Here is a 57,671-nt window from a genome sequence, read left to right as displayed (position 1 = left end):
TTGGCATCATAGTATGATTTGATATCAAAAATATTGCTTAAAAAGCCAGTGTATTCATAAGCTCCCGTTTTCGAATAGCTCATCGCTTGATCAAAGAAATCTTGGATCGCAACCGGCGTCCCTTTGGCCTGGCCCTCTGTCAACGCATCGATCAACCACTGTGTTTTAGCCACATAGATATTCATCGAAAGATTTTCTAAGTCGCGCTCACTTGGCACCTCTTCAATCGTATGAGTACCCGTCACGACACTGTTTTCCGCTAGATCAAGGATCGTATCCCGTGGACAGATCTCAGCTTTTGGCATTTTTTTGTACACGACGGTAATATCTGAATCGTGTTGTTGATGGATCTTCAAGACCGCTTTTAAATCGATACTACAGATCATTTTGTTACCCATGAAGACCGTGTATTCCGATTTTGATTTTTGTAAATAATCGATCGCCGCTTCATAATACGGCTTACCTTCTGCTTTTTTCTTCAAGAAGTCTTGGAAAAAATGCACGAAGTAACGGCTCTTGATACTATCTAGATGCCATTCCCGGCCGCCGCCGATATGGTCAAAGACAGATTGAGTCAATCCTTGGTTGAAAACCATATAGATCGATTTGATATTTGCATTGACAGCGTTTGATAAATTGAAATCAATGATCCGATACTTACAATCAAACGGTAAAGTGGCTAGTGGCCGTTTTTCTGTCAACGGTAATAAATCTTGGTATTCATGTACATTGCCTAAAATGGCACACATTTCATTAGCTCTCATCTACAGTCACTCCAATCACTTCAGAATAGCCGACTACCGCGATTTCTTTTTCGCCGTCGATCACAGCGTTGTCGCCGATGATCGCATTTTCACCCACGATCGCTCGATTGATCACCGCATTGCGGCCGATCGTCGCGCCTGGCATGATGAAGCTATCTTTGACTTTGGCGCCTTCTTTGACTTGCACATCATTTGATAAAATCGTATGTTCCACGCTTCCAGCAACATAACAGCCGTCAACGACCAATGATTCTTTCACGTTAGCTGTCTCGGTTAAAAAGTGCGGTGGTGAAACTGTATTTTTCGCTGAGATCCGCCATGCTTTATCGCGAATATCTAAGCTATGACTTGGATCGATAAATTCCATGTTGGCTTCCCATAATGAATCGATCGTACCCACGTCTTTCCAATACCCATTGAAACGATAAGCAAAAACATTTTCGCCACTTTCAAGGTAAGCTGGGATCACGTGTTTCCCGAAATCCAACATTTGATCATCTTTTTGATAACTATTGAGTAACACACTGCGTAAACGTCCCCAGTTAAAGATGTAGATCCCCATAGAAGCCAAATTACTTTTCGGCTGTTCTGGCTTTTCTTCAAACTCGATGATCCGATCATTTTCATCTGTATTCATGATCCCAAACCGAGAAGCTTCCTCCATCGGCACTTCGATTACGGCAACTGTCAATGAAGCGTTGTTTTTCTTGTGATCTTCTAACATCGCTTCATAATCCATTTTATAAATATGGTCCCCAGATAAGATCAAAACATACTGCGGATCCATCTGATCGATATACTCTAAGTTTTGATAAATCGCATGAGCAGTTCCTTCAAACCACTTGCTGCCGTCATTACTAGAATAAGGCTGTAAAATCGTCACGCCCGAATTTAACCCGTCAAACCCCCAACTGGAGCCATTGCCGATATGATTGTTCAAAGCGAGTGGCTGATACTGTGTCACGACCCCAACATTATTGATGCCTGAATTGATACAATTGCTTAGTGTAAAATCGATAATTCGGTATCTTCCGCCGAAAGGAACAGCCGGTTTTGCGATCGTTTGGGTCAATTTCCCTAGTCGCGAACCTTTCCCTCCAGCCAGAATCATAGCTAATACTTCAGTTTTCATCTTTGTATTGATGAAGGCAATCCTTCATCAACCTCCTCTCCTTATTGGCTCTTGTTATTACCAATTAATGCTTTTTTCTAGTGTTGATTTTTTCTGGCCGTAAAATAATCGCACCCAATGCCGGAATCGTCGTTTTCACTAGTTGCTGGTAATTTCCAAAAGCGATTTCTTCTGTCTGGCAGTCCTCATTATGCTTCGTCCAAGTCCCACCAAATTCTTCCATCTCAGTATTCCAGATCTCCTGATAAGTTCCAGGATAGGGAACACCGATATGAAACTCTCGTCGCTCGACAGGCGCCATGTTCAAGACTACGATCAAGAAATCTTTCTTGCGTTTGCCTTTGCGCATAAATGATAAAACACTTTCTGTCGTGTTATCCGCGTCGATGATCTCGATCGTATCGTAAGAATCTTCCAATTCCCACAGTGACGGTTGCTCCTTATAAAACTGATTCAACGTCGCTGTGAAGTGCTGCATCGAATGGTTCAAATGATCTGACAGGTCACCCCACTCTAAGCCCTCATCAAATTTCCATTCCAGAAATTGTCCCCATTCGCTTCCCATAAATAATAATTTCTTGCCAGGATGCGTCATGAAATACGTGTAGAGATTCCGCAGTTGAGCGAATTGTTTATACCGATCACCCCACATTTTGTGCATCAAACTCTTCTTTCCATGAACAACTTCGTCATGTGACAGTGGCAAGATAAAGTTTTCTTGCATCATGTACATGAATGAAAAAGTGATTAAATTAAAATTATCTTTACGATAAATCGGATCCATTTCATAAAAACGTAACGTATCGTTCATCCAGCCCATGTTCCACTTATAATCAAATCCTAAAGCACCAGATTCGATCATGCCTGTGATTTTGGTTTCAGACGAACTTTCTTCAGCGATCATCAGCACATTCGGATGCGCTAATTTAATGACCGCGTTTAATTTTTGTAAGAAGTAATAGCCTTCAAAATTCCGGTTGCCACCTTCGTGATTTGGCGTCCACGGACCATCATCATAATCACGATAGATCATGCTAGAGACCGCATCGACCCGAATACCGTCAATGTGGTACATCTCCAACCAAAACATCGCACTTGAGATCAAGAAGCTTTGAACTTGTGGTTTCCCTAAATCAAAGTTGATCGAACCCCAACGAACATTTTTTGCCCGATCTGGATCTTGATATTCAAAGGTCGGGGTCCCATCATAGTAAGGCAGTGTATCGTCATTGATACAAAAATGCCCCGGTACCCAATCGACGATGACCGCGATATTATTCAAATGGCAAGCTTCCACGAAATTTTGAAATTCTTCAGGTGTCCCATAATACGAGCTCAAAGCAAAATAACCGATCAATTGATAGCCCCATGAACGCCCGAGTGGATGTTCCATCAAAGGCATAAACTCCACGTGGGTGTAGCCCATCTCAACTAAGTAAGGAACTAATTCTTCCGTCAGTTCTGCAAAGCTATAAGGCGTCCCATCTTCATGTTGCCTCCAAGAGCTAGCATGGACTTCGTAAATATTCATTGGACGTTTGAAATGGTTCACCCGTTTGCTCCGTCCACGCCACAATCCGTCTTTCCATTTCTTAGCTGGAACGGGATAAATCTCCGCCGCATCGTTCGGTCGCTTTTCAAAACGCACCGCAAACGGATCGATTTTCATGATCTCACGGCCGTCTGCTTGGCGGACTTTGAATTTGTACAACTGACCAGCTTGCGCAGTCTCCGTATAAATTTCCCAGATGCCCGTCTCATGATCTTTTTCCATTGGCAAAGTATCTTGCCAAGCATTGAAATCACCGACTAAAAAAACGGCTTGCGCATTCGGTGCCCAAACGCGAAATGTGTAACCTTCTTTTTCTTGATGCACCCCCAAGAGATGTTGGGCATAAAAATTTTCACCCGTTAGAAAATTTTGTTTTGCTTCAGCGATTTGATTTTGCGTATTCGTGTTTTCTTTCATGGTAACCCACCTTTTCCCAACAAACAGACTTATTTTCTTGAATTTTATGAACTCTAAATTAGTATTTACTAATTGTTAAGTTCTTCACCTATATTATAATAACATAAATTTATGGTTGAAAACTACCACTCAATTGATTTTATTGATTTTTTTTGCTAGTTCCATCACTGTTTTTTTATGATAAGACCATGAAGAAAATTTTGCTTCTGGAATCGAGACCATTCATCACTTTCCAAAATATATTTTTTATTTTTCGGTGGTGATAAAATAAATCTCCTATTTCTAGTGATAATTTTCGTTATTTAAATTTTTTAAGATTTTATTTTTTCCGTTGTTCTGCCAGCAAGTTGATTGCCTTTTGACCAAAAACTGGTAGGCTGGAAGAAAAATAAATGAGGTGAACGAAATGGTCGATCCAAAGATGTTGGCGATGATTTTCTTGATAAATTTTGCGTATGTCGCATTAAATACGATTCGCTTCATGTTGACGATGAAAGGCTATCGTATTTTGGCGCCGCTGCTCAGCATGATCGAGATCACCGTCTACGTTTTAGGCTTGTCGCTTGTCTTGAACCGGCTGGATGATCCGTTGAACTTACTCGTCTACGCTTTGGGCTACGCGATCGGGATCAGTGTCGGGATCAAAATTGAAGATAAACTAGCGCTGGGCTACATCATGGTCACGACGATCTTGCCTACTAATACAGCAGAGGAAAAAAGCTTGCCCCGCGTCTTGCGCGAAAATGGGTACGGAGTCACGCAATCATACGCTGAAGGCCGGGAAGGCGAACGAATGGTGTTAGAGATCCTTTCCCCTCGCTCAAATGAACGGGATCTTTATCGTTTGATCAAAGAGATCGAGGAACGGGCGTTTATCATTTCGTATGAACCAAAATATATCTCTGGCGGTTTTTGGACCAAAAAAATTCGACACCGAAAATAAAATCACAAGTAAAAAAGGCAAGCGTGATCAGCGAATTGATCTGCTTGCCTTATTTATTAGGTTTATTTTTCGATTGCGATCTTTTGACTTTCACCTGCTTGCTTCTTGTTCAACCGAATCCAATTATATAAACCATACGAACTATTGATCAAATAAGCACTCCACATAATCAACATCGTCGCAGCTTGCGGTGATTTTCCGATCAGTAAACTCCACATGATGATATTGACCACATCACCTGCTAGCCATAAGACCCATTGCTCCGCGTAACGCGAGACAGTCAAGTAAGTCGCGATGATCGTATTGATGGCAATATACGCATCAAGCAACGATAATTTTCCACCGATTGCCTGCAAGAAAAACGTATAGCCTAACGTCCCAATCAAAAGACCGGCTACGACCATGGTGAAACCTTTTTTCGACAAACGGAGTGCTTTAACATCCCCTTGGGCATCTTTCCGTTTGTTCCAAGCGATAAAGCCGATAACATTCATGGGGATATAATACAATAAGTGCAGTGTCATCCCGCCGAACAAATGGTTTTGGTAACAGATATAAGCGTATAGCACGGAATTGAGCGTTGCAAAAACATAATTTGAGACCCGGCCTTTTGCACATAAAACGACCGAAATGACACCCGCTGAACCAGAAATCAAAGCTAAAATTGGATCACGGGTCACGATCCCCACACCTAACATGATCACGTTGGAACAGACCAGCCATGATAATTCAAATTTCGTCCACGTATTGAAATAGTTTTTGAGCGTTTGCATTTAAATTTCCTCCTCTAAAGTAGCACCAGTGACTCCGACGACTTTCGCAGCTAATTCGTTAGCAGTCGGTAGTGCATCTAACAATGAAATCCCTTTAGCCTCTAAAGCTAAGAGAGCTCCGAGATGTGCATCACCAGCACCGATGGTATCCACCACTTTTGCGGGTGTTCCCACTACATAATGCGGCTGCCCATCATAATAACAAGCTCCTTTTGCACCTAACGTGACGATCACAGGACGGTTCGTTTGCTGGAACAAAACGCTCATTGCACAATGTAAGTCGGACTGCTCAGCTAAAGCTAAACATTCAGCTTCATTGAGGTGTAAGATGGGCTGAAGCATTAGTATTTGTTGCAATACTTCTGGTGCGATTTTTTTAGTGTATGGTCCTGGCGCAAAATAAAGTTGCCCTGTCTGTTTTTTCAGCCATGTAACTAGCCGCCGACCATTGTCTCCTAGACATTGATAACTAGATAAATAAATCCGATCATACTGTCCTAGATTCGCTAACCAAGCTGTTCTGATCTCACTTTCGATGCCTTGGACCGTTACGAAACTACGCTCGCCATCTGGCTCCACCAAACACAAACAATACCCATTTTCACTTTGGTCGACGGTGACGAGCGACGTGAACTGATCAGCTGCCAACTTGCGCCGGATCAGCTGACTATAAAAACCATCCCCAATTGGAAAAAACATATCCGCCGATTCAGCAAAAGATTGCATCGCTTTTGCTACATTGTAGGCACAACCACCGATCGAGATCTGCTGGTCAGTCGTTTCAACATCTTCTCCTCGTTTCGGCAAATGGGGTAAATGAACGACCAGATCCACGATGGCTGCACCAATCAGCAAAGTTTTCATCGTCTCGCCTCCCGAGCTTGGGTCAAAGCTGTACTATATTTAGTAAAATCAAGTGAATTGGCCCGCTGTAAAGTCTGAATCAGCTCAGCTGGGATCGTGCCGCAAAAAGCGCCGCAGATCGCGGTTGCCATCGCGCCGATCGTATCGGTATCCCCACCGAGGTTCGCACATAAATAGGCACAGTAAGCCGGCTCTTTGGCAAAATAAGCGATCGCCGCCGCCGCTGGTACCGATTCTGTGATCAAAACAGTCGCGCCGATCGTCTCGTAGATCGCCGTCAAAAATTTTTCCGCTTGCCCTTGATAGTTTAAAGCTAGCTCGCGTCCTAGTTTCATCCGCTGCGCGAGTGATGGGGTAAAAGTTTCTACTCCTAGTGGCCGCGCGATAGCTTCCATCGCCAGCATATCAGCAAAAACTTGTTCAAAATCTGAATTGACTAACGCCGAGCTAACGCCCATCGCGATCATCGCCGCCCCTGCGATCGTGACATCACTCGTATGGGTCACTTTCGTCACTTGATACACAAATTCCGCTAGTTCAGTTGCTTCATTTGGAGTAAACAAACAACCGATCGGCGCGATCCGCATCGCAGAACCATTAGAAACACTTTTATCCGTGAAATTAGTGGCTTCCTTCCCATTAGCAAAAGCTTTAAGCGCGACTTTTGACGTCGGACCTAAAATATTTTGTTCAAACGCATTTTCCTTTTCCGCCCAATTCAATAAGCGTTGCGCAATATCTTGCGTGTCGGGAACAAATTTCGTTGCGATCAATGAATCCAATAAAACGAGCGCTTGCCCAGTATCATCGGTGAATTGGCCCGCCCGATAATTGCAGGCTACGTCATTTTCTGCCGGACCATCTTCAAATGTTGTCAACTCACCAAAATACGCTTGGACTTTGCGGCGGCTCCATAACTCCGACGGCATTCCAAACGCATCGCCTAACGCTTGACCATAAAGGGTCGCCGCGATTTTTGCTTGCATCTTGTCATCTCCTCAATATGTCTTGACAGGTAGAGTATACTGATTGACCTATGAAAAGTCTAGCACTATGAAAAATTTCACTTTATTTTCTAAGCAAAGAAAAAGTTGGCGGTTCTAGGACAAATTAAGCCGTGACTGGTCAACCACCGCTAGACGACAAAAAAACTGTTCGCTTCCTTGATCAAGGTTGCGAACAGTTTTTATTTTTGCCACAAGAATTGGATCAGTCGCTTTTGAAACGATAAGCTGCGGGTGATGACGCTATGACCGCCACTTTTTCCCGTCACTAAATATTCCTGATAGCTTTTCGTATGCTTTTCTAACAAATAGCGCAATGAAAACGCGCTGTGGACAGAGACCGAGCCATCACTTTCGCTACCATCTTTTAAATCACCGGCCACATTCAAGACCCGCAATTTTTGCGGTAAGCGGTTCATGCTGCGGTCAAAATATTGATAGATCGGCGTGTAGCCGCTGGGACCATTTTGCGTCAGCTCATAGGCAAAGACATCTTCCGTATCTTCTGCGATCTCTAAATCATTGAAAGGCGCTGCAATCGTGACGACTTTTTCGACGACCGGCTCAGTTTGTGGGTTAGCATATTCCAGCAAATAGCGCAGCAGTGAGACGCCTCCCATCGAATGGGCTACTAGATTGACGGAATGGACGCCTTGTTTTTCTAAATAGCGCATCACACGATCGATCCATTTGCTTTGAGTGATCTCGCTTTGACTATCTTTTTCAAATAAAACCATGATCGTGGGATTATCGTGAGTATTGCGCAACTTTCCTTCAACTTGCAACTTCCCAGCTGAATCGACCACGATCGTCAGTTCACGTTTAGCGACATTTTGCCGTTCTAAATTTCGCAACAGCGGGCCAAACGAAAAAGAACTGCCTTCATAGCCATGGATAAAAACAGTCGGCGTATTCGTGTAACGAATATTCGGTTGCTTGCTCAGCGTCCCCGGTGAGAAAAAGCGGATCTGCAAATAATAGATCAACCCGATGACTGAAAAAAAGCTGATCAGTAGCAGCAACCCTCTGATGAGTCGTTTCATAGTGTTCCCTTCTTTATCAAATAAGTTAAATTCGTCGCAGTCAACTGCCGCAAGAAAAAGTGTCCGATTAAAAAAGCTTCCGGCATCGTTTCCGGTAATAAAGCCTTGACTACATCAACTGGCAGGTCGGTAGCCGGCATTTCTGGAATCAACAGCCGCGCTGGCGCTTCAGCTAAGACACCTGTCTGAAGCAGACTTTCACGAAAAATACTGGGTCGCCGCGTTCGTAATTTGCCGGTTGCGACTTGTTCAAAAATCAAGCTCACTTGGTTGAAGAAAAATGCGGGATCGACATCACCGATCAACATTTCTAACGCAGCAAAAGCTTGCGGCATCGGCGCCTCACGTGTTTGCCACGCGAAATAATTCGGTAAAGTCGGTGCGCTGGGACTGGCTGAATTTAATGTCACGAGTCGGAAGCCAGCATTTTCTAAAACAGTGGCGCAAGGCAATTCAAACGTCACCTCGATCGGACGGGTGAGCGGCTGCAACGCCAACAGCTGTAGACACGTTTCAGCTAAAACGAGCGGTGAATAGGCTTGTTGCAACTTTTTAAATTCAGCCAGACGATCAGCTGACAGTTCAGGCCACTGAGTGATGTGAGGTAAACTCAGCGTATAACGCCGGTCAAGCCGCGTAATCACGTGATGGGCGATCAGTTCATCCAGCGTTTTATCCAATTGGGGATAAGGGACCGCTTTTCGGATCTGCCGCAAGATGACTGGTTCAGTTTGTTGTTTGAAATACGCCAATAAAGCTTGCACAGTTGGTTTTTGAACGAGTTGTTGAAATTTTGGTTTCGGGTAAATGATGCTCACAGTGCCACTCCTAAAAGAAAAGACTGCAGCTATTCTGCAGCCTTTGACTTATTTTTATTTTTCAAAAGCTTCCGTCAATTGAGGAACGACTTGTTTTTTCCGCGAAACGACGCCACCTAAAAAGGCCCGATCATTCGTCAGTTTTACGTTGAAAGCTGCTTCGACTTTAGCTTTTGGTTCACCCGCTACTAACAATTCAGAATCAGAATCTAAGATGTTCGTTACGAGTAAAATAAATAGATCATAGCCATTTGCAGCGTTTTCTTTTTCCATCGCTTCAGTCAAGGCTTGTTGACGCGCGAAAACTTCGGCTAGATCAACCGTGTTGACTTGAGCGATCCGAACCGTTTTGCCACTCAATGGAAATGATTTTGCATCTAAATCTAATAATTCAGCTTCTGATTTTGTACTTAGATTCGTACCGGCTTTCAGCATGTCTAAGCCGTAGCTGTCTAGATCAGTTTCGGCGATGCGAGCTAATTCTTTAGCCGCAGCCACATCTTCTTCTGTGCACGTTGGGGATTTGAATAATAAAGTATCGGAAATGATCGCTGACAACATGAGCCCTGCGATTTCTTTTGGTACGGTCACATTATTTTCTTTGTACAATTTCAAAATGATCGTCGACGTACAGCCCACCGGTTCCGCACGATAATAAAGTGGGTTAGCCGTTTGGAAGTTCGCGATCCGGTGATGATCCACCACCGCTAAAATATTCAACTCTTCAATATCTGCGACACTTTGTTGGAACTCATTGTGATCGACTAACATCACATCAGTGGTCTCGCCTTTGATTTTTTCAACCACGCGTGGTGCAGCCAAACCAAAATGATCCAACGCGTATTGAGTTTCTTCACTTGGCGTATCCAGTGCAACAGCTTCTGCGTCGACACCGAGTTCTTTTTGTAAATGGGTAAATGCAATCGCTGCTCCGATCGCATCCGTATCAGGATTTTGGTGACCAAAAATTAAAACTTTTGACATAATCGATTCGCTCCTCTTTTTTCATTTCCTCTTTATGATAACAAAAAACGAAAAAAGAGCAACTAGGGTGAGCCGGCAAACTGACTGAGAAACAGATTTTTTCAGCGCTTTTAGTAAAGAACACACAAAAAGACGGCTGGAGTAATGTTCATTAGCCGTCCTATTTGTCGTAACCTCTAGCTCCTCGTTTTAGCCACATCCACTAGTTGCTCTTTTGTTTTAACGTTTCAAATAGCCTTTATAATCCGCGGTATGAAGAAGTTTTTTCGCATTTTCAACTCGTTCATCAGCTGGCGGTTCGATCCCGTCTAATGGATAATCAAGTCCTAGCTCTTCCCATTTGTACTTACCCATCGTGTGATAAGGCAAGATCTCCACTTTGTCGACATTGTCTAATGTTTTGATGAACTGATCCAACCGAATCAAAAATTCATCGTAGTCACTGCGAAACGGCACCAGCACATGGCGAATCCAAACGGGCTTTTTGATCTCCGATAAATATTGCGCCATCCCTAAAATATTTTCGTTGCCGTGGCCGGTCAATTCTTTATGAGCCTGCGTATCGATCTGCTTGACATCAAATAAGATCAAATCCGTATATTCCATCAACTCATTGAATTTTGAGAAAAAAGGTTCTTTGCGGGTAAACGGCTGTCCGCACGTATCCAAAGTCGTATTGATCCCGCGAGCTTTGGCTTTTTTAAACAGGTCGATCAAAAAGTCGATCTGCAATAACGGCTCACCACCACTGACTGTGATCCCGCCTTTTTTGCCCCAATAATTTTTATAATGCTCGGCTTCTTCTAACACATCGTCTGCCGTTCGTTGTTTGGCCTTTGGATCATTGATCTTCCATGTATCAGGATTATGACAAAATTGACAGCGCATGCGGCAGCCTTGCATAAAGACGATAAAACGCACGCCAGGGCCGTCGACAGAGCCAAAACTTTCGATCGAGTGGACATTACCGGTAATCATTTTTTCAGTTGCAGTCGCCATTAGGGTTTTCCTCCTGTAAGTTCAAGATACAAGGTGACACTAGCTACTAACTAGACCGCCCTTCGTTTAAAAAAGCGGATCGACTTACCGTCCATCCGCCCTAAGTGTTGCTCGTGTCAGCTTACATTTTTGCGTGGAATGTCCGGCTGATCACATCTAATTGTTGTTCACGAGTAAGATCGATGAATTTGACTGCATAACCAGAAACGCGAATCGTAAAGTTCGCATATTCTTCTTTTTCTGGGTGTTCCATTGCATCGACTAATTTTTCTTTTCCAAAGACATTGACGTTCAAATGATGCGCACCTTGATCGAAGTAGCCATCTAACACACTAGTCAAATTGTCGATCCGTTCAGTTTCGTCATGTCCTAATGCATCCGGGTTGATACTTTGGGTATTTGAGATTCCATCTAATGCATATTCGTAAGGTAATTTCGTCAATGAGTTTAATGAAGCCAACAGTCCGTGTTGTTCTGCACCATAAGATGGGTTAGCCCCTGGTGATAATGGTTCGCCAGCTGGACGGCCATCAGGTAACGCGCCGGTTGCTTTACCATAAACGACATTTGACGTAATCGTTAAGATCGAAGTCGTTGGTTCAGAATCACGGTAAGTGTGATAATGTTCCAATTTTTCCATGAAGGTCTTCAATAACCAAACCGCGATATCATCGGCACGGTTGTCATCGTTTCCGTATTTAGGGAAGTCGCCTTCTGTTTTATAATCCACGACTAAGCCGTTTTCATCACGAACGGGATATACTTTTGCATATTTGATAGCCGCAAGTGAATCGACCACATGAGAAAAACCAGCGATCCCCGTTGCAAAGGTGCGTTTTAAGTTTGTATCCATCAATGCAAGTTCAGCTGCTTCATAGTAATATTTATCGTGCATGTAATGGATGCAATTCAAGGTATTGACATACATACCGGCTAACCATTCCATCATTTGGTCATATTTTTCCATGACTTCATCATAATCTAATGCGTCATCTGATGTGATCCCGCGGTAAGCTGGTCCAACTTGGACTTTCGATTTTTCATCGACCCCGCCGTTGATTGCGTATAACAAGGCTTTAGCAAGGTTAGCCCGCGCGCCGAAAAATTGCATTTCTTTTCCAGTTTCTGTCGCAGACACACAACAGCAGATCGCATAGTCGTCACGCCAGACTGGACGCATCACATCGTCGTTTTCGTATTGGATCGAAGACGTATCGATGGAGATCTTCGTCGCATATTCTTTGAAGCCTTCTGGTAAACGAGAAGAATACAAAACAGTTAAGTTTGGTTCAGGAGATGGTCCCATATTTTCTAATGTCCGTAAGAAGCGGAAGTCATTTTTCGTAACTAATGTCCGGCCGTCCATCCCCATCCCAGCGATCGATAAGGTTGCCCAAACTGGGTCGCCAGAGAATAATTCGTTGTATGAAGGGATCCGAGCAAATTTAACCATCCGTAATTTCATAACTAAATGGTCGATCAATTCTTGCGCGCCTTCTTCAGTCAACGTTCCGTTTTCGATATCACGTTGGATGTAAATATCTAAGAACGTGGAGACCCTACCAATTGACATTGCCGCACCGTTTTGTTCTTTGATGGCAGCTAAGTAACCAAAGTATAACCATTGAACCGCTTCTTGTGCATTTTCAGCAGGACGAGAAATATCGTAGCCGTATGCCGCAGCCATTTCTTTCATGCGTTTTAACGCATTGTATTGGTCGGTGATCTCTTCACGCAACCGAATATCTTCATCGGTGAATTGACCGTGACCACAGTTCGCATGGTCGTTGAATTTTTGTTCCATCAAATAATCGATCCCATAAAGTGCTACTCGACGATAGTCACCCACGATTCGGCCACGGCCATACGTATCAGGGAGGCCGGTAATGATCTTATTGCGGCGTGCCGCTCTGATCTCAGGGGTGTAAACATCAAAGACACCTTGGTTATGAGTTTTATGATATTTATTAAAAATTTCAGTATATTTAGGATTTGGCGTGTAGCCGTAACTTTCCAAGGCTTCTTCGGCCATCCGGATCCCACCATAGGGCATGAATGCACGTTTTAAAGGCTTATCTGTTTGTAAGCCGACGATTTTTTCTTCGTCTTTTAAGCTTTCATCGATGTAGCCTGCGCCGTAAGCATTGGCTGCGGTCACCACGTCGGTCTCCATATCTAAAACGCCGCCATTTTCACGTTCTTGCTTTTGCAAACCTTGTAGTTTTTGCCATAACGTATTCGTCGCTTCCGTTGGCTCAGCTAAAAATGTTGCATCGCCTTCATATGGTTTATAGTTAGTTTGGATAAAGTCGCGTGTATTGATTTCCGTTTTCCACAAATGTCCGTTGAAGCCAGCCCACGCAGTTTTGTTTGTTTTTGTCGTCGTTCCCATTAAGAGAGACCTCCTTAAAAATTCACCTTTTAAGTGCTACAGCTTTACGAACACAGTATAACACACCTTCTTCACTTTGCAACAGTTTGTTGCTTAAATATGATCACCTTTTTACAAAACGATTGTGATCGTTGTCATAACCTTGATATCAATGCTTCTATCCTGCTCATAGATTTTATAAAAAAACTTTAAAGGCGTTTTCTTGCTCACTCATTACTAAAAGAACGCCTGCCTGTTTTACAACAGACAAGCGTTCTTTTCCAAATTATATAGTACAGTTATTCTGTTTCATTCAATTCTTGTTCTAGTGAAACGTGGAAGACTTCACCAGCTTTTTTCTCATCGATCACAAATGAACCATTTGATAAACGATCGTTGATTGGAACGTGTTCGATCACTACTTCTTCAGTTAGACCTTTTTGCGTTGTCACTAACAAGGTCCCGCTTGGTTCAGCTGTCAAATACACGAGGCGATGAGGATTTTTTTTCAATTCACGGAAGATCAATAAGCCCCGTTTCGCCCGACTCAATTGCGGCAATGATTGGGCCAACATCCGTTTGACTGCTCCTCTTTGACTGACTAAAACAAGTGGTGTATCGCCTTCTGGTAAAACTAAAGCACTGCTAACGACGGCATCGTCTGCTTTCAAATTAATCGCTTTGACACCAGCAGCTTTGGCCCCGACAACGGGAACTTCAGCTAGTGGATAGCGTAAGCCAAAGCCGCGACTGGTCGCTAAGAAAATATCGTAGCGCAGTGATTCACCCGTTAAAAAGACGGAGACAACTTGATCATCTGCCCCTTTTAATTTCATGCCGGAAGTCGGGCGGCTCTTATATGTCCGCCACGGTGAAAATTCCGTCATCCGCGTTTGTTTGATCATTCCATTGCGGCTGACAAAAACAAATAATTGATTCGCGTCTAATTCTTTATACGGAAAGGCCGCGATGATCTCTTCATCGACACTTAAATTCGTGATCGTTTGTGAAATATGCTCCCCGACTTCTTTCCAACGTAGATCCGCGATCTCATGGACCGGCCGGTAGATCAAATTTCCTTTGTTCGTCACAAGCAATAAATGATCCAATGTGTTCAACTTTTCAATAAAGATCACGGAATCATCTTCTTTCATCCCATGCTCTTCAGGTTTAGAAGCATTATAAGACCGAATACTGCTGCGTTTCAAATAGCCATCTTTGGTCAACGTGACGATCACGTCTTCTGGTGCGATCAAGACTTCCGTTTCGATTTTGATTTCTTCGATCTCGTCTTCGATCTTCGTTAGACGCGGATTGCCGTATTGTTTTTTGATTTGACGTAGTTCTGCTTTCATCACTTTGTGCAATTCTTTTTCACTATTTAAAATCAATTGCAACTCTTTGATCAAAGCCGCTAGTTCCGCCGCTTCTTTTTCTAGCTGCGTGATATCGGTATTAGTTAAACGATACAATTGTAACGTGACGATCGCTTCGGCTTGTGCTTCGGTAAAATCAAATTGCGCTACTAAATTTTGTTTAGCATTTTTCTTATCTTTACTGCCGCGGATCGTGGCGATCACTTGATCTAAAATCGATAAAGCTTTCACCAACCCTTCCACGATATGTTGCCGGTCGCGGGCTTTTTGCAGATCAAAGCGACTGCGAGCCGTGATGACCTGTTTGCGGTGCGCGATATAGCTAGCCAAAATGTGAGCCAGACCAACTTGTTGCGGTGTCATATTATCGATTGCGACCATATTGAAATTGTAATTGATTTGCAAGTCGGTATTTTTGAATAAATAATTCAAGATCCCTTCTGCATTCGTATCTTTTTTCAATTCCACTACGATCTGTAAACCAGTTCGATCCGTCTCGTCTCGCACTTCAGCGATGCCATCGATTTTTTTGCTCAATCGGATCTCGTCCATCTTTTTGACTAAGACCGCTTTATTGACTTCATAAGGAATCTCATGGATCACAATCTGTTGTTTGCCGCCTCGTAAAGGCTCAATCGACGTCTTAGCCCGCAAAATGACTTTGCCTTTGCCGGTTTCGTACGCTTTTTTGATCTCTTCTTTGCCTTGTAAGATCCCGCCAGTCGGAAAATCAGGTCCCGGAATCAATTCCATGATTTTTTCAAGACTCGCTTGCGGATGATCGATCAAATAAATCGTGCCATCGATCACCTCTGCTAAATTATGCGTGGGGATCTCTGTTGCATACCCTGCCGAGATCCCCGTAGAGCCGTTGACTAATAAATTCGGAAAAGCCGCGGGTAGCACAGTCGGTTCTTTTTCCGTATCATCAAAGTTCCAAACAAAATCCACGGTTTCTTTTTCGATGTCTTTTAACAGTTCACCAGAAAGTTTTGACAAACGCGCTTCCGTGTACCGCATCGCAGCCGGTGGATCACCATCCATCGAACCATTATTCCCGTGCATCTCGATCAAGACTTCGCGTAATTTCCAATCTTGACTCATGCGCACCATCGCTTCATAAATCGAAGAATCACCATGAGGATGGTAATTCCCCATGATGTTCCCGACTGATTTAGCTGATTTACGAAACGCTTTATCATATGTGTTGCCATCTTTGTTCATGGCGTATAAAATCCGTCGTTGCACCGGTTTTAATCCGTCGCGGATATCGGGTAAGGCCCGTTCTTGAATAATATATTTCGAGTAGCGGCCAAAGCGATCCCCCATGACTTCTTCTAAGGTCAATTCTTGAATCGTGTGTTTATTTTTCATGTGGACCACCTCTAATCAAATAACTTAATGTCTGCTGTTGGTTGTTGTTCTTCGTCTAACAATTCATTGGAAACGGAAGGCGTCAGCTCGTCTTTGTTGTCTAATAAGCTGCCGTCTTCATCTAGCGTAAATTGGACGTGACTTTCGATCCATTTGCGGCGGGGTTCCACTTTATCGCCCATTAACGTCGTGACCCGGCGTTCGGCTTGTGCCGCATCATCGATCCGCACGCGAACTAAGGTGCGCTGTTCAGGGTCCATCGTCGTTTCCCACAATTGTTCGGCGTTCATTTCACCTAACCCTTTGTACCGTTGCAACATGTAGCCTTTGCCGACTTTTTTGATCTCATTTTCCAATTCTTCATCGGTCCACGCATATTCCACCACTTGTTTTTTCCCACTGCCTTTTGACACTTTATATAGCGGCGGCAATGCGATGTAAACTTTCCCCGCTTCGATCAACGGCTTCATATACCGATAGAAAAAAGTCAATAGTAAGACTTGGATATGGGCACCATCGGTATCGGCATCGGTCATGATAATGACTTTATCGTAATTACAGTCTTCGATCGAAAACTCTGGTCCAACACCGGCACCGATCGTATAGATCATCGTATTGATCTCTTCATTTTTCAAAATATCTTGCAGCTTGGCTTTTTCCGTATTGATGACTTTGCCTCGCAGTGGTAAGATCGCTTGAAATTTTCGATCACGCCCTTGTTTGGCCGAACCGCCGGCTGAATCTCCTTCGACTAAAAACAATTCATTTTTTTGCGCGTTTTTCGATTGCGCCGGGGTCAATTTACCCGACAATAAAGATTCGCCTTTTTTGCGTTTTTTCCCGTTGCGGCTTTCTTCTCGCGCTTTGCGAGCGGCTTCACGGGCCTCGCGAGCTTTGATGGCTTTTCGCACCAGCATTTGACTCGTTTCGCTATTTTCTTGCAAATAGAAACTCATCTGTTCGCTGATAACACCATCCACTGCTCCGCGAGCTGCTGGCGTCCCTAATTTTTCTTTTGTTTGACCTTCAAACTGCAATAGATTTTCCGGGATGCGAACTGATAAGACTGCCGACAACCCTTCACGAAAATCCGTGCCTTCTAAATTTTTATCTTTTTCTTTTAACAAGCCCGTCTTGCGAGCGTACTCATTAAACGATTTGGTCATGGAGGTTTTCATCCCTGACTCATGGGTCCCGCCGTCTTTTGTGCGGACATTGTTGACAAATGACAACACATTTTCCGAATAGCCATCGTTGTACTGATAGGCAAACTCGACTTCGATTCCTTCTTTTTCACCAGAGAAATAAGTCACCGGTGTCAGCGTGTCTTTGTCTTCATTCAAATATTCAACAAATTCTTTGATGCCTTCTTCATAATGAAAAATCGCTTCAACTGGTTCTTCCCCGCGCAAATCGGTCAAGGTGATCTTAACACCGCGTAATAAAAAGGCTGATTCCCGTAAACGTTCGGCTAACGTATCATAAGAAAAACGCGTCGTTGAAAAAATCGTCTCATCTGGTAAAAAGTGAACTGCCGTTCCGTTAGTAGCTTTGGTCTTGCCGATTTTTTTCAGCGTTCCTTGCGGTTTTCCGCCATCAACAAATTTTTCTTCATAGGCCACCCCGTCTCGAACAATAGAAACCGTCAGCCATTTAGAAAGCGCGTTGACGACTGAGGCCCCGACGCCGTGAAGACCGCCAGATGTTTTATAGCCGCCTTGGCCGAATTTTCCGCCGGCGTGTAAAATCGTAAAGATAACTTCAACGGTTGGAATACCTGACGCATGCATCCCCACAGGCATCCCGCGACCGTGATCTGAGACTTTGATACTATTATCAGGATATAAAACGACTTCGATCTCACTGCCGAAGCCGGATAATGCTTCATCGACGGCATTGTCGACGATTTCATAAACTAAATGATGCAACCCGCGGCCATCGGTGGAACCGATATACATCCCGGGTCTTTTTCTGACTGCTTCTAAGCCTTCTAAGACTTGGATCGAAGCGTCATTGTATTCGTTGTTGTTCTTTTTAGGCAAACTAACCGCTCCTTATCTAATCACATCATTTGTATGATACGCTAAAAGAGGTGAAAAAAAAAGCCTCTCGTGATCACGAGAAGGCATTTTAGCAATTTTTAAACAGATTAACAAGTACTGCTATGTTATCTTTTTGCTAGTTCGATCTTCACGCAACGATTCATTACGATATCATTGCGGCCGACATTTTGCAAGATCTCAGCAGCTTTTTCACTTTCTAATCCTAATTGCGCCCAAAAAACTTTGGCATCAGTTTTTAAAAAATCTTGCGCGACTTGCGGTAAAAATTCACTGCGCCGGAAAATATCCACGATGTCGATCTTGACTGGCACATCCGTCAATTCCGCTACCACCGGGATCTCGTTGACCGTTTGACCGGCTAGTTTCGGATTGACTCCGTATAAAGTATAGCCGTAGCCTTTCAACACGTTGGCGATCTTATAGCTCATTTTTTCAGGATTATCACTAAAACCAACGACTGCAATCACTTTTGCATCGTTTAAATAGCCATCGATCACCGCTTGACTTGGATTTTGGAAACTCATCTTGGTCACCTCATTAATTTTTGCCTATTATAACACCTGTAGCGATATTGTTCACGCAATTCAAATCTGTTAGAATCATAAAGAAGTAACTCAAAGGGCGATTTTTAACGATCGGACAGTTGACCGGTCTGCGCTACTTTGAATCAAGAGAGAAATGAGGATCTAAGATGCAAACCGTTTTACTCATGGTATTAGCTTATCTTTTAGGGTCGATCCCATCAGGTGTTTGGATCGGCAAACTTTTTTTCCATAAAGACATTCGCGATTATGGCAGCGGAAATACTGGGACGACCAATACGTTTCGTGTGTTGGGCCGGCCGGCAGGTGCGATCGTCTTTTTGATGGATCTGTTAAAAGGCACTTTAGCGACTTGTCTGCCGCTGATTTTCCACTTGAACATCAATCCCCTCTGGTTTGGCTTGATCGCCGTGATCGGGCATACGTTGCCAATTTTTGCCGGTTTCAAAGGGGGCAAAGCCGTGGCGACCAGCGCTGGGATGTTATTAGGCTACAGTCCGTTGTTTTTCTTTTACTCGTTATTATTTTTTCTGATCGTCTTGTATCTGTCCAGCATGGTGAGTGTCGCGAGTATTTTAGCTGCGATCTTTGTAACGATCTCCACCATCGTTTTACCTAGTCTGTGGCCTGCGATCTTACCAAACCACAATTGGCTGCTGACCTTGATCTGTCTTGGACTGACCACTTACATCATCGTACGCCACAAAGACAATTTGCAACGCATCAAAAATGGGACCGAAAATCGCGTCTCATTTGGTTTGAATAAAGGAGCGAAAAAAAATGACCACTGATCCCTTATTGAATTGGGCCAAAGAGATCCAAGCTCTGGCTCAAGGTGGCTTGTACTACACAAAAGATCCATTTGATCACGAACGCTTTGAACGTTTACGAGAGATCGCAGTGGAGATGCTGGCCTATAAAACTGAGCTAGCGCCTGAAAAAGTCCGGGATCTATTTGCCAGTGATGTCGGTTACCAGACCCCTAAATTAGATACGCGGGCTGCGATCTTCAATGCACAAGGCGAGATCTTACTGGTGGAAGAAAGTGATCATACGTGGTCACTGCCTGGTGGTTGGGTCGATCTCGATCAATCAGTGGCCGAAAACACCGTCAAAGAAGTCAAAGAAGAAGCCGGCTTGACAGTCAAACCGTTGCGACTAGTCGCCGTTTTAGATCGTGACAAACACAACCCGCCGAAATATATTTACGGCGTCACTAAGATCTTCGTCTTATGCGAAAACCTCGGCGGACGATTTGAAGCAAATATCGAGACCTTGCAGACGGCTTATTTCGCATTAAACGAATTGCCGCCACTATCGATCGCTAAAAACACCCGTGAACAAATCCAGCTGTGCTTTGCGGCGTATGCTGATCCTGATTGGCAAGTGATCTTTGACTAAGCACAACAGCTAACACAATAAAACGAGCATCCAGACACTGCGTGCGCAATGTTTAGATGCTCGTTTTTTTACTTTAACTGATTGTGATCGAAAATTGCGTATTGAAAACATCCCCGGCAGCTAACCGATTCATCCCCGGTTTTTCTTCTAACTTGCCACTGCTATCGACTGGGTCCGCAAAGCCCCACCACGGTTCGATACAAACAAAGGGAGCTTCTTTAGGATAAGGAGACCAAAAACCGACATACGGGATGTGATTATACGTCAAGGTCACGCTGTGGAACGAATCTTCATTGCCGATCGTAAAGCGGTTCAAACCCAACGTTTCAAAGATCACCGCATCATTGGCAAACAAATCATGACTCAGTTGGACATTCGTATTCGTCTGACCGAGCGTTTTTTGATCCAAGTTGACAAACGGACCTTCTAGCGGAATCATGACCCGCGTTTTTTGCGGTGAAAAAGCTAAATAATAATCTTCAAAGTTTTGGCCGGCTTCTAGTGGCACGTTGAATGCCGGATGTCCCCCCAGCGCAAAGATCATTTCGTCAGACGACGTATTTTCCACTTGGAAGCGAACTCGTAATCCATCCGCCCACACTTCATAACTGACCGTCAAAACAAAATCAAACGGATACACTTGACGCGTCTGTTCGTCACTGACTAACGCAAGCGTCACCATCTCTTCAGTTTGATCAAGAACTTGAAAGGTTTTATCCCGGGCAAAACCGTGCTGCCCCATCGGATAGGTTTGACCTTGATACGTGTATTGATCGTCTTTTAAACGGCCGATAAACGGAAATAAAATCGGTGCATGACGCCCCCAATACTCAGGGTCAGCCTGCCAAATATATTCGAGCCCGCTTTTCTTTTGCTGGAAACTAGTCAGCTCTGCTCCTTTTTCCGCAATCGTTGCTACGACATGATCATTTTGGATTGTAATGGACATTGGCGTTCCCTCTTTCGTGATTTTTTGACCGTTTCACCAGACTAAATCTATCGGTATCGCTGTTAGCTACAGTCTCAGACTTACAGATTATTTGCGTTTATCGAGTTCTTCTTTGAACATGGGATTCAAAACTTTCAAATAAGTCCCTTTCATGCCTAGTGAACGTGATTCAATGATACCAGCCGATTCTAGTTTTCGTAAAGCATTTACAATGACTGAACGCGTGATTCCGATTTTGTCTGCGATATTTGAAGCCGTCAAACGACCTTCATCGCCTTCCAATGCTTCAAAGATCGCCTTGACCGCTTTCAACTCACTGTAAGACAATGTATTGACCGCCATTTGAACAGCCGTTTGACTTCGAACCGTCTCTTCGACATTCAAATATTGTTGATACAAGATCTCCATCCCGATTACGGTCGCGCCGTATTCTGCTAACACGAGATCGTCATCGGCAAATTTTTCTTCTGTCCGAGCTAAAACGATCGTCCCCAGCCGTTCTCCTGAACCAAAGATCGGCACAACAGTCGTCACCCCATGAGGATAGCGATCACTCGTCTCAGTTGGAAAAGCCGTCATCGCATTTTCCACCGGTAAATTGACTTCAGTTTTAGTCACATTGCCTAGTTCGTTGACATAGACATCCGGAAATTGGCGATCGACTAAAAAGGATTTGACTCGCTCTGTATTGACATCGATTTTTTCGTTATACCCCAACAATACACCTTTTGCACTGACGATATACGTCAACGTCCCTAACACATCACCTAAGATGCGCGCCATATTGTTATATGGCAATTCCGCCGTGTTATCAAACGCATTTTTTTGCTGCATCATTTTATTGATTTGGCGAGTTTTTTCTAATAATGTTTCCATAATGCTCTCCCTCGTATTATAAGATATAACGACTTAAATCTTTGTTTTGCGCGATGTTTTCCAGTTTTTCATTGACGTACGCTTCCGTGATCGTGATCTCACCCATTTGCATCTCAGGCGCTTCAAATAACAGATCTTCCAATAATTTTTCTAAAATCGTATGCAGCCGTCGTGCACCGATGTTATCGGTCTCGCGATTGACATCATAAGCGATCTGCGCGATTTTTTCGATCGCTTCTTTCGTGAAGGTCACGCTGACATTTTCGGTGCCAATCAATGCTACGTATTGTTTAATCAGCGCGTTATTCGGTTCTGTCAAGATCCGAACAAAATCTTCGGCCGTCAAATCATCTAATTCCACGCGAATCGGGAAACGACCTTGCAATTCGGGGATCAAGTCGCTTGGTTTAGAGAAACTGAATGCACCACTGGCGATAAATAAGACGTGATCGGTTTGAAGCGTCCCATATTTAGTTGAAACTTGTGAGCCTTCCACGATCGGTAAAATATCGCGTTGCACACCTTCACGAGAAACTTCGCCGGAATTTTGTTGGGATTTTGACGTGATTTTGTCGATCTCATCGATAAAAATGATCCCGGAGCTTTCCGCTAATTTGATAGCCGCCGTATTGATGTCGGCATCATTGACCAATTTAGCTTGTTCTTCTTTGACTAATAATTCTTGCGCTTCTTTGACGGAGACTGTCCGCTCGATTTTTTTCGTTGGCGTCAACGCACCGAGCGTATCTCCTAGATCGATCCCCATTTGTTCTAAGCCATTGCCCATCATCGGCATCGCTTTTTTTGGTTCATCGATTTCGATGGTGACTTCCCGCTCGTCGAGTAAGCCTTTTTCCAATTGTTCCAAGATCGTTTTCCGATTCGTTTTGATCTCATCGGTCACTTGTTCTTTGGGTTCGCCCGTTTGAGCTTGACCGAACATGTTCATCATTTGTTCGTAAGGATTACTGGATTGTTTTTGTTCTTTTTTGATCCCTGGCACTAAGACTTTCACTAAGCGTTTGTTTGCGCGTTTCAAAGCTTGGGCGTAGACCTTGGAGTATTGTTCTTTTTCTACGATCTGGATCGCATTTTCCACTAAATCCCGCACCATTGATTCCACGTCGCGCCCAACATAGCCGACTTCGGTGAATTTGGTCGCTTCGACTTTGACAAAAGGTGCTTTGACGATTTTGGCTAACCGGCGGGCGATCTCCGTTTTCCCGACACCCGTTGGTCCGATCATCAAAATATTTTTCGGCGTCACTTCTTGTTGCATCGAACTTTCCAATTGCATCCGGCGATACCGGTTCCGCAAAGCCACTGCAACAGATTTTTTCGCTTCGTTTTGACCAATGATGTATTCATCTAAATCACTGACGATTTCTTTCGGGGTTTTGTTCACTTCAGACATAATAAGCTCCTTTAAACTTTTATTTCATCTCTTCGACGATAATGTTATGGTTCGTAAAGACACAAATGTCAGCGGCGATATTCAGCGCGCCTTCTGCCATTTCTTTCGCACTCATTTCACCGTTGTAGCGTTTCATTGCTCGCGCGGCGGCTAACGCGTAATTGCCGCCAGAACCGATCGCTAAAATGCCGTCATCAGGCGTGATGACTTCGCCATTTCCAGAGACTAACAGCATCTCTTCTTTGTTCATGACGATCAACAACGCTTCTAAATTTTTCATCGATTGCTGCGTCCGCCATTCTTGGGCGAGTTCAACTGCTGCTCGTTGCAAATTGCCGTTGTATTCATTTAGCTTGCCTTCAAATTTTTCTTCTAACGTAAAAGCATCCGCCACACTGCCGGCAAAACCGACGACGACTTCTCCGTTATAGATCCGGCGAACTTTGCGCGCGGTCCCTTTCATGATGACTTGCTCGCCCATCGTGACTTGACCGTCGCCGGCCATCGCGAATTGACCGTCTTTTTCGATCGCGCAAATCGTAGTGGAATGAAATTGTGATTCTGACATAATAAAAATTCCTCCTGTTTAAGCTCGTGGAAAAAACGAGCGATAATTTTCTTGTAATCGTTCTTTCGTAACATGGGTATAGATCTGGGTCGTGGACAGATCCGCGTGCCCCAATAATTCTTGGACGGTTCGAATATCTGCGCCATTGTTCAACAAATGTGTCGCAAACGTGTGCCGCAACATATGGGGATGGATCTCACCGGTCAAACTGCTTTTTTTGATCAACTGTTTCAAAATATACCCGACACCGGCAACAGTCAGCTGGCCGCCGCGATGATTGATAAACACAAAATCATGCTCTTGCCCAAAGCGCTGCATCAACTGCGCCCGACCTTGTGTGCGATATTCAGCTAACGCATCTGCCGCAAAACTTCCTAGCGGGACGTAGCGGTCTTTATTGCCTTTGCCGTGGATCAACATGACACTGTTATCAAAATCAATCACTTGCCACGTCAAATTGATACACTCGCTCACCCGCAAGCCGGCCCCATACAACACTTCTAACAAAGCACGATTGCGTTGGTCTAACGGCGCATCGCCTTGCACACTATCAAACAGCAATTCCATTTCTTTTTGATAAAAAAAACGCGGTAAGCGCTGATTTTTTTTCTTCAAATGGACATAGGAGAACGGATTTTCGCTGACTAGCTGCTGCTTGAGCAAATAATTATAAAACGAACGCAAACTCGCGATCTTGCGACTGATCGTATTCCGACTATATTCGTGGTCATTCAATGCTGCTAAATAACTGCGGACATCCAAATGATCCAACTGTGCTAATTCTTGATCACCGGTCGTTTGCAAAAAAGCAAAAAAATCATCAATATCTCGTTCGTAGGCTTTTTTCGTCTCTTTTGAATAGCCACGTTCGGTAATTAAATAACGCATAAAATCATTTTTAAATTTCTCGTTTTGTTCCATGGATCTCACCTTCCAAAACATAAAACAAATGTAGCACAACCTTTTTTTAAATACAAACGAATTGTCAGAATTTATTGATTTTTCACGAAAACAGTCACAATATTTTAGCAAATTTTCATTAACTGAAGATGAACTGCCGCTCGTTTTATTTACGATTCGTTAAGTCGCCCTCATACTAGTAAAAAAACAGGGAACGGACAGCTGCTAACCTTAACAAAAGCGAAAAAAGATCAACGCCAGCTTGCAGCGTTGATCATATTTTTATAGATTGACCGTCGCTAACGCATCTAATGCTCGGTCAGCTAACGTTTGGTACCGTAATTTTTTGTCGCGGATTCGTTCAGGTAAGCTTGGGAACAAACCAAAGTTCGCATTCATCGGCTGGAAGTGTTTGCCTTCTGCATGGGTGATGTAATGTGCCATCGAACCTAACGCTGTCTCAGCTGGAAAAGTCACTAAGTCTTCCCCTTTTGCCAATTTTGCCGCGTTGATCCCAGCGACTAACCCACTGCCGGCACTTTCAACATACCCTTCGACTCCGGTCATTTGCCCGGCAAAAAAGAGATCCGGACGTTTTTTACTTTGATAAGTCGGCTGCAATAATTCCGGTGAGTTCATAAAACTATTGCGGTGCATCACGCCGTAACGTAAAAATTCCGCGTTTTCTAATCCGGGAATCATACGAAAGACTCGCTTTTGTTCGCCCCATTTCAAATGAGTTTGAAAGCCGACGATGTTGTACATTGAAGCTGCCGCATTATCTTGGCGCAACTGCACGACTGCATACGGGCGGCGGCCAGTTTTAGGATCTTCTAAGCCGACTGGTTTTAACGGACCAAACAACATCGTTTTGACTCCGCGTTTAGCCATGACTTCGATTGGCATACAGCCTTCAAAGAATTTTTCTTTTTCAAATTCTTTGCGCTCAGCGACTTCTGCTTCGACTAATGCTTCATAAAACGCTAAAAACTCCTCTTTTTCCATCGGACAATTCAAGTAAGCAGCTTCCCCTTTGTCATAACGGGATTTCAAATAAACTTTCTCGTGATCGATCGTGCTTTCATCGATGATGGGCGCTGCCGCATCATAAAAATAAAAACCGTGAGAACCATTGAATTGCTCGATCTCTTTTGCCAAAGCTTCTGAGGTCAACGGGCCGGTAGCGATCACCGTGATCCCGGCTGGCAAAGTGGTCACTTCTTCAGCGATCACATTTACTAGCGGATGCTCTTTGACTTTTTTGGTAATGAGTTCTGAAAAACCATCCCGATCTACGGCTAACGCGCCACCAGCTGGGACCGCGGTTTCATCAGCTGAGGTGATAACTACCGAATCCAAACGGCGCATCTCTTCTTTTAAGACCCCCACCGCATTGGTCAAGCCATTGCCGCGGAGTGAGTTGCTGCAGACCAGTTCGGCAAAATTCGCCGTTTTATGGGCGGGCGTTGATTTTTTAGGCCGCATTTCATATAGATTCACCGGCACACCGGCTTTCGCGATTTGATAAGCTGCTTCACTGCCAGCTAAGCCAGCTCCGATCACATTTACTTTTTGTACCATCTTGTTCCTCACTTCACTTTATTTTTGAACGGCTTCTTCGTAATCGCCATTGACACAGACGACTTGTTTTCCACCTTTGACTTTTTTCTCGACTAAATAGCCGCCATCTTTTGGACACGTCCGGCCGACCGGTTTGTCCCATGAAGTGAATTCACATTCTGGGTACCGTGAGCAACCGTAAAACAAGCGATTTTTCTTCGACTTGCGTTCCACGACTTGACCTTTATGACAGACGGGGCATTCCACGCCGATCTCTTTCACGATCGGTTTGGTGTTGCGACACTCAGGGAAATTACTACAAGCATAAAATTTACCATAACGACCGAGTTTGATCACCATTGGATGACCACAGACATCACAATCAAAGCCTGCAGGTTCATCTTTGATCTGAATCTTTTCCATATTTTCTTCAGCCGACTCCAATTCTTTTTCAAATGGGCGGTAAAACCGATCGACGACTTTGACCCATTCTTCTTTGCCGGCTTCGACTTTATCTAGATCGCCTTCCATCTCCGCCGTAAAATTGACATTGACGATCTGCGGGAAGAACTCTACGATCAATGAATTGACGATCTCGCCTAGTTCCGTTGGCTCAAAGCGTCGTTGGGTCAATTTTACGTAGTAACGTCGTTGGATCGTTTCCAACGTCGGCGCATAAGTCGAAGGTCGACCGACTCCGTTTTCTTCTAACGTTTTGATCAACGTTGCTTCACTGAAACGTGCAGGCGGTTGCGTAAAGTGTTGTTTTGGTTCGATATCGACCGATTGTACGACATCACCTGTCACGAGATCCGGTAAAATATTTTCTTTGTCTTCTTTCCCATCATCGCGGCCTTCCACATACACTTGCATGAACCCTTTGAACTTGACCTTAGAACCGTTAGCGATAAAGATCACCCCGTTTTGTTCCAGCGTCACTTTCATCGTATCTAAAACGGCAGCGGTCATTTGACTAGCAACAAACCGCGACCAGATCAACGTATAAAGTTTCACTTGATCTTTATCTAAATATTTTTTCATCACTTCGGGTGTCCGGTGCACACTAGTGGGGCGGATCGCTTCGTGAGCATCTTGCGCGCCTTTTTGATTTTTCACTTTGCGGGCATGGTGTTGTGAGTATTCTTTGCCATACGTTGCTTCGATAAAATCAGCTGCTTCAGTTTTTGCGGTGTCTGAGATCCGGGTCGAATCCGTCCGCATATAGGTGATCAGTCCGACCGTACCTTCTTTTTTATCTAGGGCGATCCCTTCGTACAATTGTTGGGCGACCATCATAGTTTTGCGCGTCCGGAAGTTTAATTTTCGAGCAGCTTCTTGTTGCATGTTACTGGTAGTAAACGGTTGGGCTGGATTGCGTTTCCGTTCTTTTTTCTCAACTTTCGTGACTTCATAGTCGGGACCTTTGATTTTTTCCGTCACTTCTTTTACAGCTTCTGCGTTCGGTAATTTTTTCTTTTTCCCGTCCAGGCCCCAGAAGTTAGCTTTGAATTTTTTCTTCGCTTTTTTGAAATTTCCGTCGATACTCCAATATTCTTGCGGTACAAAATCACGGATCTCTTGTTCACGATCAATGATCATTTTTAACGCGATCGATTGGACCCGACCGGCACTCAACCCTTTTTTGACTTTTTTCCATAAAATCGGCGAAATCGAATACCCGACGAGCCGATCCAATGCGCGGCGTGCTTGTTGCGCATCGACTAACGACAAATCGATCGTCCGCGGTTCTTTGAAAGCCGCTTTGACGGCATCTTTGGTGATCTCATTGAAGACGACGCGGTTTTTATCTTCTAGATCGAGGCCTAACAAATACGCCAAATGCCACGCGATCGCTTCCCCTTCTCTATCCGGGTCACTTGCGAGGTAGACTTTTTGCGCTTTTTTTGCCGCTTTTTTCAAACTTTTGATCACATCGCCTTTGCCGCGAATCGAAATGTAATGGGGTTCATAATTGTTTTCAATGTCGATCCCCATCTTACTTTTTGGCAAGTCCCGGACGTGTCCGACACTGGCCACCACTTTATAATTTCTACCCAAGTATTTTTCGATGGTTTTTGCTTTTGCTGGTGATTCCACGATCACTAAATATTTATAGGCCAAACATTTTGCCTCCCTAAACTTTTTCTACTATTATATATGAAAAATTTCATTGACAAATCGTAGCCTATCATAGCGATTCAAAATTTATTTGTCAAGTAAAGTTCTCTACCCCACCAGTTATTAAACGTAATGCATCAAAAATATCTTGCGCCGACTCCACACAGAGCGCACCGTCTTGAATTAGCTGGTGGCAACCGGTTGACTGGCCCGTTAAAATACTTCCTGGCACCGCAAAGACATCTTTGCCATACTCTAATGCTAATTGGGCTGTTATTAATGACCCGCTGCGCTGTTTCGCTTCGGTCACTAAGATGCCTTGTGAAAGCGCGGCGATCAACCGGTTCCGTTGTGGAAAATGAAATTTTTGTGGCGGAGTGCCATTGCAATATTCACTTAAAACTAAATGCTGCCGACTCAATTCGATTTGCAGATTCCCACTCGTCTTAGGATAACAAATATCTAAGCCAGTTCCCACTACCGCGATCGTTTTTCCGCCAGCGGAGATCGCCAATTGATGGGCCCAACTGTCCACGCCTTTTGCTAGTCCGCTGACGATCACGTATTGATGTTCCACCAAAGCGGGGATCAATTTTTGCAAGACTTCAAAACTGTAACGACTGGCTTGTCGTGCCCCCACCACTCCGATTGCAAGTCGGTTCAAAAGTTCCAAGTCTCCTTTATAAAACAAGCAAAGCGGCGGATCATTTAAATAACGAAAACTAGCTGGATAACGCGGATCTTCAATCGTCACGTACTGATGGGTCTGTTTGAGTCGTTGCAGCAAGTAAGGTGTTTGCGCTTGCCAGCTAGCTTGAAACTTTTTATTTTGTAACCAACTAAAATCTTCTATCGTCAGTTCCCAACGCGCTGTTTCTTTTGCTCGGTAATACAGCTGAACTTTTTTGTGGTTGCCTAAGCCAGTTGCTATATGCAGACGCAATAAAAAATCTTCTTTTGACAAAAAAATCCCTCTTTTCGGCTTTTACTTAAAGATATGCCAAAAAGGAGATTTTATTTTTTTCTAAATTTTTTACGTTTAACTTTGTTTGATTGGCGCAAATGTTTTGCGGTGGATCGGAAGCACACCGTAGTCTTCGATCGCAGTCAAATGTTCCCGCGTCCCATACCCCGCGTTGTGATCGAATCCATAAGCTGGGTATTTTTTCCCATATTCCGCCATCAAATCATCTCGGTAAACTTTGGCGATGATACTTGCAGCCGCAATGGAAACCGACCGCGCGTCGCCTTTGATGATTTTTTCTTGTGGCAATCCATTGGGCAGTTCCATCGCATCGATCAGCAAACAATCAGGGGCGATGGGCAATTGATCGATCGCCCGCTGCATCGCGACTTTCGTAGCTTGATAAATATTCAATTCATCGATCTCTTGGGCACTGGCTTCACCGATCCCGATCGCCCGCGCGTTTTGTTTGATCGCACTGACCAAAGTCTCGCGGCGAGCCGCTGACAATTGTTTCGAATCGTTCAAGCCTAAAATCTGATGATCTGCGCGTAAGATCACACAAGCTGCCACCACCGGACCGGCTAACGGCCCGCGTCCGACTTCATCGATGCCTGCGATTGCCGTGAAGCCTTGCGCTTGTTTGGCTTGTTCAAATTGTGACATCGTTTCATATTGCGCGATCAACTGCTGTTGGCGCATTTGTTTTTTTTGCCACGCGCCCACCGCTTGCTGGACCCCTTTGCGTTCATCAAGAACTAGCGCTTTTAGCCGCACATCATCGGCAGTGGTGATCTGCGCTAATAATTCTTTGACGGCTTTGATAGTCATTTTTTCCATTATTCACTGAACTCCTCAAACCGATCAAGCGTGAAACGCCCTAATTTTCCTTGCCGCAATTCATTGATCAACAACTCGCTCCCCCGTTCATAATCGTCTTTGAAGCCGCGTTTTTTCGTGATCAATAACAATAATTCCGGCAATTCTAGCGACAAATCTTCTGCTGACAACTGGTAGCGTTCTTCTAACCCTGCTGGATAAAATTGGCGGAAAACTTCTAATTCATACAATGCTAAATCATCTAAATGCAACAGATCATCTTTGATCGCCCCGGTCAACGCTAATTTTTTACCGACTGCAGGATCTTCGAATTTAGGCCATAAGATCCCCGGTGTGTCTAAGAGTTCTAACTGACTGCCAAAACGCAACCACTGCTGGCCTTTTGTCACGCCGGGTTTGTTTCCCGTCGTGGCGATTTTTTTGCCGGCTAAATGATTCAACAACGTGGATTTGCCGACGTTTGGAATCCCCAACACCATCGCTCGGATCGCGCGTTCGCGCAAGCCTTTTTCTTTTTCACGTGCTAGTTTTGCCGCTAAGACTCGTTTAGCAGCCGGCACGATCTGTTTAACACTTTTATCATCTTTGGCATTTAGTGCTAACGCTAGCTGACCGCGCGCTTCAAAATACGTCAACCACTGTTTCGTTTGCACTGGATCAGCTAGATCCGTTTTATTGAGTAAGATGATCCGCGGTTTTTGCTGGATGATCTCATCTAACATCGGATTGCGTGATGAATAAGGAAGCCGCGCATCGACTAATTCAAAAACGATGTCAACGAATCTTAATTTTTCGGCTACTTGCCGCTTGGCTTTGGCCATATGTCCTGGGAACCATTGGATAGTTGCCATCCTCATCATTCCTTTCTGTTTTATCGGAAACCTCATTTATTTTAGCATACTTTACTAGCTGCGCGAAAAAAATCCCATCACCGTTCATTCAGTGACGAGAAATGATTTTCGCATGCGTCAGCGGATAATAGACGAACCGAGCTTTCCCTAAGATCTCACTGGCTTCCACCGTGCCAAATGATCGACTGTCTTTTGAGATCCGCCGATTGTCCCCCAAGACAAAATAATTTTTTTGTGGGATCTGTGTCTCATTCGCGACATCAAATAAAGTGAAATCTGGCGTATAGGGTTTGACTTTTTGCTTTTGATTTTGTTTTAAAAATGGTTCCGCAACAGGCTGATCATTGACTAATAATCGATCATTGTGATACGCGATCTTTTCTCCCGGCAGTCCCACGACCCGTTTGATATAAGTGGTCCCGTCACTTTTTTTAAAAACGATCACGTCGAACCGCTTGATCTGTGTGTAATTTTCCAACACGATCATATCCCCTTGTCGCAACGTTTTTTCCATTGAATTGCCGGTGACTTGGATGGGGATCAATAAAAAACCGCGAATGATAAAACCAAATACTAAGGCGATGAAAAGATATTTCATCGCTAACCAAAAATGATCTCTCGTTACATATTTTTTCACAATTGCCACCTCACATTTATTATAAGGAAAAAAGAACATCCCGCATAGCGTGAAGTGGATTAAATTTATGAGATTAATAAAAAGACTGACCACGCCAACATAAAATCGAGGTGTTCAGTCTTTGGTGGTGGAATCTCTAGCAAACTCGTTTCATTTGATGGTCAGACTTTCATTAAAACGGCATCGCTGACTGCCGCAGCTACGACTTTTGCGACACCAGTTTGAAAGGCATCTGGAATCACATTGCTTGGAGATAGTTCATGATCAGGGATTAGACTTGCGATGCCACGAGCTGCCGCGAGCTGCATCTCAACCGTGATTTTTCGTGCCCGCGCATCTAAAGCTCCCCGAAAGATCCCGGGAAAAGCAAGGACATTATTGATCTGATTTGGAAAATCACTCCGGCCAGTCCCAACGATATAGGCCCCGCCGGCTAATGCTTCAGCTGGAAAGATCTCAGGCGTAGGGTTAGCCATCGCAAAAATTACCGGTTTAGCCGCCATTGCTTTGATCCATTCTTTTTTCAATGCACCAGGTGCTGAAACGCCGATAAATATGTCTGCTCCTTGCAAAGCTGTTTGGAGATCCCCGGTCAGTTGCTCGCGGTTTGTCACTTTTGCGATCTCAGCATGATGCGGTGGTAAGGTGTCATCTGTTTCGCTCAAAATGCCTACCTTGTCGACTACGATTATATTTTTTGCACCAGCGGCTAAAAACTTACGAGTCACAGAAAGCCCCGCCGACCCTCCGCCATTGACGACGATCTTCGCTTCGGCCAACGTTTTATCGATCAGTTTCAAACTATTAAAGACTGCCGCTAACACCACAATGGCAGTACCATGCTGGTCATCATGAAAAACTGGAATTTCACATTCTTCAATCAAACGCTGTTCAATTTCAAAACAACGGGGAGCGCTGATGTCTTCTAAATTGATCCCACCAAATGTTGGTGCGATTGCTTTGACGACCTGAATGATTTCTTCTGTGTCTTGGGTGGCTAAAACGATTGGAATCGAATCTACCTCCGCAAAACGCTTGAACAAAGCAGCTTTTCCTTCCATAACGGGCAGTGCGGCTTCAGGCCCGATATTTCCTAAACCTAAGACTGCCGAACCATCACTGACGACCGCAACCGTATTTTTTTTAGTCGTCAACTCATAAGCTAGTTTAGGATCTTGCTCGATTGCTGAAGAGACTGCGGCGACTCCTGGCGTGTAGGCGATACTCAATTCTTTTTTATCATTGATAGTGACCTTTGAGTTGACCTCTAATTTCCCACCGTTTTCTCTAGCTTGTTGAAGTGCTAATTCTTTTACATTCTCTGACATGAGCTGTTTCCTCCAATTTCATTTCTTTTTCTAAAAAATCATTCGTAAAATAGCCGTCATCGTGATGACGGTGATCGCACCACCTAGCCTTGTCGCCACTTGAGCAAATGGCATCAAGTTCATCCGATCCGCCGTACTTAAAATGGCCACATCCCCGGTTCCTCCCATACCGCTTTGACACGCTGAGATGATCGCCGCTTCAATGGGATACATATTCATAAAGCGGGAAACGACAAAGCCCGTGGCGATCACGGTGAAGACAACACTGATCACAACTAAAAAGTATTGAATGCTCAATGTTCCCACCACATCTTTTAACGGGATATACAATAAACCTAGCCCTGCCATCAACGGGAAAGTAAAATTCCCTGAAATAAATTTATACAATTGCTTGGAACCTTGTTGCGTTTCAGTCGGCACGACATTCAAATATTTCAAAAAAGCGGCTAGAACGATCATTAAAACGGGACCGGGAAAGCCAGTCAAATGTTGCAAGAGCCCGCCAGCAATAAATAAAGTACAGGCAGTTAAAACACCGGCGCCCATTTTTTTGATATCAAAGGCACCAGATTCATCTTTTAACGCATCGGTCATATCATTCGCCTGTTTTAGTTTAACCAGTTGGCCACCACCAGAAAGATCCGGCCGTCGCTCGCCCCACCGAGACAGCAGTGCCGTACACATGATCGCAAAAAAATTCCCAATGATCGTAGCTGGGATCAGTTGCGCCACTAGCTGCTCACTGCCTAATCCTGTGATTGCGCTATAACCCAACGATAGTGGCAAGATGCCTTCTCCGATTCCGCCGGCTAAGACAGGAGTCACGATAAAAAACAAAGTGTGTTGCCACTCTAAGCCTAATAAAACGCCTACAAGAGTGCCAACCCCCATCGCACAAATCATTCCGATCATCATGGGAATGATCATCCGCATCAAGCCTTGCACTAAGATTTTGCGGTTCATCCCTAAAATACTACCGCAGACTAAACACGCGATATAAAAATATAAAAAATTCGCTTGCTTCATCAAAATATCGGCTGACTTTAAAATATTTTGATTGACTAAATTGAAAAAGACTAAGATCGAAGGTACGAGTAGCGATAAAATAGCTGGACCACCAAAATTTTTGATGAAAGGAATATTCCCTCCGATCGTTCCTAACAACCACCCTAAAGTCAAAATAACTGCAAATCCACCTAGCATATTGACTGGAAGTTGTTGTAATAATCCGGTCAATACGATGACGGTCGACAACACGAGATACACCGGTAATGGAACTGATCCTACTTTGATGTTCATCCATTTATCAACTACGTTTTTTTTCACCGCATTTGACAACTGGACCTCTTCTCCGCCTAGCTTAGGCTCGATTCGTTTTTCCATTGCGTTTCCTCCTCAAAATTTTCGCTGCGACTTTTTGATGACTTCAGCTTAATGGAAACCTTGACGATTCAGAAGATTTTTTAACTATTTTAAGTAACTCAATTAAATAAAGCGCCTCATTGCTGTACAGACCTATGCTATACTTTAGTAACTAAAGGAGGGAAAACGCTTGAAAAAAAGCTTGCGTTTGTGGAGTTTGTTGACCTTAGTCTTCACGTTAGTTTTATTGGTGGTCTCATCATTGCTTTACAGTTTGATCTTGCACCAAAATGCGTTGCTGGTCCGCCGAAATGAAGAAAGTCTGCTCCTTTCAGTTGGTCGCCAATTAGCGATCGATCCGCAAGTGACCGACGCGCTTACCGCTAATCAGCCTAGCCAAGAATTGGAAGCCTTCTCAAAAAAAGTCAGCCAGATCTACGAGCTAGATTTTATCGTGGTGATGAACATGCAGGCGATTCGATTGACTCATCCAGATGTAAAACAGATCGGGAAACATTTTGAAGGCGGTGATGAAACGACTGCCTTGCAAGGAAAAAAACATATTTCAATTAGTCAAGGAACTTTAGGCCGCTCTTTACGTGGTTTTGTTCCCGTCTACTCCCCCACTAATAAAAAACAGATCGGTGTTATCGCTTTAGGCATTCGCATGCAATCATTAAGCACCTTAGTGAAAAACTCTCGTCAAGGGTATTTCCTTGGGTTGCTACTAAGCATTATTATTTCAGCTTTAGCTGCCACCGGTTTAGCTTATTATTTAAAACGCCAGCTCCATAATTTAGAGCCAAAAGAAATTTCTCGTTTGTTAGAAGAACGGAACGCCATGTTGGAAGAATCAAAAGATGCCGTGATCGTTTTAGATTTAAAACAGCAGATCAATCTTGCCAACATCGCAGCCAATGAGCTTTATCAAAAGATGAGCGGTCACCAAGATTCATTAGTTGGCAAATCATTGAACGATTTGATCTTACAACCAGCCGCGATTGATCTAAGACGTAATATCGAACAATTTTACCGGCAAAATGGACAAGATTTTCTTTTTTCATCAGCACCGATCATAGTAGAAAAGAAACAGATCGGTTGGATCATTTTTTTAAGAAACGCTACTGAATCCCTTTTTGTCATGGATCAATTAGCCAATACGACCGCTTATGCGACTGCCTTGCAATCGCAATCCCATGAATTCATGAACAAACTGCATGTGATCTATGGCCTTGCCGACCTAAAAGCCTATGAGGAATTAAAAATCTACTTAAATGATATTTTGACACCAGAAAAAGAATTTTCTCATCGGCTATCTTTTCTCGTTCAAAATCCACAGCTAGCAGGCTTCTTGATTGAGGAAAGGCAAAAATTTTTAGAACGCAAGACCCAGTTGTTAATCGAGATCACACCAGAAATACCCAAAAATCAAGCTGAATTGGAAACCCGCTCGCTGATCAATCTCTATCGGTATATCCATCATGTTTTGTTGCAAATGAATTTACCTGAAAAAATGCAGATGGAACTTCAGTACAAAAATGATCTGCTTACTACCAGCTATTTGATCGAGTTGGAAAACGCAACGGCAGAAAATTTAAAAACTAGTTTTGATAGTAATTATTTTCAGCAACTATTACTTGATCAGCAAGCAACTTTTAAGTTAGAACTTTTGGCTAGTGTGCTCCATTTACAACTACGAACCCATTATCATGAGGTGAAAAAATGAATGTATTGATCGTAGAAGATGATCCGATGGTGGAATTCATTCACCGAAACTATTTAGAAAAGATTGCGAAGTTCCAGCAAATTTTTTCATCAGACACTGTAGCAGAAGCAGAAAAATTATTAGCAGTTAAATCCGTCGACTTAGTCCTGCTAGATATCCATTTAAAAGATGGAAATGGGTTGGCATTTCTCAGCTGGCTACGAAAAAATCAGCAGACGGTAGAAGTGATCATCATAACCGCAGCAAATGAAACACGATCCGTTCAAGAGGGCTTACACTTAGGTGTCCTCGATTATTTAGTCAAACCGTTCACGTATGAACGATTCGCTCACAGCATCACCCTTTTTTTCAATCGACAAGCCGCACTGGACAATCAAATTATGGCCCAACATGCGATTGACCAATTATTTAGCAATAAAAAACCGTCCTTGGAACAAACCGAAGCTAGTTTAGCTAAAGGCCTGACGCCAGAAACATTGGCTAAGATCAAAGCGACGATTCAGACATTTGATGATTTTTTCACGATCCAAGCGTTAGCCGAAGCTAGTAAACTTTCTCACGTCTCCGTCCGGAAATATTTGTTCTTTCTTGAAGAGCACAACGACTTGATCAGTAAGATCGTCTACACTAAAGTCGGCCGCCCGTATAAAGTGTTTCGTAAAGTTTAAACCCGGATAATAAAACAAAATTGATTAAAAAGCGCCGCCAATCAAGAGACTTTATAGTCTAATGATTAGCGGCGCTTTAAAATAGTACCGGCCATTTTAATTTTTAAGCTGCATTCAGCTTAATAACAGTTCCAACCGACGCCTTCTGCTTGCCAACCGGCCTTTACTAATTGATTTTTTTCACTTTCATGTTGCGTGTAGTGATGGCTGCCGGCTGCTGCATTGGGATTATAAAGGCGCAAGATTTGTGTTGGTCCGGCAGATTTGAATGCGACACCTTCTGTCTGCCAACCGACACGGATCAAGCTATCCCGCTCAATGACACTTTTGGTGTAATGGTGATCGCCCGTGTTTGGATTATAAAGTCGATAAACGTCCTCACCAGTTGCAGCCGTTTTGCCGATCGAGCCTTCATCATGCCAACCCGCTTTGATCAAACTAGTCTTTTCACCATCATCCAGCGTATAAAAATGCTCACCAGAATGGGGATTATATAAACGATGAAGCGGCACAGTTGCCGTATTATCCAATGTAATCACTTTGCTAGCGCCTCGTGCATTGGTGAAGTCAACAGTAAACGTCTGCGTGGCTGCATCGTAGGTTACACCTTCACTCATGTTAACAACACCTTTAAAATCGTGCGGTACTTTCACGTGAACGAGCGAATTTTTTTGCGTCGGATCAGACAACGTGTATTGGATTTGATCATTTTTGTTTTGTTTCATCAACGCAAGGGGGCCATCCGTACTAATTCCCGCGATTTTTCCGCCTGTCGGTTGCCAAAAATTCACGCCTAAATAATGCTCAGCTTTCAATTCAACTGCTTGAATATCAGCGGTATTTTTTAAAATTGTGATCGGTTTTTTGGCTGCGTAGTCTTTCAAACTTGCTTCATCTGCTCCAGGTAACATCGCATATGCATATGTCGCTTGTTGAGGATGTTGTCCATGATCGATTAAAAACTTAGCATAGTTTTCTTTGAACGTTTCACCGCCCACATAAGAGTCATTGATCTCGCCATAATTGCCACTCCGTTGTTCTTTTACTACGTTAACGGTTTCTTTGGTCGGGAAATAATACCCAATCGAAGCTTGCTTTTGACCTGCTTGTAAAAGCAGCCACTCTTTTTGACTTTGTTCTGTTTCTGTGGTGATCGCCCCTTGATCAGATAGTATGTGATACGTATCGCGATTATTTAACAACCGATTATCAACGACAGTTTCGATCGTAGCTTCCGTATCACCTGTGATACCAGCGCCTAGAGCAACCACTTGTCCGTCCACCATGAACCATGATTTTTTAGCTTTTAGATTCATCGGCAACTCTTTGTCATTGTTTTTTGTTCCTGCTTTATTCAAGGCCATTCCGACAACTGCCTGCTGATTATTTGCGACACCGCCGACCCAGCTTTCCTTTGAAGTGATCGTTTTAAAAGCAGAGATTTCATCTTCTAACGGCACTGTATCAACCGTCGTTCCCGGTAAACGATACGGGTCGACTGTTGGCCAATAAGTTTTATTAAACTGGACCTCATCATCATTGTATAAATATAGCATCCCGTCACCAGTATGCCAGCCGTGTTTATTTTCTTTATTTCCCGCTTCAAAAGAAGAGATCCGCTCGGAATATAAACTCAATCCCACCATATAATCAGCTGTTCGCTGCACGAATCGATCCATTGCAGCGTACATTTTAGTTCCGACAAATGGCAGTTGATCCCCTTTGATGCTCTCATCGCTCAACAGTGCAAGCGTCATCAGCAAATCATTATAATTGCGCGTATTCGTCAAATAATAGTCACGATTTTCTTGCATCCAATATTTAACTGCTTCTTTTAATTTGATTTGCTTTTCTTTTGGCGCGAATTTCGCCACGATCAATAAATTATAAAGTGTCGTGGATCCGTAACCCGTTTTCGTTTTAGCTGGTGGTCGCGAGATGGAACGGCCGTTAACACCTGGCAACATTTCACCCCGATAAATCAACGGGATAAAAGCACGCTCGACATTTTCCACAAAGGCATTCACTTTTTCTGTTGCTAAGGCATAAGGTGAATCATTGGTGATCGCTAAAATTTTCCCGACACCACTGACTAAAACATTCCCGTAAGCTCCGGTATACGGAATATCACCATGCTGGATGAAGGAACCATCTTGATAAAAACCATCGCCTTTTTCCACCAAACTAAAAACGTCTACGATACTGTCAGAAGCTTGCTGGATCTTTTCCCCATCGGCTTGTAAAATCCCTAAACCTAACACGACTTGTGCTAGATCCGTTCGATTAGCGCCAGTCGTGACAAAATTGGGAATGAAATCCAGCTCAACATAATTGTCTTGCGGTTTCGTATACATTTGTTTGAACGGATCAGGAACATACCCGCTAATAACTGTCGTATACCGCTGTCTTTGTTCTACCGTAAGCTGATCATTGATCACCATCAAAGTATTCACAAATTTTTGCGGTACGCCAATTTGCCAGTCCCACCAATTGCCTTGGTATTTTTTTCCGTCATAGCCATGAGCAAGCATAAAATCAATGCCATCTGTGATCGCTGTTAAAATCTCTGGCTTTTGATAACTCGTTGTGCCTTGCATACCATAAGCTAAAGCCAACTGTTGAAGGCCAGCAAACTGGCTCGTAAAATAAGAGGAAACCGTTTCTGTCGGTTTGCGAGGCCACAGTCCCGTTCGATCAGGACTTTTATCCATTGTTTGATAAAGTTCAGCTGCATCCTTAGACAACGTCTCCACGTAGTTGACAACTACGGGTTCGGTTTGATCGTAGGTCTCTGAAATCAGTTCTTGTTGCCATTTTTGCTGTAATTCATGAAACACCGCAGGATTTTCTGTAGTTGCGGTGAGCATTTCCCCTGATGATTGCGCAACGGCTGGGCTAGACATGCCGCCTAATCCCAATAATAAAAGACAGGTTCCCATTGCGATGCAGAGCGAACGATTTTTATCCATCGTCTCTTCCTTTCCCTTTGACCTTATTTTTCAAATTTTTAAGCCAACACACCTAAAGCACTCAAGCCGATCGAAAGAACTAAAATGATCCAAATCACGCGGGTCGAATTTAATTTTTTCTGTCCTAACATCCAATAAGTCAACAATACTAATAACACTGGCACTAAAGCAGGTAAGATCGCATCTAATGTATCTTGAAAGATCAATTTGACGCCATCATGTTTGTAGACTAGCGGAACTGAGACTTTGACCACGGAAGGAATCAACGCGCCGATCACAGTAATCCCTAAAACCGTCGCTGCAGTCGTAAACGCAGCCAGTTGATCTTTTAACGTCGTGACGAGTTTCACCCCTTGTTGATACCCTAAAGGCAAAAGTGCTGCCCGACCAAACAGTAAGGCGATGTTTGCTAGAATCCAAATCACACAGCCGACCGTCGAACCACTCTGCGCTAATGTTCCTGCTAACGAGCCAAAGATCGTACCCCAAATAACATGGAACAATGAATCACCAACTCCAGCTAAAGAACCCATCAAAGCGGTTTTTAACGCAACGATCGTATCTTTGGCCTTATACCCATCTTCTTCTTCGATTGCGACATCAATCCCCATGATCAAATTTCCAAAGATCGCATTCGTATTAAAAAACTGATTATGAGTCTGCAACATATCTTGTAATTGCTGCTCATCGTGACCATAGAATTTTTTCAAAGCCGGCATGATCCCGTACAAATACCCCGAACTCATCATCCGTTCGTAATTCCAGTTTAATTGACTTCCTAAGATATAACGCCAGCTGAGTGCATTTAATTCTTTTTTCGTTAATCGCTGCTTACTCATCTCCACTAAATCCTCCTTCAAAACTCGTGTTAGCTGTTGTTGCTTGGACGCCTGTCGTTTGATTGGACGTGTCGCGTTTAAAAACTAACATCGCGGCGATCACACCAATGATGGAGATCCCTAACATTGGAACTTTCAAGTAAGCCGCTAAAAAGAAACCTAGCAATAAGTACGGGATATATTGTTTCGTAGGTAAGTAGTGAAGCAAGATCCCCACCCCAACAACTGGCATTACTCCGCCGGCCGTTTTAAGACCAGTCATTAGCCAGACTGGCATGTTTTCTGTGATCGTCGTGACCGCCGCATCCCCGACTAATAACATCAAAAGAATCGGGACTGCGCGGGACAAGCCCCACAAAAAGGAGCCAGACAACACCAATCGAGGGATGCGATTTAATTTCATTTGATCGATGGCGCGGTCGATGGCGTGCAGTAAGTACACGTTACAAAAACGCGCCACGACGTCTAATTGCAGCATCAATAATGAAACCGGCACCGCTAGTCCGATCCCATATTTGGCCCCTTTACCAGAAATAACAGCAAAGACGGTTCCTAAAACCGCGCCGGTAAAATAATCAGGCACTGAAGCCCCACCAAATGCGGCGATCCCCAGACGCATCAATTGCAGCGTCCCGCCCACCATCAGGCCAACTTTGAGATCTCCCATGATCAATCCAGCGATCATCCCGGCGATCGCCGGCTGGGTCAATGTGTTTGAGATCATCGAATCATTGATCGCGATAAAGGCGTAAATCGTAATCAAAATAATCTGATAAGCAGCTAAGTGCATCATAAATAATTTCCTCCTAAGCTCTTAAACGTTTCATAAAATCAATGGCTGGATCATTCGGAACGAGTTGGGCGGTCAATTGAATCCCTTTTGCGGCGAGTTTTTCAAAGACGGTCACTTCTTGTTCCAGCACTTGGATACTCTTTGTGATCTCCATTGCCCCTTTTTTATAACTCATATTGCCGACGTTGACCGCTTCTAATTGACCACCTGCTTCAACGTAACGAAAGACATCGGTCGGGTTTTTAAAAAGTAAAAAGATCCGCTGCTTGCCGTATTTACCCGCTGGAATATTTTTCGCGGCAGCAGCGACGGTCAACACTGACAAACGCATCGAAGTCGGAGCTGCCATGCGCAAAGATGATTTTTGCAGTGGATCACTAGCAGCTTCATCATTGACAACGATGATCCGTTGGGCTTCTAAACTCGTCGTCCAGATCCCCGCCACTTGTCCGTGGATCAGCCGCTCATCGATTCGAGTATTGATGATATTGGCTTGACCAGCATAGGCTTCATAACATGCCAGATTTTCACTTTTTTCAACTGGATCAGACACTGGTACTTGAGTCAGCTGGGCTTTGACATCCACGGCTTGACAGGCCGATGACGTGAGCAGCTCTGTAACGGTCACTTGTTCATTTAACGTCGCTTCTATCACTAAAGGCAGCGACATGCCGGCGATCAATGCGACTGTTTCATCGTCAGCATAGGTTTGTAATGCGACATTACACGGCGTTCCTCCCAGTAGATCGGCGATGATCAGCACTGGACCGGTCAACGTTTCCATTTTTTGCTGTAAGTCCTGGGTAAACTGAATGTTGTCTCCATCTGGTTTTAAAGCCACACTATGCACATGTGCTTGCTTTCCAACGATCATTTCTAAACTAGCTTTGACTCCTTCAGCCATGGCACCATGACTGACTAACACGATATTTCTCATGCTTTTTTCTCCTTGTTCGCTTTTTTAAACGAGCTGTTTGCTCTGTGTGATCGGCTGCATTGAAAAGGCTACCTCCGTGATGCAGACCCCTTCTGTTTCAAAAATCACGATCTCATTTTTTCCAATCTGTAAAAAATCACGCGGGCAATACAATGATTGGATCGGGCCTTGCTGCCAATAACGCCCTAGTAGCTGACCGTTTACGATCACGACACCTTTGCCATAGTCAGAACAATCGATAAAGGTATCTTCCACCGCTTGCAATTCAAATTCACTGCGGTAAAAAGACGGCTGCGTAGGATCACTGCCCGCGGTGTAATCGATTTTTGCTAATTGTGCCGGCGTTAAAGTCAATGGGATCTGGGTATAGCCTTGTTGAAAATGAAGATCATGCATCACGCCACCGCGGATTCCTTTTATTTGCGTGGGGCTATTTAATTTAAAACCGTAATTCACGCGCCCCAGATTCTCCACTAAAAGGTCCAGCTGCAGTGTCTTTTGATCCGTTTGACTTTCGATCAAAAGTTCTTCACCTAACGTTTCATGATATTGGGTCGCTAGGTGCTTGCCAGCTAAATAAAACTGGACCCGATCACTTGCTTCGACGACTTTTAATTTCGTTTGATGCCGATAATTTTTTAAGGTTGTCGAATATAATTGATAGCCATATCCGGTGCCGGCTTCTTCCATCGTCAACGGATAAGGTGAATCAATTGCGGAAAAACGCGCTTTAGTCTGTAGCAGCGACACACTTTGGGTGATGGCAAACCGACCGATCGCACTGCATTTTTTTGTTCGCGGTGCGGCTTGCCAAACGGTAGGACAGACTGCTTTGATCGCTTGTTGGACTGCGTAATATTTTTCTGTCGGTTCCCCAGCTTCAGTCAGTAACGCATCATAATCATAGCTGGTGACTTGCGGCAGATCCGTTGTCCCACGAGCAGAACAGCCATTATAAAAACCAAAATTTGTCCCACCATGAAACATGTAAAGATTCAACGAACCGATCGCTAACATTTCTTTGACCTCGGCTGCCAATTCTTTTGCGTCGCGTTTGATCACCGGCTCGCCCCAGCGATTGAACCAGCCATCCCAATATTCCATACACATGATCGGCCAGACTTTGCCATGACGTTGCATAAAAGCTTGCAATGCGGCGGCATTTTTTTTCGAAGCACTGCCGAAATTTCCAGTCACGAACACATCGTCTTCAATCAACGTCCCTGCATCCAGTGCTTCGTCCCAGGCACCATCAGAAGTAAAGAGTGGGACCTCGATCCCAAATTCTTCCATCAATTCTTTCGTCTGACGCAAATACGCTTTTTCCATTCCGTAAGACCCATATTCATTTTCCACTTGCATCATGATCACCGGTCCGCCTTTAGTCACTTGTAACGGTGCTAAAGTAGGGAGTAACACTTTATAATATTGTCGGACTTTTTCCATAAAACGCGGATCTGTTGAACGCAGCCGCATTGGTTCTTTCAATAACCAAGCTGGCAGACCGCCAAATTCCCACTCCGCACAAATGTAAACCGCTGGCCGCAAGATCACCATCAAACCCAAAGCTTGTGCTAATTTGACGAATCGTTTGATGTCTTTGTTCCCAGTAAAGTCAAACTGACCTTCCATCGGTTCATGTAAGTTCCATGGCACATACGTTTCAACCGTATTGGCGCCTAAAGCTTTTAAATTATATAAACTGTCTTCCCACTGAGAAAGCGGCAGTCGAAAATAATGGATCGCACCGCTGATCAATTTGACGGGCTGACCATCCACTAAAAAATCTTCTTTGATCTCAAATCGCTTCACGAATTTCCTCCTTCTGACACTTTTACCAGTAACGTTGCCAATCTGGTCGCGCGACACGCATCAAGGCTTCTAAATAAAAATAATCGCCCCACAAATTAGGCTCATCGACCCCTTTTCCCGTAGCATGGGCATAGACACCGTGGAGTAACAAGCCTTCGTTTTCTGGCTGAGTTTTCGCCGCGTACTGTTCACCTAATTGATAGAGCATGCCGCACGCTAGTTGTTGGGCTTTTGGATAGGCAGCAACTTGAGCGGCTTCCAACAAGCCGCAAGCCGTGATTGCAAGAGCGGAACTGTCTTTAGCAGATGGATTATGGTCAGTAAAATCAAAATCCCAATACGGCACGAGATCAGCTGGTAGATTTTCCAGCATGACGTCAACGATCGCGCCATAGTTTTTCGGATACGGTGTAGCTAAAAAACTTTGGTTGAGCGGAATACCTAAGACCGCCCAACTTTGGCCTCTAGCCCAAATCGACGTATCCCGATTGCCTTGATGGGTCACACCGCAAGTTGGCTGTCCTGTTGCCGGATCAAAATAATGCGTATGAAAAGTCGTCGCATCGTCTCGGATCACTGTTTGCAAGACCGTTTGATAATGTTTTTGCGCAACTTCCCCATACTTAGGATCACCAGAAAGCTTGCTCGCTTCAAACAGCAACGGTAAATTAATCAAAGAATCAATGATCAACCGGTATTCATTTTCCGATCCGTAAGCGCCCCACGCTTGAATAAATGCGCCGCGCGGGTGGTAGCGTGCTAGTAATACGTCTGCTGCTTTTAACAGTTCAGCTTTACATAATCTATTACCGGTAATTTTATAGCCAGCACCTGCTGATAAACTGTACAAAAAACCAATATCATGATGATCTAAAACGATATGATCAGCTAAGCGGGTGTTAAAGCTTTCAATATTTTCCATTGCGCGCGTATAAAATTTAGCATCGTTCGTCCATTCATAGGCTAGCCACAACATGCCAGTCCAAAAGCCGTTCGTCCAATCATCATTTTCTTTGATGCGGTATTTGCCGTTAGTCGCTTCTGCTGAAGGAAATTTTGTCCCGAAACGTTCCATATTTCGTTCGATTTGAGTGATGCACGCATTGATCTCTGCTGCTAACCACTCAGGAGTAACTTGCTTACTCAAGGCGAATAAACGCGTTTTAGTTTCTTCCAGTACCATCGTCGTATCCTTCCTGTTTTAAATTCCAACCAAATGCTTCCAATTGCGTCAACGCTGGAAAAGGTGAAGCATCGGGTGCTTTTTGTAAATTTCTCAACGTAAGTTTCGTTGTGCGTTTAGCTGGAAAAGTCACGGCTTGAAAGTCCAAGCTAGCTGTTGTCGGCATGGTGAGTTGGCTGCCATCAGAAAAAGCTAACGTCACTTCGGTCCAGTAACTATCATGGGGAAAATCGCCTCGTAGCAACAAGTGCACCCGATCTAGCAACACTTCCCGACCAAATTCAACCGTTAACTGTGCATCCGCCTGCTGATTGATCCCCCAAGAAGTAAATGGATAGGAACCATGGGAATGATTGCCATATTTGCCGTCGATCGCATTTTTAGCAAAAAAAACCGCTTCATCTCGCGTTTCAACATTCGCTGTCGCGTGGGGAAACGCCCCGCTAGCTTGCTTTTGATCGTGAGGATTGAAGGTGAGATTTTGATAGTGTTCAATTTCAAATGCGTCAGCGACCCGCACAAATAAATGATGACGTTTCGATAAAAAGCTCGTTTCGACATTGGCTTTGTGCTGAGTAGCTAATAGCGGGATTGGAAAAATCCATTGTTTTTCCGCTAAATAAACTAAAGTCGGCGCTAACGTTTCATCCAATTGCACGATGAGATACTGATTTTTTTCAGTCGTCGTCACTACGATTTGATCCCCGGGTCGATAAGCATAATCTTTGATCGCTAAAACCGCCAATTCTGTTCCAGTTGCTTCATACAGTTGCGGCTGTTTTTCATGATCGATGACCCCTTTGATCGTTTCACCAGCTTGATTTTTGATCGCTAACGTTAACATGTGGTTCCTTCTTTCTCATAACAGCCCCCCACTAAACAGATCAAACGATGAGTTCCTGGGCTGATTTTTTGTGTCAAGTAAGGCAGTGATGTGCGAGGGAAAAAAAGTGAAGTGTTCGCGGCTAGTTGCGTGATTTCCGCTGTTTGATAGCCTTCAATGGCGATGATCTCAGAACGCAACTTTTCGCTGACGACCCGCGCGCTCTCTTTGGTGACGTGGGCTAAAGGTTGTTTTTTTAAGAGGGGGACACTGAATCCGCCTTCTTTGATCGTTAACGCAACAGACGTTTCCAGTTCATGCACGCGGACATGCCACTCGCCAAACGGATAAATTTCCGTGGTGATCTGAACACTTTCAAAAGGCGACCATTGATAGCGGATTTTTTCGGCGGTCAATTCATATGACGTGACCTCACGTTTTGGTCGAAAAGACTGGCCGTCAATGGAAACAGCTAGCACATTGTCAAACGCCCCATCGCGATAATCCACGCCAGCTTTTGGCACGCTAAAGCCAAATTTCGTCGAATAGACAAATTTACTATATTTAGCTTCCGCATGCGCTTGGCCTTCAATCAACAACCCAGCAGGATAGCTTAAGACATGTTGCCCAGCTTTTGTATGGATCAGCAACTGATTGCCCGACTGGATCAATTTTTTCGTTTCACGAGTAACTGGTTCAGGCTGCGCGTGCCAAAATGGATGCTCAGCTGGTGTCGCTAAAACTAAAAATGTTTTTAACGCCCAATAAGGTGACCCCGGGGCATTATAATCTTCTGCCATCACTAAATTTTCATAGTGATAACCGATCGACAAGCGTTCGTCAAACGTAAAAATGTCATGGTCCAACCACGTCGTCAAATGCTGAGCTAACAACTGTTTCACCTGCCCCCACGGAAGCGCTTCAACTTCTGCGAACACGAGGGCTGAGAAAAAAGCGCCTTGTGCAAACCGATATGTCAAGCTTCGACCATATGGCACAGCTTCACCATCCGCGTCAAAATAATAAATATAATCTTGCGCAAATTGAGTCGCTCGTTCAATCAAAATTTGCGCGCGGTTTGGTTCTAGCTCCCGCATAAATTTCGCGCAGATCAAGCCATAATAATGGAAAGCAAACGGAACGTAATAATCTTTTTGCGTCTGCTTGCCATCAAAATACCAGCCGTCTCCCAGATACATTTGATCAAGCAAATCCAACTGCTCGTTTAACAACTGGCGATCTAGTACTTCACCACAATGAGTCAGTGCCAACCAGATCAAGACTTTAAAAAAAGTCCAATTGTTTTTCGGGATTTTTTTAGTCAACGCTTGCTTGAGCCAGGCGCTGACATTTTGCTGCGCTTCTTTAGAAAACTGCGGCCACAATGTATCGTGGTGCAATAATAAAGTTAGTGACAACGCCGCCATTTCAACGATCGATTGATCATAATTTTGGATCACGCCCCAATAAGCAGGATCGTTTGGGTCAACGCCGCGGCTGATCTTTGCCACGTAACTTGCTTGTAACGTTTCATCTGACGAGTAGACCCAACTCGGTGCTAGTCCCCACAACGGTCGTAACAAGGCTTCGATCTCAGCGTGTTGCGCATCATAAACGGCGCCGCTCGTACCAAGTTTCAATCCCGGTACAGTCGAGCGGACTACATGCGGTCGTAATGGTTGAATGATTTTAGCTAACGCTTGTTGGTAATCTTGTTGCGTTAAAAATCGTAGTGTTTCGTTCATGTAAGGCTCCTAATCTTTTTAAGGCTGTTTGCCCAAATAAGCTAAGATCCCGCCATCTACATACAAAACATGTCCATTAACAAAGTCAGAGGCCCCAGAAGCTAAAAAGACTGCTGGACCAGCAAGATCTGCCGTTTTACCCCAACGATTAGCGGGGGTTCGGCCTAAAATAAATTCATTGAAAGGATGACCCGTTTCACGAAGCGGTGCAGTTTGCGGCGTTTCGATGTAGCCTGGTCCGATGCCGTTACATTGGATATTGTATTGACCATATTCAGCAGCGATATTTTTCGTCAGCATTTTAAGTCCACCTTTTGCCGCCGCATACGCACTGACCGTCTCGCGACCCAACTCACTCATCATCGAACAAATATTGATGATCTTGCCACTACCTTTTGCCATCATGTCAGGCAAGACCGCTTTTGCCATAATAAACGGCGCATTCAGATCCACATCGATCACTTGTCGAAAATCAGCCGCGGACATTTCCACCATCGGCGTGCGTTTGATGATCCCGGCATTGTTGACTAAAATATCGACACTGCCCACGTCTTGTTTGATTTGTTCGATCAATGCAGTCACAGCACTCTCATCGGTCACATCGCAAACATATCCGTGAGCTGTGACTCCGACTTTTTGATAACTTTCGATTCCTTGCTCGACTGATTCTTGGGTCAAATTATTAAACACGATCGTCGCACCCGCAGTCGCTAAGGCACACGCGATTTCAAAACCGATCCCATATACGGCACCTGTCACCAAAGCGACTTTGCCTTCTAACTGAAATTCATTCATTGTAAATGTCATTTTTTTCTCCACTCTTTTCTTTTATTTAAGTTGCGTCATTGAAACCATATCCATATCGGTGTACGTGATATTTTCGCCACACATCGCCCAAATAAACGAATAATGACTAGTGCCGACACCGGAATGGATCGACCAACTAGGTGAGATCACGGCTTGTTCACAACTGACGACTAAATGTTTGGTTTCATCTGGCTTGCCCATCAGATGGAACACTCGCGCGTCTTCTGCCAGATCAAAGTAAACGTAAGCTTCCATCCGCCGTTCGTGGGTGTGACAAGGCATCGTGTTCCACGCACTACCGGGTTCTAAAATCGTATAGCCCATTTGCAGTTGACAGCTCTCGCACACATTCGGATGGATATATTGATAAATTTTGCGTTTATTTAAGCTGAGTTGTTCGCCGGTTTCCATTGGCGTGAGGTCGGTTAATGTGATTTTGACATTGGGGTATTTGTGATGCGCGGGAGTAGAACTGAGATAAAATTTGGCTGGGTCAGCGGGATCGACGGAAGCAAAGCGAACGTTCCGCGTCTCTTTGCCGATATAATAGCCATCTTGTTTGTGCATCGCTTCTGTTTGGCCCTCGATCTCAATGGTTCCAGGTCCGCCGATATTGATCACCCCCAGCTCACGGCGTTCTAAAAAGTACTCGACACCTAGCTCTTGGTCGAGGACGATCTCCAACGTTTCAGTCGTGGGGGTCACCCCGCCGAAGATCATCCGATCATGATGGGTATACACTAATTGGATCTCACCGGGAACAAACACTTGCGGCACTAAAAACTCTTCCCGTAATTGTTCCGTTGAATAATGCTGAATATCCGCGGGACTGTGGCTATAACGATTTTCCATTTTTTGCATTTGATTTGACTCCTATTCTTTCTGTAGATCAACCTGTGGCTTCACTAGTTTGACTCGTTCTTTGATTTCTTATTCGGAAATAAATATTTACCATTAAGAAATCGCAACCCAATTATATCGACCCGACCTTCAAATGCAAACGTTTTTTTAGTGATTTAACAACGTTCTTTTATTGTGGAAATTAAAAAAAAAATCCAACTGCACCACGTGGGCAGTTGGATTGGTTGATAACTGACTTTTTTTACGGAATCGCTTGCTCAATGCAGGCTTTTGTCGCTAATAATTCATGATTGATCAGTTGCTTTTTTTCTTCGGTCAGCCGATATTTCGGCATGCTGATACTAAAGGCACCTAAAATTTGTGTACCTTTTTTCAACGTTACCGCGCTACAAAAAATATCTCGTTCCACTTCTTCATCATCATAGGCGACCCCGGTTTGGCGGATCGCATCGATGGCTACCCATAATTGCGCGGGCTGTGTGATGGTGCGTTTGGTCATCGCCGCAAGTGAATGCGTCGCTAAATACTGTTCGATCTCAGGGTCAGTGAATTCCGCTAAGATCGCTTTGCCCATTGCTGAATTGTAAAGGGGTCGGGTGATCCCGACTTTTGAGGACATGCGGATCGTTTGGTTTTTCGGTTCTAATTTATTGATATATAAAACTTCATCAGCATTCAAAACACCTAAATGAATCGTCTCATCAATTTGTTGCTGCAATTTTTCAAAATACGGCAAGGTAAGCTCCGATAAATCGATCTGCTCTAAGCGCTTGTTCGCATAACGAACTAATTTAGCGCCGAGTCGATAAGTTTTATCTTTGCCTTTTTGAACATAATGGATACTCACCAATGTCTCTAAGATCTTGATCGTCGTTGAAGCGGTCATCTCCGTTGCTTGGGCGATCGCTTGTAACGTCTGATCGGGCTGAACAGCTAAAAAGTCCATGATTTTAGCCGCTCGGATCAAGACTGTGCCATACGGTTTTTTTTCTGCCATGTGAACTCCCTTCTTAACTAAAGGCGGCCTTCCTTTTTTAGGGCGACCTTAATCAATAACGCTTTAAGCATAAACGCTTTTCGTCAATTTTACAACCATCAATCACAGATTGTAACGAAACAGCGAAACAAAAAGGGCTCTGACGCGTGATGGTCCTAGCCCTACTTTTCATAAATAACATTTAAAAAATCATACTTACCGTGCTAGCCGAGCGCCGCTGCTACTTGTTATGACTTGTTCGATCTCTGCTTCTGAGACTAAATTCAAGTCACCGGTGATCGTTAGTTTTAACACACTGGCTCCTAATGCAAACTGCAGCAATTTTTGTGGTTCATAGTCGTGTAATAACCCGTGTAAAAGTCCCGCACTAAATGCGTCCCCGGCAGCCACGCCTTCCATCACATGCAGCTCATACGTCTCACTTTCGTAAAATGTATCGTCTGCCAACAACAGCGCTTGCCAGTGACTAGTTTCCACCGAATAAATATTGCGCAAAATACTAGCTACCATTTGACAATTCGGATACTGTTGTCGGACTTTTTGCATCGCAGCTTTAAACGAGGCTTGCTGATCGATCCCCCGCGCTTCATCGCCATCAAAAGCTTTGATCCCTAACGTCGCTTCAAAGTCTTCGTCATGAGCGATACAAATCGTGACGTATGCCATCACTTTTCCCATCACCGTTTGGGCTTTTTCCGGCGACCACATTTTACTGCGGTAATTCAAATCACACACGACTGGGATCTGCTGTTGGTTACAATACGCACAAGCAGCTAACACGGCAGTTTCTAATTCAGGTGAGATCGCAGGTGTGATCCCGGAAAAATAAAAATAATCGACATCCCAAAAAATCCGCTCCCAATCAAATTCAGTCGCTTGTGTCTTGGCAAATACACTGTCCGCTCGATCATAGACGACATTCGAGGGTCGCAAGCTCGCACCTTTTTCAAAAAAATAAATCCCCAGACGCCCGCTGCCAGTCAACAGTTTACTCGTGCCAACGCCATAACTGCGCAACACATTGGTCGCAGTTTGCCCTAAAATATTTTGTGGGAATTTTGAAAGATAATCGACTTGATCTCCTAGTAATGCTAATGACACCGCAACGTTTGCTTCGGCTCCGCCATAAGTCGCTTCAAATGCATGGGCTTGTGAGATTCGCTCATTGCCCACGGTTTTTAAGCGCAACATCATTTCGCCAAAAGTTAACACTTTCATCTTGCTCTTCCTCTCTCGTCAGGTTTTCAAATTCAGTCATGTAAGCTCGCGCTAATTGCGTGACTTTGTCAAATTCACCCGTTTCAACCGCCGCAAATAAATTACCGCCGACACCGACACACGTCGCGCCCGCTTCAAACCAGCGTGCCAAATTAGTTAAATTTACACCGCCAGTCGGCATGATATTCAGCTGTGGTAAAGGTGCTTTAAACGCTTTGATGATCTCCGGTCCAAAAGCACTGCCTGGAAACAATTTGACCAGATCGACCCCGGCTTGCAGCGCCGTTTTCATCTCCGTGATAGTCAAACAGCCTGGCAAATAAGGAATTTGATACAAGCCGCACAGACTGGCAGTTTCTGCATCGAAATACGGACTGACGATAAATTCTGCCCCGGCTAAAATCGCTAGTCGAGCCGTGGTCGCATCCAGTACGGTCCCTGCACCGATGACAATTCCCGGATCGTGCTGATACATCTCGACTAGTTGCGTGATCACTTGTTCAGTCTGGGGAATCGTAAAGGTCACTTCGATCCCCTTCATTCCCCCAGCGACCACGGCTTGACACGCTTGTAAGGCTTCGTTTGGCTCTGAGCCACGGACAACCGCAATGACCCCCGCGGCTTTTAACTTACTTAAACACTTCATTTTTCTCACGTGTTACAACCCTTCCCATAGTGACAAACGAGCTGTTTGACTATGTTTTTGATCATGCTCATTTTTAAATCGTTTCCAAAAAAAGTAACGCGAACACTTTCCTGTTAAGCAACGCCACTCTTTTTCTTATTTAGAAAACTTATTTTCCAAATGAGTCATTTCGCTTGCGATTTTAGGCGCTTTAGCTGCGAAAAGCAACCCACTTACGAGTAAAAGACGTGTTGAAAATGACTTTCATTTTTTAGACGAAAAAAATTAAACATAAATTTTTATGAACCTGATTGAGATTCAAGAAAAAAATTCCGCTCTAAAACACAAAAAAATCGCAGCCTACAACTAAGATTGGTCGGAGACTACGATTTTTTGACTATTTGATTTTTTGACTCAACTCTTCGATCGCTTTTTGATAGCCATCATCGTTAGCTTTAACGAGCTTGAACAACTGGTCTTGGATCACACTGGCAGTCTTGCTGTCGATAGAACCAGTCGCAGGTAAATTATTTTGTCCTTGGATCGCGATCACCGCATCCCGTGTGCGCCCGTCAAACTGATCACCCTCGGTTGAATAACCCAATGCGTTTAACATATCATTGATATTTTGGATCGCTTCACCAGTATCCCCTACGCGCCAATTGGACTTGCGCGAGATCGGCGGCAGTTTAGCGTAACTTGGATAATCGGCTTTGATCGTTGGCGTGACGCCTTTGTTATTGAGCCATTTGCCGTCTGGGGTCAGCCATTTCATCACCGTGAGTTTGACGAAACTATCTTCACCGATCGGTTGGACGTTTTGGACGGTGCCTTTGCCAAAGGTGTTGACTCCAATGACTGGATAGCCGGCTGATTTTACGGCTGCAGCTAAGATCTCAGCTCCTGACGCGCTTTCTTGGTCGACTAAAAAGGCGGCCGGTTCCGTGATCTTGAACCCATCGTCGATTTTTTTACTGGCGATATCTTTAGAAACTTTTCCATCAGCGTTGCTGAATTGGACGATCGTCTGACCGTTTTGTAAAAAGTAGCTGGCAACACGTTCGGCTTCATTCAATAGTCCGCCTGAATTTTGGCGGATATCCACTACAAAGGCCTTCGCCCCTGCTTTACGTAGCCGTTCGACTTGCTGGCGGAATTCTAAGGCAGTCGTCTCACGGAAATTCGAGATTTGGATCGAGCCGATCGCGGGATTTTTTTTGTCCAATTCACCGGTCACCGTGTCTTTTGGTACGACATCGCGAGTCAGTGTCAGCGTAAATTCGTTGTCACCACGTTTGACCAGCAAGGTGACTTCCGTTCCTTTTTCGCCCCGGATCGAGCTAGCGGTTTCATCTAACGACATTTTTTCGGTTGATTTGCCATTAACTTCTAAAATGATATCGCCGGCTTTCAACCCAGCATTGGCAGCTGGTGAATTTTTGATCGGGACTTGTTCGATCACTGGCAGATGATTCACTAACTGCAAGTTCGCTCCGATCCCTTCAAAATCTTTGGAGACTTGTTCATCGAGTTCTTTTGATTCTTTCGCTGATAAAAACTCGGAATACGGATCGTCTAGCGCATTGGTCATACCCGCTAGCGCGCCGTGGATCAATTTTTCACGACTGATGTGATTCACATAATTCGTGCTGATCAAATCATACAGTTCTTGAACTTCATCAAGATCACCGCGGGTCACCGAGACGATCTGTTCATCTTTGGCGCGGAGCTTGCGTTCGATTACGTAAACAAGACTCGCCGTCAAAATGACCGTAAAAAAAAGACTGATCAACAGCGTCTTGATCGTGACTGTTTTTTTAAGCAAGCAATCACCTTCACTTTGTGTTTTTTTTAATCATAGCACGCAGGAAAAAAAAGGAAAAGCTTCGATAAGCTTTTCCTTAGCAATTACTTAGCGTTTTCTAGATATTGCTCATAAACGCGATCGAATAAATCCATCGAAGGCAAGTAATCGACATTCAATTCTAAGTAATCCGCCAGCTCATGATAATCTTCTGTCTGCTTGGGAAACATGGGATCGAGGCTGGCGGCCCACGCAAAATTTTCGATCGCATCATGAGGGTCATGCCCGCGCAAGGTCATTAGATAATGATAAAAACTTCTTCGCATGTTCGTTTCCTACTTTTCTTTTGGCAAATAAAGACTGAACTGAATGTCATCTTTTACAAGATCGATATGATCTGCTTTGACGAACATCCCGTTTTTTAATTTAAATTGGTCTAGCTTCAAAACAATCGTTTGATCATCGGGGGAGACGTCCACCCAATCGGGAAATTTATAGCTACGCAACAAAATCGCCATCACTTGTTTGATCGGCAAGTTCAATGTCCCCACCGATAGATCCCGCGCCTTTAGTTGGACGTTACCATTATCCATCACATACGGATCAAAATACAAGTAAAACTTGATATTTGCGCCTAAAAATTTGAATTTTCCTGCCAATAAGGCTTGGTTTTCTAAATAAAATTTATATTTCACATCGGAATCATGCTGGTACTCATCCAAAAAATAAGCGATCAAGGTGTTCATTTTTTTCTTATCGGTATTGATATTCAAGACTGGCGCACCTTTTGCCACTGTCGTTTCCGTTGCAGGCGGCAAGTGGACTTCGCGCGTCGCTAACAGCCGCGTCGATAAAAAGATCCCGCTGCCGATGATCAGACCTAACAAGACGAGAAACGCGATTTTCCAGCCGTTGACTTTTTTTCTGCTTTTTACATTGAGCTTCATCGCTTCTACTCCTTCACGAGCCACTGCGCTTTAGTGGCGATCATTTTTTCTTCCAGCGCATGGGCCATGATCTGATAGCCAAGGTTGTTGGGGTGGAAATTATCTTTGTCATACAAGACATTGTTTTTGACACTGGAATCGGTGGTGGACTGCTGCGTATCAGCTGATTTCGCGGTTTTTTCCGGCAAGCCTTTGTACAACAGATCATTGACGGGGATGAAATAACATTGGTAAACGTCTTGCGTCAACTTTTTCGTTGCATCATTCCAACTGTCGACTACTTTTTGCATCTCTTTGACATCCGGAAAATTCAAGTAATACGGATTGTAGATCCCCACCACATAAATCGGTGCGGTCTTGTTCAACTTGCGAACAGCCGTCAACAAGTCTTCCGTGTGCTCCGTATAAGTTTTGATCGGTCGCGCGAATTTTTTAGCCGAGCTCGCCGTCAAATTTTTTTGAAAAGCTTGCAATAGATCGTTACCGCCGACTGTAATGGTGATCAAATCAGAACTTTTCAAACTTCGTTGCAATTCGTCATCTTTTTTGACTCGTTTTAAAATCTGATCGCTGCGCTCGCCCGAGATCCCAAAATTTTCCGTTTGGATCGTCTTTAGCTGATAGTGATCTTTTAAATAGTTGGCTACCAGCGGCACGAACCCGCCGCGCTTCGTCTCATCCCCCACGCCTTGAGTCAACGAGTCGCCCACCGCTACATAATGCACGGTCTCTTTGTAATTGCGGGTAGGATCGTTTTTGGGACTTTGAAGTTGGGGCTTGGCAGCCGGAAAGGCAAAATTCAAGCCGACTAAAGTCACGACTGTCACCACAAGGGGCACTGCCAACCACCATAATTTTTTTAATTTCACTGCCTGCCATCCCTCCTTTGCTTGCTAAGCTAGCCTGGGTAAAGTTTAGACTGGACCGGCTTTGATAAGTTGCTTTGGTAAGTCGTTTTGCTAAAATTCGCTTCCTTAAATCATACCACCAGCTAACAAAGAAGCCTGACAAATGTCTAGGCCTCAGTGTAGTACATGATCGCAAAAGCATCTTTTCCCGTATGGGTCGCCACGATCGGATTGGTATGGAGCACCGGAATCTCGATTTCGGGGAACATTTCTTGCAACGCGGCTTTGGCTTCCACGATAAAATCGGTTTCACCGGTATGGGAGATCCCGATTTTTTTGACGTTTTCACCCATCTCAGCTTTAAACGTCTCAAACCATTTTTGGAACGTTTTTTTCCCGCGGCCTTTTGCGACTGGGATCAAAGTACCTTCTTTTAATTCCATCACGATCCGCATGTTCAAGACATTGGAGATCACGCCTTTTGCTCGGCTGACCCGTCCGCCTTTCACCAAATTATCCAGTGACGAGATACCGATAAATAAGCGGCTGTTGTTTTTGATCTCGTCGATCGCGTTTAAGATCGTCTCCACATCTGCGCCATCACGGGCTAATTCAGCCGCTTTGATCACTTGAAACGACAAGGATTGGTCGATATAATCGCTATCGACGACCGTCACGTCACTTGCGGTCAAAAAGGTCGCTTGCCGCGCTGCTTCCACCGTGCCGCTCAACGTGTGGGTCATGTGGATCGAGATGATGGAGCTGCCATCTTTGCCTAATTCATCATACAATTCAGCAAAATATCCGATGGGGGGTTGGCTCGTCTTCGGCAGATTGTTCGCCGTGGCCATCATCGCCATAAATTTTTCGCCGGTCAAACTGTCATCATCGGTATACACCACATCATCGATCATGACCGATAGTGGGATCACCGTGATATTCAGCGCGTCCCGGACTTCTTTTTTAAACGTGCAGGATGAATCCGTTACGATTTTTACTTTGGTCAACCTAAATCCTTCTTTCTTTGAACAAAGAGTTTTGATTATTTTTAGTATAGCAGAATCGCAGGAATAAATCATATTTCCTGCGATAGCTAGCGTTCATCTTAAAGATTCCTGAAAAAAGGATCTTTCTAATCTGTTATTCATACGTCTCCACTAGTGTTGCAAAGAACTTCAAATCATTAAAAGCATTGCTATAAAGCTATTCATGTACAAAAAAATCCTTTATACTGTTCTCGGATGACTTATCCAAGACCAATAAAAAGGACCTACGCATGGAT

The 57,671-nt window shown here is 44.2% G+C and carries 49 protein-coding genes and 1 pseudogene (1 of these 50 running past the window's edge); 5 read left to right on the top strand and 45 right to left on the bottom strand.

All coding sequences use genetic code 11. The features are described from left to right. The 3 genes from glgD to glgB form a co-directional block, all read right to left on the bottom strand. Positions 1-764, bottom strand: the 5' portion of a protein-coding gene (gene glgD, locus GVJ38_RS03535; RefSeq protein ID WP_159721796.1) for a glucose-1-phosphate adenylyltransferase subunit GlgD. The gene continues 388 nt to the left of window position 1, outside the view; the window shows 764 of its 1,152 coding nt (coding positions 1-764); it begins with the start codon at positions 762-764; its stop codon lies off the left edge, out of view. Then, positions 754-1,896, bottom strand: a complete 1,143-nt coding sequence (locus GVJ38_RS03530; RefSeq protein ID WP_159721795.1) for a glucose-1-phosphate adenylyltransferase — start codon at positions 1,894-1,896, stop codon at positions 754-756. Before GVJ38_RS03530 ends, glgD begins: the two co-directional genes overlap by 11 nt. A gap of 64 nt (positions 1,897-1,960) precedes the next feature. Beyond that, positions 1,961-3,865, bottom strand: a complete 1,905-nt coding sequence (gene glgB / locus GVJ38_RS03525; protein WP_159721794.1) for a 1,4-alpha-glucan branching protein GlgB — start codon at positions 3,863-3,865, stop codon at positions 1,961-1,963. A gap of 406 nt (positions 3,866-4,271) precedes the next feature. Here glgB and GVJ38_RS03520 point away from each other — a divergent pair, with 406 nt between their 5' ends. Next, positions 4,272-4,808, top strand: a complete 537-nt coding sequence (locus GVJ38_RS03520; protein WP_159721793.1) for a DUF2179 domain-containing protein — start codon at positions 4,272-4,274, stop codon at positions 4,806-4,808. A gap of 62 nt (positions 4,809-4,870) precedes the next feature. Here GVJ38_RS03520 and pnuC read toward each other — a convergent pair whose 3' ends face one another. The 11 genes from pnuC to GVJ38_RS03465 form a co-directional block, all read right to left on the bottom strand. Continuing rightward, on the bottom strand, positions 4,871-5,581 hold the full coding sequence (gene pnuC, locus GVJ38_RS03515; protein ID WP_159721792.1) for a nicotinamide riboside transporter PnuC: 711 nt from the start codon (positions 5,579-5,581) through the stop codon (positions 4,871-4,873). Beyond that, positions 5,582-6,445, bottom strand: a complete 864-nt coding sequence (locus tag GVJ38_RS03510) for a PfkB family carbohydrate kinase (RefSeq protein ID WP_159721791.1) — start codon at positions 6,443-6,445, stop codon at positions 5,582-5,584. Beyond that, positions 6,442-7,431 (bottom strand): ADP-ribosylglycohydrolase family protein, encoded by a 990-nt coding sequence (locus GVJ38_RS03505; RefSeq protein WP_159721790.1) that lies wholly within the window; start codon positions 7,429-7,431, stop codon positions 6,442-6,444. The genes GVJ38_RS03510 and GVJ38_RS03505 overlap by 4 nt, the downstream gene beginning before the upstream one ends. Positions 7,432-7,631: 200 nt before the next feature. Continuing rightward, complete coding sequence (locus GVJ38_RS03500) at positions 7,632-8,492, bottom strand: alpha/beta fold hydrolase (RefSeq protein WP_159721789.1); 861 nt, start codon at positions 8,490-8,492, stop codon at positions 7,632-7,634. Then, positions 8,489-9,310 (bottom strand): DUF1803 domain-containing protein, encoded by an 822-nt coding sequence (locus GVJ38_RS03495; protein WP_159721788.1) that lies wholly within the window; start codon positions 9,308-9,310, stop codon positions 8,489-8,491. The genes GVJ38_RS03500 and GVJ38_RS03495 overlap by 4 nt, the downstream gene beginning before the upstream one ends. A gap of 54 nt (positions 9,311-9,364) precedes the next feature. Next, a complete protein-coding gene (locus GVJ38_RS03490; RefSeq protein ID WP_159721787.1) occupies positions 9,365-10,294 on the bottom strand; it encodes a manganese-dependent inorganic pyrophosphatase in 930 nt (309 codons plus the stop codon). A gap of 219 nt (positions 10,295-10,513) precedes the next feature. After that, on the bottom strand, positions 10,514-11,293 hold the full coding sequence (pflA, locus tag GVJ38_RS03485; RefSeq protein ID WP_159721786.1) for a pyruvate formate-lyase-activating protein: 780 nt from the start codon (positions 11,291-11,293) through the stop codon (positions 10,514-10,516). A 121-nt stretch (positions 11,294-11,414) separates the two neighbouring features. Further along, complete coding sequence (gene pflB / locus GVJ38_RS03480) at positions 11,415-13,685, bottom strand: formate C-acetyltransferase (RefSeq protein ID WP_159721785.1); 2,271 nt, start codon at positions 13,683-13,685, stop codon at positions 11,415-11,417. Between the two features lie 278 nt (positions 13,686-13,963). Further along, the gene (gene parC, locus GVJ38_RS03475) at positions 13,964-16,414 is read right to left on the bottom strand and encodes a DNA topoisomerase IV subunit A (RefSeq protein ID WP_159721784.1); all 2,451 of its coding nucleotides are present in this window, start codon (positions 16,412-16,414) and stop codon (positions 13,964-13,966) included. 11 nt (positions 16,415-16,425) lie between these two features. Further along, positions 16,426-18,456, bottom strand: a complete 2,031-nt coding sequence (gene parE, locus GVJ38_RS03470) for a DNA topoisomerase IV subunit B (RefSeq protein WP_159721783.1) — start codon at positions 18,454-18,456, stop codon at positions 16,426-16,428. A gap of 125 nt (positions 18,457-18,581) precedes the next feature. Beyond that, positions 18,582-19,001 (bottom strand): CoA-binding protein, encoded by a 420-nt coding sequence (locus tag GVJ38_RS03465; RefSeq protein WP_159721782.1) that lies wholly within the window; start codon positions 18,999-19,001, stop codon positions 18,582-18,584. A gap of 167 nt (positions 19,002-19,168) precedes the next feature. On the opposite strand from GVJ38_RS03465, the gene plsY reads away from it, so the two are divergent. Together plsY and GVJ38_RS03455 are read left to right on the top strand one after the other, a co-directional pair. After that, positions 19,169-19,810, top strand: a complete 642-nt coding sequence (plsY, locus tag GVJ38_RS03460) for a glycerol-3-phosphate 1-O-acyltransferase PlsY (protein WP_159721781.1) — start codon at positions 19,169-19,171, stop codon at positions 19,808-19,810. Further along, a complete protein-coding gene (locus tag GVJ38_RS03455; RefSeq protein WP_159721780.1) occupies positions 19,800-20,420 on the top strand; it encodes an NUDIX hydrolase N-terminal domain-containing protein in 621 nt (206 codons plus the stop codon). Before plsY ends, GVJ38_RS03455 begins: the two co-directional genes overlap by 11 nt. A gap of 73 nt (positions 20,421-20,493) precedes the next feature. On the opposite strand, the gene GVJ38_RS03450 is transcribed toward GVJ38_RS03455, so the two are convergent. The 13 genes from GVJ38_RS03450 to GVJ38_RS03390 form a co-directional block, all read right to left on the bottom strand. Beyond that, on the bottom strand, positions 20,494-21,369 hold the full coding sequence (locus GVJ38_RS03450) for an aldose 1-epimerase family protein (protein WP_159721779.1): 876 nt from the start codon (positions 21,367-21,369) through the stop codon (positions 20,494-20,496). 87 nt (positions 21,370-21,456) lie between these two features. Further along, positions 21,457-22,245 (bottom strand): GTP-sensing pleiotropic transcriptional regulator CodY, encoded by a 789-nt coding sequence (gene codY, locus GVJ38_RS03445; RefSeq protein WP_159721778.1) that lies wholly within the window; start codon positions 22,243-22,245, stop codon positions 21,457-21,459. A 16-nt stretch (positions 22,246-22,261) separates the two neighbouring features. Continuing rightward, the gene (gene hslU / locus GVJ38_RS03440) at positions 22,262-23,659 is read right to left on the bottom strand and encodes an ATP-dependent protease ATPase subunit HslU (RefSeq protein ID WP_159721777.1); all 1,398 of its coding nucleotides are present in this window, start codon (positions 23,657-23,659) and stop codon (positions 22,262-22,264) included. Between the two features lie 19 nt (positions 23,660-23,678). Further along, entirely contained in the window at positions 23,679-24,227 is a 549-nt protein-coding gene (hslV, locus tag GVJ38_RS03435) for an ATP-dependent protease subunit HslV (RefSeq protein ID WP_159721776.1), read from the bottom strand. A gap of 18 nt (positions 24,228-24,245) precedes the next feature. After that, positions 24,246-25,148, bottom strand: coding sequence for a tyrosine recombinase XerC (gene xerC, locus GVJ38_RS03430; RefSeq protein ID WP_159721775.1), 903 nt, complete (start codon positions 25,146-25,148; stop codon positions 24,246-24,248). A gap of 261 nt (positions 25,149-25,409) precedes the next feature. Further along, entirely contained in the window at positions 25,410-26,708 is a 1,299-nt protein-coding gene (trmFO, locus tag GVJ38_RS03425) for an FADH(2)-oxidizing methylenetetrahydrofolate--tRNA-(uracil(54)-C(5))-methyltransferase TrmFO (protein ID WP_159721774.1), read from the bottom strand. An 18-nt stretch (positions 26,709-26,726) separates the two neighbouring features. Next, on the bottom strand, positions 26,727-28,808 hold the full coding sequence (gene topA / locus GVJ38_RS03420; RefSeq protein WP_159721773.1) for a type I DNA topoisomerase: 2,082 nt from the start codon (positions 28,806-28,808) through the stop codon (positions 26,727-26,729). A 91-nt stretch (positions 28,809-28,899) separates the two neighbouring features. Next, a complete protein-coding gene (gene dprA / locus GVJ38_RS03415; RefSeq protein ID WP_159721772.1) occupies positions 28,900-29,769 on the bottom strand; it encodes a DNA-processing protein DprA in 870 nt (289 codons plus the stop codon). Between the two features lie 75 nt (positions 29,770-29,844). Then, positions 29,845-30,609 carry a ribonuclease HII gene (locus GVJ38_RS03410; protein WP_159721771.1) on the bottom strand — a complete coding sequence of 255 codons (765 nt, stop codon included), beginning with the start codon at positions 30,607-30,609 and terminating at the stop codon, positions 29,845-29,847. Further along, positions 30,609-31,460 carry a ribosome biogenesis GTPase YlqF gene (gene ylqF / locus GVJ38_RS03405; RefSeq protein ID WP_159721770.1) on the bottom strand — a complete coding sequence of 284 codons (852 nt, stop codon included), beginning with the start codon at positions 31,458-31,460 and terminating at the stop codon, positions 30,609-30,611. The genes GVJ38_RS03410 and ylqF overlap by 1 nt, the downstream gene beginning before the upstream one ends. Before the next feature lie 88 nt (positions 31,461-31,548). Next, positions 31,549-32,100: a signal peptidase I gene (gene lepB / locus GVJ38_RS03400; protein ID WP_442896005.1), complete on the bottom strand. Its 552-nt coding sequence runs from the start codon at positions 32,098-32,100 to the stop codon at positions 31,549-31,551. A gap of 158 nt (positions 32,101-32,258) precedes the next feature. Then, positions 32,259-33,425, bottom strand: a complete 1,167-nt coding sequence (locus GVJ38_RS03395) for an NAD(P)-dependent malic enzyme (protein WP_159721768.1) — start codon at positions 33,423-33,425, stop codon at positions 32,259-32,261. 30 nt (positions 33,426-33,455) lie between these two features. Next, positions 33,456-34,724 carry a 2-hydroxycarboxylate transporter family protein gene (locus GVJ38_RS03390; RefSeq protein WP_235032802.1) on the bottom strand — a complete coding sequence of 423 codons (1,269 nt, stop codon included), beginning with the start codon at positions 34,722-34,724 and terminating at the stop codon, positions 33,456-33,458. Positions 34,725-34,977: 253 nt separating this feature from the next. Here GVJ38_RS03390 and GVJ38_RS03385 point away from each other — a divergent pair, with 253 nt between their 5' ends. Next, on the top strand, positions 34,978-36,513 hold the full coding sequence (locus GVJ38_RS03385) for a Spo0B domain-containing protein (protein ID WP_159721766.1): 1,536 nt from the start codon (positions 34,978-34,980) through the stop codon (positions 36,511-36,513). Then, entirely contained in the window at positions 36,510-37,181 is a 672-nt protein-coding gene (locus GVJ38_RS03380) for a response regulator (protein ID WP_159721765.1), read from the top strand. Before GVJ38_RS03385 ends, GVJ38_RS03380 begins: the two co-directional genes overlap by 4 nt. Before the next feature lie 119 nt (positions 37,182-37,300). Here GVJ38_RS03380 and GVJ38_RS03375 read toward each other — a convergent pair whose 3' ends face one another. From GVJ38_RS03375 to GVJ38_RS03290, 18 genes and pseudogenes are all read right to left on the bottom strand, one after another. Continuing rightward, on the bottom strand, positions 37,301-40,150 hold the full coding sequence (locus GVJ38_RS03375; protein ID WP_159721764.1) for a polysaccharide lyase family 8 super-sandwich domain-containing protein: 2,850 nt from the start codon (positions 40,148-40,150) through the stop codon (positions 37,301-37,303). A 38-nt stretch (positions 40,151-40,188) separates the two neighbouring features. Continuing rightward, positions 40,189-40,989, bottom strand: a complete 801-nt coding sequence (locus GVJ38_RS03370; protein WP_159721763.1) for a PTS system mannose/fructose/sorbose family transporter subunit IID — start codon at positions 40,987-40,989, stop codon at positions 40,189-40,191. Further along, a complete protein-coding gene (locus tag GVJ38_RS03365; protein ID WP_159721849.1) occupies positions 40,982-41,779 on the bottom strand; it encodes a PTS mannose/fructose/sorbose/N-acetylgalactosamine transporter subunit IIC in 798 nt (265 codons plus the stop codon). The genes GVJ38_RS03370 and GVJ38_RS03365 overlap by 8 nt, the downstream gene beginning before the upstream one ends. A gap of 16 nt (positions 41,780-41,795) precedes the next feature. Then, positions 41,796-42,719 (bottom strand): PTS mannose/fructose/sorbose transporter subunit IIAB, encoded by a 924-nt coding sequence (locus GVJ38_RS03360; protein WP_159721762.1) that lies wholly within the window; start codon positions 42,717-42,719, stop codon positions 41,796-41,798. A gap of 24 nt (positions 42,720-42,743) precedes the next feature. Next, positions 42,744-44,531 carry a glycoside hydrolase family 35 protein gene (locus tag GVJ38_RS03355; RefSeq protein ID WP_159721761.1) on the bottom strand — a complete coding sequence of 596 codons (1,788 nt, stop codon included), beginning with the start codon at positions 44,529-44,531 and terminating at the stop codon, positions 42,744-42,746. A gap of 22 nt (positions 44,532-44,553) precedes the next feature. Next, on the bottom strand, positions 44,554-45,714 hold the full coding sequence (locus tag GVJ38_RS03350; RefSeq protein WP_159721760.1) for a glycoside hydrolase family 88 protein: 1,161 nt from the start codon (positions 45,712-45,714) through the stop codon (positions 44,554-44,556). Further along, positions 45,695-46,558, bottom strand: coding sequence for a hypothetical protein (locus GVJ38_RS03345; protein ID WP_159721759.1), 864 nt, complete (start codon positions 46,556-46,558; stop codon positions 45,695-45,697). Before GVJ38_RS03345 ends, GVJ38_RS03350 begins: the two co-directional genes overlap by 20 nt. Continuing rightward, positions 46,552-48,282 (bottom strand): DUF2264 domain-containing protein, encoded by a 1,731-nt coding sequence (locus tag GVJ38_RS03340; RefSeq protein WP_159721758.1) that lies wholly within the window; start codon positions 48,280-48,282, stop codon positions 46,552-46,554. The genes GVJ38_RS03345 and GVJ38_RS03340 overlap by 7 nt, the downstream gene beginning before the upstream one ends. An 18-nt stretch (positions 48,283-48,300) precedes the next feature. Further along, on the bottom strand, positions 48,301-49,089 hold the full coding sequence (locus GVJ38_RS03335) for a gluconate 5-dehydrogenase (protein ID WP_159721757.1): 789 nt from the start codon (positions 49,087-49,089) through the stop codon (positions 48,301-48,303). Between the two features lie 21 nt (positions 49,090-49,110). Continuing rightward, positions 49,111-49,950: a 5-dehydro-4-deoxy-D-glucuronate isomerase gene (gene kduI, locus GVJ38_RS03330; RefSeq protein ID WP_200849445.1), complete on the bottom strand. Its 840-nt coding sequence runs from the start codon at positions 49,948-49,950 to the stop codon at positions 49,111-49,113. 241 nt (positions 49,951-50,191) lie between these two features. Beyond that, positions 50,192-50,947, bottom strand: coding sequence for an IclR family transcriptional regulator (locus tag GVJ38_RS03325; protein WP_159721756.1), 756 nt, complete (start codon positions 50,945-50,947; stop codon positions 50,192-50,194). 195 nt (positions 50,948-51,142) lie between these two features. Further along, a complete protein-coding gene (locus GVJ38_RS03320; protein WP_159721755.1) occupies positions 51,143-52,165 on the bottom strand; it encodes a sugar kinase in 1,023 nt (340 codons plus the stop codon). Between the two features lie 19 nt (positions 52,166-52,184). Then, positions 52,185-52,820: pseudogene (locus GVJ38_RS03315) on the bottom strand (bifunctional 4-hydroxy-2-oxoglutarate aldolase/2-dehydro-3-deoxy-phosphogluconate aldolase); the annotation flags it as partial. 367 nt (positions 52,821-53,187) lie between these two features. Further along, positions 53,188-54,615 carry a S41 family peptidase gene (locus GVJ38_RS03310; RefSeq protein WP_159721753.1) on the bottom strand — a complete coding sequence of 476 codons (1,428 nt, stop codon included), beginning with the start codon at positions 54,613-54,615 and terminating at the stop codon, positions 53,188-53,190. 83 nt (positions 54,616-54,698) lie between these two features. After that, positions 54,699-54,920, bottom strand: coding sequence for a YozE family protein (locus GVJ38_RS03305; RefSeq protein ID WP_159721752.1), 222 nt, complete (start codon positions 54,918-54,920; stop codon positions 54,699-54,701). A 9-nt stretch (positions 54,921-54,929) separates the two neighbouring features. Then, the gene (locus tag GVJ38_RS03300) at positions 54,930-55,541 is read right to left on the bottom strand and encodes a YpmS family protein (protein ID WP_159721751.1); all 612 of its coding nucleotides are present in this window, start codon (positions 55,539-55,541) and stop codon (positions 54,930-54,932) included. 5 nt (positions 55,542-55,546) lie between these two features. Beyond that, the gene (locus GVJ38_RS03295) at positions 55,547-56,410 is read right to left on the bottom strand and encodes an SGNH/GDSL hydrolase family protein (protein WP_159721750.1); all 864 of its coding nucleotides are present in this window, start codon (positions 56,408-56,410) and stop codon (positions 55,547-55,549) included. A 146-nt stretch (positions 56,411-56,556) separates the two neighbouring features. Then, entirely contained in the window at positions 56,557-57,396 is an 840-nt protein-coding gene (locus GVJ38_RS03290; protein ID WP_159721749.1) for a DegV family protein, read from the bottom strand. Between the last annotated feature and the right edge of the window lie 275 nt (positions 57,397-57,671).

This window comes from Enterococcus sp. CSURQ0835, from assembly GCF_902706605.1.
Taxonomy (GTDB): domain Bacteria; phylum Bacillota; class Bacilli; order Lactobacillales; family Enterococcaceae; genus Enterococcus_A.
Note: the sequence above shows the minus strand (reverse complement) of the source record. Positions and strands in the feature narration are given on the sequence as shown.

Excerpts from the sequence above, each read along its gene's own strand:
- GVJ38_RS03500 (WP_159721789.1), bottom strand. The coding sequence starts at position 8,492 with ATGAAACGACTCATCAGAGGGTTGCTGCTACTGATCAGCTTTTTTTCA.
- GVJ38_RS03335 (WP_159721757.1), bottom strand. The coding sequence starts at position 49,089 with ATGACATTTACAATGAATGAATTTCAGTTAGAAGGCAAAGTCGCTTTG.
- GVJ38_RS03325 (WP_159721756.1), bottom strand. The coding sequence starts at position 50,947 with ATGGCAGAAAAAAAACCGTATGGCACAGTCTTGATCCGAGCGGCTAAA.
- GVJ38_RS03455 (WP_159721780.1), top strand. The coding sequence starts at position 19,800 with ATGACCACTGATCCCTTATTGAATTGGGCCAAAGAGATCCAAGCTCTG.
- ylqF (WP_159721770.1), bottom strand. The coding sequence starts at position 31,460 with ATGGCAACTATCCAATGGTTCCCAGGACATATGGCCAAAGCCAAGCGG.
- GVJ38_RS03340 (WP_159721758.1), bottom strand. The coding sequence starts at position 48,282 with ATGAACGAAACACTACGATTTTTAACGCAACAAGATTACCAACAAGCG.
- GVJ38_RS03365 (WP_159721849.1), bottom strand. The coding sequence starts at position 41,779 with ATGCACTTAGCTGCTTATCAGATTATTTTGATTACGATTTACGCCTTT.
- GVJ38_RS03345 (WP_159721759.1), bottom strand. The coding sequence starts at position 46,558 with ATGTTAACGTTAGCGATCAAAAATCAAGCTGGTGAAACGATCAAAGGG.
- GVJ38_RS03410 (WP_159721771.1), bottom strand. The coding sequence starts at position 30,609 with ATGGAAAAAATGACTATCAAAGCCGTCAAAGAATTATTAGCGCAGATC.
- GVJ38_RS03305 (WP_159721752.1), bottom strand. The coding sequence starts at position 54,920 with ATGCGAAGAAGTTTTTATCATTATCTAATGACCTTGCGCGGGCATGAC.
- hslV (WP_159721776.1), bottom strand. The coding sequence starts at position 24,227 with ATGTCAGAATCACAATTTCATTCCACTACGATTTGCGCGATCGAAAAA.
- GVJ38_RS03510 (WP_159721791.1), bottom strand. The coding sequence starts at position 6,445 with ATGAAAACTTTGCTGATTGGTGCAGCCATCGTGGATCTGGTCGTTCAT.
- pflB (WP_159721785.1), bottom strand. The coding sequence starts at position 13,685 with ATGGGAACGACGACAAAAACAAACAAAACTGCGTGGGCTGGCTTCAAC.
- GVJ38_RS03300 (WP_159721751.1), bottom strand. The coding sequence starts at position 55,541 with ATGAAGCTCAATGTAAAAAGCAGAAAAAAAGTCAACGGCTGGAAAATC.
- GVJ38_RS03375 (WP_159721764.1), bottom strand. The coding sequence starts at position 40,150 with ATGGATAAAAATCGTTCGCTCTGCATCGCAATGGGAACCTGTCTTTTA.
- trmFO (WP_159721774.1), bottom strand. The coding sequence starts at position 26,708 with ATGGTACAAAAAGTAAATGTGATCGGAGCTGGCTTAGCTGGCAGTGAA.
- GVJ38_RS03520 (WP_159721793.1), top strand. The coding sequence starts at position 4,272 with ATGGTCGATCCAAAGATGTTGGCGATGATTTTCTTGATAAATTTTGCG.
- GVJ38_RS03395 (WP_159721768.1), bottom strand. The coding sequence starts at position 33,425 with ATGTCAGAGAATGTAAAAGAATTAGCACTTCAACAAGCTAGAGAAAAC.
- GVJ38_RS03370 (WP_159721763.1), bottom strand. The coding sequence starts at position 40,989 with ATGAGTAAGCAGCGATTAACGAAAAAAGAATTAAATGCACTCAGCTGG.
- xerC (WP_159721775.1), bottom strand. The coding sequence starts at position 25,148 with ATGGAACAAAACGAGAAATTTAAAAATGATTTTATGCGTTATTTAATT.
- GVJ38_RS03390 (WP_235032802.1), bottom strand. The coding sequence starts at position 34,724 with ATGAACATCAAAGTAGGATCAGTTCCATTACCGGTGTATCTCGTGTTG.
- codY (WP_159721778.1), bottom strand. The coding sequence starts at position 22,245 with ATGGAAACATTATTAGAAAAAACTCGCCAAATCAATAAAATGATGCAG.
- glgB (WP_159721794.1), bottom strand. The coding sequence starts at position 3,865 with ATGAAAGAAAACACGAATACGCAAAATCAAATCGCTGAAGCAAAACAA.
- pflA (WP_159721786.1), bottom strand. The coding sequence starts at position 11,293 with ATGGCGACTGCAACTGAAAAAATGATTACCGGTAATGTCCACTCGATC.
- GVJ38_RS03490 (WP_159721787.1), bottom strand. The coding sequence starts at position 10,294 with ATGTCAAAAGTTTTAATTTTTGGTCACCAAAATCCTGATACGGATGCG.
- parC (WP_159721784.1), bottom strand. The coding sequence starts at position 16,414 with ATGAAAAATAAACACACGATTCAAGAATTGACCTTAGAAGAAGTCATG.
- GVJ38_RS03380 (WP_159721765.1), top strand. The coding sequence starts at position 36,510 with ATGAATGTATTGATCGTAGAAGATGATCCGATGGTGGAATTCATTCAC.
- GVJ38_RS03360 (WP_159721762.1), bottom strand. The coding sequence starts at position 42,719 with ATGAGAAATATCGTGTTAGTCAGTCATGGTGCCATGGCTGAAGGAGTC.
- kduI (WP_200849445.1), bottom strand. The coding sequence starts at position 49,950 with ATGCAAAAAATGGAAAATCGTTATAGCCACAGTCCCGCGGATATTCAG.
- hslU (WP_159721777.1), bottom strand. The coding sequence starts at position 23,659 with ATGTCTGAAGTGAACAAAACCCCGAAAGAAATCGTCAGTGATTTAGAT.
- GVJ38_RS03530 (WP_159721795.1), bottom strand. The coding sequence starts at position 1,896 with ATGAAAACTGAAGTATTAGCTATGATTCTGGCTGGAGGGAAAGGTTCG.
- GVJ38_RS03450 (WP_159721779.1), bottom strand. The coding sequence starts at position 21,369 with ATGTCCATTACAATCCAAAATGATCATGTCGTAGCAACGATTGCGGAA.
- GVJ38_RS03350 (WP_159721760.1), bottom strand. The coding sequence starts at position 45,714 with ATGGTACTGGAAGAAACTAAAACGCGTTTATTCGCCTTGAGTAAGCAA.
- pnuC (WP_159721792.1), bottom strand. The coding sequence starts at position 5,581 with ATGCAAACGCTCAAAAACTATTTCAATACGTGGACGAAATTTGAATTA.
- GVJ38_RS03465 (WP_159721782.1), bottom strand. The coding sequence starts at position 19,001 with ATGAGTTTCCAAAATCCAAGTCAAGCGGTGATCGATGGCTATTTAAAC.
- plsY (WP_159721781.1), top strand. The coding sequence starts at position 19,169 with ATGCAAACCGTTTTACTCATGGTATTAGCTTATCTTTTAGGGTCGATC.
- GVJ38_RS03320 (WP_159721755.1), bottom strand. The coding sequence starts at position 52,165 with ATGAAAGTGTTAACTTTTGGCGAAATGATGTTGCGCTTAAAAACCGTG.
- GVJ38_RS03505 (WP_159721790.1), bottom strand. The coding sequence starts at position 7,431 with ATGCAAGCAAAAATCGCGGCGACCCTTTATGGTCAAGCGTTAGGCGAT.